This window comes from Bradyrhizobium sp. CCBAU 45384 (assembly GCF_028128665.1).
GTDB classification, from domain to species: Bacteria; Pseudomonadota; Alphaproteobacteria; order Rhizobiales; family Xanthobacteraceae; genus Bradyrhizobium; species Bradyrhizobium manausense.
The window spans coordinates 1-57,671 of sequence record NZ_LBIZ01000097.1 but is presented as its reverse complement, the minus strand read 5'-3'; the positions used below and the strand labels follow the sequence as shown (position 1 = coordinate 57,671).

General features: G+C 59.3%; 34 protein-coding genes and 12 pseudogenes. 37 read left to right on the top strand and 9 right to left on the bottom strand.

Going from position 1 to position 57,671, the window contains the following annotated elements:
- The first annotated feature begins 26 nt into the window (after positions 1-26).
- The 8 genes and pseudogenes from XH80_RS10180 to XH80_RS10145 form a co-directional block, all read left to right on the top strand.
- The gene (locus tag XH80_RS10180; RefSeq protein ID WP_271598477.1) at positions 27-1,115 is read left to right on the top strand and encodes an ABC transporter ATP-binding protein; all 1,089 of its coding nucleotides are present in this window, start codon (positions 27-29) and stop codon (positions 1,113-1,115) included.
- Positions 1,116-1,201: 86 nt separating this feature from the next.
- Complete coding sequence (locus XH80_RS10175) at positions 1,202-2,266, top strand: ABC transporter substrate-binding protein (protein ID WP_271598476.1); 1,065 nt, start codon at positions 1,202-1,204, stop codon at positions 2,264-2,266.
- A 71-nt stretch (positions 2,267-2,337) separates the two neighbouring features.
- Positions 2,338-3,588, top strand: coding sequence for an ABC transporter permease (locus XH80_RS10170; protein ID WP_271598475.1), 1,251 nt, complete (start codon positions 2,338-2,340; stop codon positions 3,586-3,588).
- Between the two features lie 5 nt (positions 3,589-3,593).
- A complete protein-coding gene (locus tag XH80_RS10165) occupies positions 3,594-4,424 on the top strand; it encodes an ABC transporter permease (protein WP_271598474.1) in 831 nt (276 codons plus the stop codon).
- Between the two features lie 632 nt (positions 4,425-5,056).
- On the top strand, positions 5,057-5,428 hold the full coding sequence (locus XH80_RS10160) for an AMP-binding protein (RefSeq protein WP_333968717.1): 372 nt from the start codon (positions 5,057-5,059) through the stop codon (positions 5,426-5,428).
- A gap of 1,173 nt (positions 5,429-6,601) precedes the next feature.
- A complete protein-coding gene (locus tag XH80_RS10155; RefSeq protein ID WP_271598472.1) occupies positions 6,602-6,835 on the top strand; it encodes an SDR family NAD(P)-dependent oxidoreductase in 234 nt (77 codons plus the stop codon).
- Positions 6,836-7,488: 653 nt separating this feature from the next.
- Positions 7,489-8,345: pseudogene (locus XH80_RS10150) on the top strand (tyrosine-type recombinase/integrase).
- A 9-nt stretch (positions 8,346-8,354) separates the two neighbouring features.
- Positions 8,355-8,549 (top strand): annotated as a pseudogene (locus XH80_RS10145) (transposase zinc-binding domain-containing protein); the annotation flags it as partial.
- An 81-nt stretch (positions 8,550-8,630) separates the two neighbouring features.
- Here the strand turns inward: XH80_RS10145 and XH80_RS10140 are convergent.
- The 3 genes and pseudogenes from XH80_RS10140 to XH80_RS10130 all read right to left on the bottom strand — a co-directional run bounded on the left by XH80_RS10140 (position 8,631) and on the right by XH80_RS10130 (position 11,592).
- Positions 8,631-9,587 carry a tyrosine-type recombinase/integrase gene (locus tag XH80_RS10140; protein ID WP_442869137.1) on the bottom strand — a complete coding sequence of 319 codons (957 nt, stop codon included), beginning with the start codon at positions 9,585-9,587 and terminating at the stop codon, positions 8,631-8,633.
- Positions 9,588-9,694: 107 nt separating this feature from the next.
- Positions 9,695-10,468 (bottom strand): annotated as a pseudogene (locus XH80_RS10135) (tyrosine-type recombinase/integrase); the annotation flags it as partial.
- A 53-nt stretch (positions 10,469-10,521) separates the two neighbouring features.
- Entirely contained in the window at positions 10,522-11,592 is a 1,071-nt protein-coding gene (locus XH80_RS10130; protein WP_271598471.1) for a tyrosine-type recombinase/integrase, read from the bottom strand.
- Between the two features lie 331 nt (positions 11,593-11,923).
- Here XH80_RS10130 and XH80_RS10125 point away from each other — a divergent pair.
- From XH80_RS10125 to XH80_RS10110, 4 pseudogenes are all read left to right on the top strand, one after another.
- A pseudogene (locus XH80_RS10125) lies at positions 11,924-12,910 on the top strand (IS91 family transposase); the annotation flags it as partial.
- Between the two features lie 412 nt (positions 12,911-13,322).
- Positions 13,323-13,788: pseudogene (locus XH80_RS10120) on the top strand (IS630 transposase-related protein); the annotation flags it as partial.
- Positions 13,789-14,307: 519 nt separating this feature from the next.
- Positions 14,308-15,541, top strand: a pseudogene (gene ltrA, locus XH80_RS10115) (group II intron reverse transcriptase/maturase).
- Between the two features lie 79 nt (positions 15,542-15,620).
- Positions 15,621-16,106 (top strand): annotated as a pseudogene (locus XH80_RS10110) (IS630 family transposase); the annotation flags it as partial.
- 536 nt (positions 16,107-16,642) lie between these two features.
- Here XH80_RS10110 and XH80_RS10105 read toward each other — a convergent pair.
- On the bottom strand, positions 16,643-17,779 hold the full coding sequence (locus XH80_RS10105) for an acyl-CoA dehydrogenase family protein (protein WP_271598470.1): 1,137 nt from the start codon (positions 17,777-17,779) through the stop codon (positions 16,643-16,645).
- A 4-nt stretch (positions 17,780-17,783) separates the two neighbouring features.
- Positions 17,784-18,965: an acyl-CoA dehydrogenase family protein gene (locus tag XH80_RS10100; RefSeq protein ID WP_271598469.1), complete on the bottom strand. Its 1,182-nt coding sequence runs from the start codon at positions 18,963-18,965 to the stop codon at positions 17,784-17,786.
- A 1,151-nt stretch (positions 18,966-20,116) separates the two neighbouring features.
- Between XH80_RS10100 and XH80_RS10095 the strand changes: the two genes are divergently transcribed.
- The 11 genes and pseudogenes from XH80_RS10095 (at position 20,117) to XH80_RS10045 (ending at position 35,176) form a co-directional block, all read left to right on the top strand.
- Positions 20,117-22,207 carry a 3-hydroxyacyl-CoA dehydrogenase NAD-binding domain-containing protein gene (locus XH80_RS10095; RefSeq protein WP_271598468.1) on the top strand — a complete coding sequence of 697 codons (2,091 nt, stop codon included), beginning with the start codon at positions 20,117-20,119 and terminating at the stop codon, positions 22,205-22,207.
- A 75-nt stretch (positions 22,208-22,282) separates the two neighbouring features.
- A pseudogene (locus tag XH80_RS10090) lies at positions 22,283-23,486 on the top strand (acetyl-CoA C-acyltransferase).
- Between the two features lie 226 nt (positions 23,487-23,712).
- Entirely contained in the window at positions 23,713-24,876 is a 1,164-nt protein-coding gene (locus tag XH80_RS10085; protein ID WP_271598466.1) for a M20 aminoacylase family protein, read from the top strand.
- 890 nt (positions 24,877-25,766) lie between these two features.
- Positions 25,767-26,858, top strand: a complete 1,092-nt coding sequence (locus XH80_RS10080) for a helix-turn-helix domain-containing protein (protein ID WP_271598465.1) — start codon at positions 25,767-25,769, stop codon at positions 26,856-26,858.
- A gap of 101 nt (positions 26,859-26,959) precedes the next feature.
- Complete coding sequence (locus XH80_RS10075; RefSeq protein ID WP_271598464.1) at positions 26,960-27,691, top strand: aspartate/glutamate racemase family protein; 732 nt, start codon at positions 26,960-26,962, stop codon at positions 27,689-27,691.
- A gap of 744 nt (positions 27,692-28,435) precedes the next feature.
- Positions 28,436-30,016 (top strand): ABC transporter substrate-binding protein, encoded by a 1,581-nt coding sequence (locus tag XH80_RS10070; protein ID WP_271598463.1) that lies wholly within the window; start codon positions 28,436-28,438, stop codon positions 30,014-30,016.
- A 38-nt stretch (positions 30,017-30,054) separates the two neighbouring features.
- On the top strand, positions 30,055-31,224 hold the full coding sequence (locus XH80_RS10065; RefSeq protein ID WP_271598462.1) for a M24 family metallopeptidase: 1,170 nt from the start codon (positions 30,055-30,057) through the stop codon (positions 31,222-31,224).
- 311 nt (positions 31,225-31,535) lie between these two features.
- The gene (locus tag XH80_RS10060; protein ID WP_271598461.1) at positions 31,536-32,495 is read left to right on the top strand and encodes a cytochrome P450; all 960 of its coding nucleotides are present in this window, start codon (positions 31,536-31,538) and stop codon (positions 32,493-32,495) included.
- Between the two features lie 9 nt (positions 32,496-32,504).
- Entirely contained in the window at positions 32,505-32,831 is a 327-nt protein-coding gene (locus XH80_RS10055) for a 2Fe-2S iron-sulfur cluster-binding protein (protein ID WP_271598460.1), read from the top strand.
- 896 nt (positions 32,832-33,727) lie between these two features.
- Positions 33,728-34,082, top strand: a pseudogene (locus XH80_RS10050) (IS3 family transposase); the annotation flags it as partial.
- A gap of 305 nt (positions 34,083-34,387) precedes the next feature.
- Positions 34,388-35,176 carry a class I SAM-dependent methyltransferase gene (locus tag XH80_RS10045; RefSeq protein WP_271598459.1) on the top strand — a complete coding sequence of 263 codons (789 nt, stop codon included), beginning with the start codon at positions 34,388-34,390 and terminating at the stop codon, positions 35,174-35,176.
- 616 nt (positions 35,177-35,792) lie between these two features.
- On the opposite strand, the gene XH80_RS43950 is transcribed toward XH80_RS10045, so the two are convergent.
- On the bottom strand, positions 35,793-36,284 hold the full coding sequence (locus tag XH80_RS43950) for a hypothetical protein (protein WP_442869136.1): 492 nt from the start codon (positions 36,282-36,284) through the stop codon (positions 35,793-35,795).
- Between the two features lie 227 nt (positions 36,285-36,511).
- Positions 36,512-37,717 (bottom strand): IS256 family transposase, encoded by a 1,206-nt coding sequence (locus XH80_RS10040; RefSeq protein ID WP_271598458.1) that lies wholly within the window; start codon positions 37,715-37,717, stop codon positions 36,512-36,514.
- An 888-nt stretch (positions 37,718-38,605) separates the two neighbouring features.
- Between XH80_RS10040 and istA the strand changes: the two genes are divergently transcribed.
- The 4 genes from istA (at position 38,606) to XH80_RS10020 (ending at position 42,427) form a co-directional block, all read left to right on the top strand.
- Complete coding sequence (istA, locus tag XH80_RS10035; protein ID WP_271598457.1) at positions 38,606-40,144, top strand: IS21 family transposase; 1,539 nt, start codon at positions 38,606-38,608, stop codon at positions 40,142-40,144.
- A gap of 13 nt (positions 40,145-40,157) precedes the next feature.
- Positions 40,158-40,901, top strand: coding sequence for an IS21-like element helper ATPase IstB (istB, locus tag XH80_RS10030; RefSeq protein WP_271598456.1), 744 nt, complete (start codon positions 40,158-40,160; stop codon positions 40,899-40,901).
- Positions 40,902-41,277: 376 nt separating this feature from the next.
- Positions 41,278-41,961, top strand: a complete 684-nt coding sequence (locus tag XH80_RS10025) for a reverse transcriptase domain-containing protein (protein WP_271598455.1) — start codon at positions 41,278-41,280, stop codon at positions 41,959-41,961.
- Entirely contained in the window at positions 41,915-42,427 is a 513-nt protein-coding gene (locus tag XH80_RS10020; protein WP_271598454.1) for a maturase, read from the top strand. The genes XH80_RS10025 and XH80_RS10020 overlap by 47 nt, the downstream gene beginning before the upstream one ends.
- A gap of 493 nt (positions 42,428-42,920) precedes the next feature.
- On the opposite strand, the pseudogene XH80_RS10015 reads toward XH80_RS10020, so the two are convergent.
- Positions 42,921-43,370: pseudogene (locus XH80_RS10015) on the bottom strand (IS630 family transposase); the annotation flags it as partial.
- 1,323 nt (positions 43,371-44,693) lie between these two features.
- Between XH80_RS10015 and XH80_RS10010 the strand changes: the two are divergent.
- The 10 genes and pseudogenes from XH80_RS10010 to tnpC form a co-directional block, all read left to right on the top strand.
- Positions 44,694-46,274, top strand: coding sequence for an ABC transporter substrate-binding protein (locus XH80_RS10010; protein WP_271598453.1), 1,581 nt, complete (start codon positions 44,694-44,696; stop codon positions 46,272-46,274).
- Positions 46,275-46,852: 578 nt separating this feature from the next.
- A pseudogene (locus tag XH80_RS10005) lies at positions 46,853-47,981 on the top strand (IS3 family transposase).
- 551 nt (positions 47,982-48,532) lie between these two features.
- A complete protein-coding gene (locus XH80_RS10000) occupies positions 48,533-49,474 on the top strand; it encodes an ABC transporter permease (RefSeq protein ID WP_271598452.1) in 942 nt (313 codons plus the stop codon).
- Positions 49,475-50,350 carry an ABC transporter permease gene (locus XH80_RS09995; RefSeq protein WP_271598451.1) on the top strand — a complete coding sequence of 292 codons (876 nt, stop codon included), beginning with the start codon at positions 49,475-49,477 and terminating at the stop codon, positions 50,348-50,350.
- On the top strand, positions 50,347-51,387 hold the full coding sequence (locus tag XH80_RS09990; protein WP_271598450.1) for an ABC transporter ATP-binding protein: 1,041 nt from the start codon (positions 50,347-50,349) through the stop codon (positions 51,385-51,387). The genes XH80_RS09995 and XH80_RS09990 overlap by 4 nt, the downstream gene beginning before the upstream one ends.
- Positions 51,384-52,415 carry an ABC transporter ATP-binding protein gene (locus tag XH80_RS09985; protein ID WP_271598449.1) on the top strand — a complete coding sequence of 344 codons (1,032 nt, stop codon included), beginning with the start codon at positions 51,384-51,386 and terminating at the stop codon, positions 52,413-52,415. Before XH80_RS09990 ends, XH80_RS09985 begins: the two co-directional genes overlap by 4 nt.
- A gap of 624 nt (positions 52,416-53,039) precedes the next feature.
- Complete coding sequence (locus tag XH80_RS09980; protein WP_271598448.1) at positions 53,040-53,339, top strand: hypothetical protein; 300 nt, start codon at positions 53,040-53,042, stop codon at positions 53,337-53,339.
- A gap of 1,197 nt (positions 53,340-54,536) precedes the next feature.
- Entirely contained in the window at positions 54,537-55,031 is a 495-nt protein-coding gene (tnpA, locus tag XH80_RS43945) for an IS66-like element accessory protein TnpA (RefSeq protein WP_442869133.1), read from the top strand.
- Entirely contained in the window at positions 54,929-55,276 is a 348-nt protein-coding gene (gene tnpB / locus XH80_RS09965; RefSeq protein WP_271598447.1) for an IS66 family insertion sequence element accessory protein TnpB, read from the top strand. The genes tnpA and tnpB overlap by 103 nt, the downstream gene beginning before the upstream one ends.
- Before the next feature lie 69 nt (positions 55,277-55,345).
- Positions 55,346-56,893 (top strand): annotated as a pseudogene (gene tnpC / locus XH80_RS09960) (IS66 family transposase); the annotation flags it as partial.
- Between the two features lie 103 nt (positions 56,894-56,996).
- Here the strand turns inward: tnpC and XH80_RS09955 are convergent.
- A partial coding sequence (locus XH80_RS09955; protein ID WP_271598445.1) for a tyrosine-type recombinase/integrase occupies positions 56,997-57,671 on the bottom strand: 675 nt, incomplete at its 5' end.

Genomic DNA, 57,671 nt, shown 5'->3' with positions numbered 1-57,671 from the left:
ACGGATGCAGGGGAGGAAAAGAGGCGATGCCAGGCTCGAGCTTTGTGGAGTTTTGTGAGGTTCAGAAGACCTATGATGGTGAAACGCTGGTCGTAAAGAATCTTAACTTGGGCATCGCCCAGGGTGAGTTTCTAACGATGCTGGGCCCATCCGGCTCCGGAAAGACGACCACGCTCATGATGCTCGCGGGCTTCGAAGCGCCCACACATGGCTCGATCCTACTAGCGGGACGCTCGATCGATAAGATGCCGCCGCACAAGCGCGACATCGGAATGGTATTTCAAAACTACGCACTGTTTCCGCATATGACCGTGGAGGAGAATCTCGCGTTCCCACTCAGGGTTCGCAAGATCGCCAAGTCCGAGACGGAGGTCAGGATAAAGCGGGTACTCGACATGGTCCGGCTCAGCGCCTACCGAGGGCGTCGGCCTGGTCAGCTTTCCGGGGGGCAGCAGCAGCGTGTCGCGCTCGCGCGCGCTCTCGTCTTCGATCCGAAACTCGTGCTGATGGACGAGCCACTCGGTGCGCTGGACAAGCAATTGCGCGAACGAATGCAGCTCGAAATCAAGCATATTCATGAAAACCTCGGTGTGACGGTGGTCTATGTCACGCATGACCAGGGCGAGGCCTTGACCATGTCCAACCGGATAGCGGTGTTCAACGACGGCGTCATTCAGCAGCTCGCCGCTCCAGCCGAACTCTACGAGCAACCGCAGAACGCTTTCGTCGCCCAGTTTATTGGCGAAAACAACCGGCTGCAGGGAAAGGTCGTGGCGATGAACGGTCTGACCTGCAACGTGGAGCTTCCCGGTGCCGGTAATGTGCAGGCGCTGGCCATCAAGGTAGCGGCAGTGGGCCGGCCGACCGTGCTGTCTTTGCGGCCGGAGCGCGTGAAGCTTAATCCGGTACCAGGCTCGCTGCCCAATGTTTTCAGCGCGAGGGTCACAGAGCTCATCTATTTGGGCGATCATGTACGTACCCGGGTTTCCGTGTGCGGTCATGATGACTTTGTAATCAAGCTGCCGAATTCGGAATCCGTAGCGCAGGTCGAGCCTGGCGCCGAGATCACCATCGGGTGGAAAACGGAGGATTGTCGGGCGCTCGACGCGCCATGACAACGACCCGTATTTTCTTGAGCAAAAAATAGGCTGCGTTCTTCGGCAACCCTGCCGCCATTTGCGCACAGAAGGGAGAATGGACGATGAGGAAGTCATTGACGATCGCGAGGGTCCTGCTCGCAACCGGTCTGCCGGTGAGTGCTTTGATCCCCTTAGAACCTGCTTTCGCAGGCGATCAGCTCACGATCACCGCTGGAGGCGGAGCCATCCAGGCTAGCCAGCGTAAGGCCCAATTTCAGCCCTTCACCAAGGCGATGGGGATAAAGATTACCGAGGACGAATACAGTTACGAAACCGACAAGATCCGCGCAATGGTCGAGACGAAAACGGTGAGCTGGGACGTCGTCGACATCAATCAGTCGGCGGCCTTAAGGCTATGCGACGCGGGTATCCTCGAAACACTTGACTGGGACAAACTGGGTCTCGACCGGATTAAGTTCTTGGGAGACAGCAAGTATGATTGCGGCGTACCGACGCACGTCTCCGCGACAATCGTCGCCTATGACAAGGACAAGTTGCCAAACGGTCCGAAGACCATCGCCGACCTCTTCGACTTGCAGAAATTCCCCGGCAAGCGCGGACTATATAAAGACCCCTACACCAATCTCGAATGGGCGCTGATTGCCGATGGCGTGGCCAAAAAGGACGTCTACAATGTTCTCAGGACGCCCGAAGGTGTCGAGCGCGCCCTCAGAAAACTCGATACGATCAAGAAGGACGTAATCTGGTGGACAACCGGGGCCCAGCCACCGCAGTTGCTGGCGGATGGCCAGGTCGTCATGACCTCGGCGTGGAACGGCCGGATCTATGATGCTGTCAAAAACTCCGCCAAGCATTTCGACATTATGTGGGATGCTCAAATCGCGACCTTCAATCTGTGGTCGATTCCGAAGGGCGCTCCCCACCGGGACGAGGCTTATAAGTTTATTGGTTTTGCCGCTTCGGCTCAGTCGCAAGCCGAGCTGACGCACTATATCGCTTACGGAACCGGCAATACCGAGGCGACGAAGCTAATCGATCCGGCGATCCTGTCCGACCTGCCGACTGCACCGGAGCATGTTGCCCAGGCCACCGATTTTGACGTCGTCTTTTGGATTGAGAAGGGCGACCAACTGCGCCAGCGCTTCACCGCTTGGCTTGCCAAATAATACCGAAGAAAGCAAAGAGGAGAACCTTTGTTCTCCCCTTAAACTCGACGGACGAACCGAGAGAGAGGTCGATGGCGACGATGGCCGTCCAAATAGCTGGCAGCCTCGACGGCGTGCCGCTTCGGATCAAGCTGCAGCGGATCGAGCGCGCGCGCAAGCTGAGGGCTTTCGCCCTTGTCCTGCCTCTGTTGCTGTTCATCCTGATCGGTTTTGTTTTGCCGATCGCCCGTATGATGTTCAACGCAGTCCACGACGATGGGCTGCTAGTGCTAATGCCGCGAACCATGGCGGCGCTGAATGGTTGGGGCGGAAAGGACCTGCCCAACGAGGCAGTTTATGCTGCTCTCGCTGGAGATCTCAAGCAGGCCTGGGCGCAGAAGACCGCTGGCGCTATTGGCAAGCGGATGAACTATGAACTGCCCGGCACCCTCAGCGAGGTGACATCGAGCGCTCGGAAAGCGAGTACGCTTACCGCTGGCCCCTACAAGGCAGCGCTGATCGACATCAATCCGGTTTGGGGGAGCCACGAGGTGTGGACCCTGCTGAAGCGCGGGACATCGGCCTATACGACCTTTTACCTGCTTCGCGCTGTCGATTACCAGTACGGCCCCAACGGTCAGATTGTCGCTTCACCGCCGGAGAGCGCAATCTTCCGTGATGTTTTCTTGCGCACGCTCGGCATTAGCGTCGGCGTTACGGTCGCGACTCTACTGCTCGGCTTCCCACTAGCCTATCTTTTGGCGACATTGCCACGTAAGTCCAGCAATCTACTGATGATCATGGTGGTGCTGCCGTTTTGGACGTCGTTATTGGTACGCACCACCGCTTGGGTCGTGCTCCTGCAGCAACACGGTGTGGTCAACGACACTTTGATGGCGCTGCATGTTTTATCGCAGCCAGCAGAACTAATTTTTAACAGGGTCGGGACGATCGTGGCCATGACCCATATCCAGTTGCCGCTCACCCTCTTGCCGATCTACAGCGTCATGAAGACGATCTCACCGAGTTTCGTCCGCGCAGCTCGCTCGCTCGGCGCCGGTCCTTTCTACGCCTTCTGGAAAGTATATTTCCCGCTCACCCTTCCAGGAGTCGCCGCTGGCTGCCTGCTCACATTCATTTTGTGCCTGGGCTACTACATAACCCCGGCACTGGTCGGCGGGCCGGCTGATCAAATGGTTAGCTCTTTCGTCGCCTATTATACGAGCGAGGAACTCAACTGGGGCATGGCCTCGGCGCTCGGCGTCATCCTGCTTACCGCGACCCTGCTGCTGTACTACGTCTTCAACAAGCTGGTCGGCGTTGAGCGGATAAAGATGGGGTGAGAACGATGGCTGCTTCGGTCTATGCTTCTCCGATCGAGAAGGGCTGGTACTATCTCCACAGGCTGCTGTGTGGGGCGGTGCTGCTATATCTTATCGCACCGATCCTCGTGATCATTCCGCTATCCTTCAACTCCGTGCCCTTCTTCACCTTTCCTATGCCAGGCCTGTCGCTGCGATGGTATGAGGAGTTCTTCTTGACTGAGCGGTGGCAGGGCGCGCTTCACAACTCGATCTTCGTCGCTGTTTCCGTTACGCTCCTATCGACCGTTCTCGGCACGCTAGCCGCGCTTGGGCTCAGCCGCCCGAACTTCCCATGGCGAACGCCGGTGATGAGCGTGCTGATCTCGCCGATCATCGTTCCGGTCGTGATCACGGGCGTCGGCGTCTATTTCTTCTATGCCGATCTGGGGTTACTTAACACCTATGCCGCGTTGATCTTGGCGCACACTACGCTGGCTACGCCCTTCGTCGTCATCACCATCAGCGCGACGCTGATGGGCTTTGACCACTCGCTGACTCGTGCGGCCGCCGGACTCGGTGCGCCGCCAATTACGGTCTTCTTCAAGATCACCTTGCCCCTCATACTTCCGGGAGTGATCACTGGCGCGCTCTTCGCTTTCGGTACCTCCTTCGATGAAGTCGTAGTCGCGCTTTTCGTCTCGAGCGCTGAGCAGCGTACCTTGCCGAGGGTCATGTTTTCGGGGATCCGCGAGTCGATCAGTCCAACCATCACAGCGGCCGCCACAGCTCTTATCCTTTTCTCCCTCACTATGCTGACCACGATCGAATTGCTGCGGCGTCGCTCTGAGCGGCTACGGGGTATACGCAACACATGAACGGTTTCCGTCGGATATTTCAGGCCGCTTAGAATCAAGGCGACGTTTGTTCGTGGAATGACGGAAGAGATGATCTCCTCGGGCGAAAAGTTGTTCCGGCCGCGCCCAGCCGACACCAAGTGCGCCCGCAGTTAATTGCGGCGATCTCACCCTTGCGCTGGGTCAGCTCAAGGCACTGGGCGTCAAGCCCGGCGATCTCGTTACGATTGGCCTCCCAATGGTGTCGACTTCATCGAGGCATGCTGGAGCATTTGGAAGCTCGGTGCGAAACCCAAACAGTATCCTACCGACTCCCGACAGTTGAGCTGCAAGCCGTCATTGATCTCGCCGATCCGACGATCTGGTCGCCTTGCCTGGTATGGAGTGGATAGGCGGCGTTACCGGCGAGGACTTGATCGCATTATCGGGCGACGATCAGCCGTTGGAGGCGCGCTTGGCTCCGGTTTTGGTAGCTCCGACGTCGGGCGGCTCGACGAGCCTGCCCAAATTGATTCTCTCAGGTTTGCCCGACCTCGCCCAGATTTCTGGCGTTTCGGGCAAGGTGCGACGGCTCTGATTCTTGCACCGCTCTATCACAGCGGGCCTTTCAGGGCCGCGCTGGAAGGATAGTCTACAATGCCCATCTGGTGCTGATGCTACGCTTCGATGCCGAGGGCGTACTGGTCGAAATCGAGCGACACAGGGCTACCTGGATCTATTTGGTTCCGACCATGATGAGCCGGATCTGGCGACTGCCACATCGCGTTCGAGCTCGCTACGATGTCTCCTCGCTGAACACGCTTTGGCACTTGGCTGCACCATGTCCGCCTTGGCTCAAGGAGGCCTTCATTGATTGGCTCGGACCAGAGGTGATCATGGAGCTCGATGCCGGCAGCGAGGGCCAAGCCATGACCATCATAATCGGAAGCGAGTGGCTCGATCGCCGCGGCTCGGTCAGACGCGTAAGCCTGGGTGAGATGAAAGCCGCCAACGCCGACGGAACGTGCTGGCGGCTGGCGAGATAGGCGAGATCTACATACTTCACCTCGAGGCCTCGCCGGGACCTATTCTTACCGCGGCGCCGCGGCCCGCAGTCTACCCAGCGGGTGGGAGAGTCTCGGGGATATCGGATATTTTGATGCTGACGGTTATCTCTACCTTGTTGACCGTCGCACCGACATGATCCCGGTCGGGGGGCAAACGTGTATCTGACCGAAATCGAGGGGCGATCGAGGAGCACCCACTCACATTATCCCGCGCCGTGGTCGGCTTGTCTCTCGAATCTGGGCTCCTCCATTCACGCCATCATCCAAGCTCGCCCGGCACTGACCGCCGTGGCGCTGCTTGCGCATCTGGCCCAGCGGCTGGTCGCCCACAAGCGACCACGCACATCGAGTTTGTCGATGAGCCATTGCGCGATGAGGCGGGCAAGGTGTGTCGCACTCAGCAGCGTGCGGAGCGCATCGCCAGGAGAAATTTGGCCTATGGGGCGAAATACAGTCAGCGCCGGGAGAGCTAAATGAACCCAAAATGAGCATCGGGAGCAAAGCGAAAACAGCCCGTTGTGAGGCCTCTTACAGCGCTAAGACCGGATCCCCATTGCGGCGTCACTGATGTGCTCGAGAATGCATCGCTGTCGACGTGGATGCGAGTACTTTCGTCGAAGGCATGTGGCATCAATGCTCGGCCGCGTCGGCGAAATACTTGGCGTGAAAGCGGCGGTTCATGGCACGCTGTCGTTCGCTGCTGAAAAGCGCCTCTTACGGGCGTAAGTATAGGGATCACCTTGCAGGCTCGGGTCGTGGCCGGCGACCCGGCTTCGAGGATGGACCAAGCCGCGCTTCGGTAGCAATACCGTGCTTACAACCCGCATATTGAGGAGGCTGGATGGAGTTGTTGGAACCGAAAGGTGGCGATTATTACCAGTGCTGGCGCCAGGTTCGGAGAGGCGTATGCAAAGCTGCTTGCGAAGAGGGGCGGTCATCGCCGCCAGCGAGCTGGCGGCGGCACCGTTGATGGTTTAGGTGCGAGTGCCGCTGCTGAAAAGACCCCGATTGACCGCATATCAAACCGGAAAGACTGAGCGCACCATGGATTACGCACTTTCCAATTTTTAGCATCGACCTGAAGGAGCAGAACGCGCTGGTCACTGGAGCGTCGGGAGGCCCTGGCGTGCGATTCGCCAAGGCGCTAGCGCGATGCGTGGCACAAGTGGTCTTGACGGCGCGGCGGCTCGATCGCCTGGGCGCGTCGCGGCGGAAATCAACAGGGCCGGTGGCAAGGCGGTGGCGCTACGACTTGACGTGACGGACGCGGATCAGCTGACCAAGGTGGTCGCAGAGGTAGAGCGGCAGCTCAGTTCGATAACGATCCTGATGAATAATGCGGGCATCCGGGACGCCCAGCACGCGGCAAAGATGTCGATGGATTGATGGATTTGATCGACCGCGTGCTGGACATGATTGTGCGAGCGCCGTACGTACTGTCATGGTCAATCTCGTCTCCTCGTCGGTCTATTCTTATGGAGGCAATGGCGCCGCTCTCTATTCGATAGCAAAGCCGCAGTGGTACGAATGACGTAGGCGCTGGCGGTCGAATGGGCAAAGTTCAACATCAATGTCAACGCAATTGCGCCGTGAGCGTTTTCGTCCGAGATGATGGATGGCATGCTGCAACGTGTGGGCGATATCACCAAGGGATTTCCGCGGCCCGGTATGGGCGATCCAGCTCAGCTTGACAGGACCTTGCTGGTCCTGGTCTCACCGTCATCTGACTTCGTGACCGGCACCTGCGTACGCGTTGACGATGTTCAAACTGGCAGGTAACGGGGCCCTGAGCCGCGTCAATCGATTTGGATGGACAGTCCAGATGCTCAAGATGATGACCTATTTCCACCCGGCGTCGCCCGCATGCGTCGCAATTCATGCGCCTTAGGTCTTCTAAAGCGGGATGGGGTTAGGTTGACTCGATTTGGGATTGAACGAAGCCGCTGGCGCGGCATGTAGGGAGTCATAGCAAGGATTGCCTCCTGTCTGAGAGGATTGCGGGTTTTCGCAGCCCAACCCTTTAGACAGGAGGTTTTCCGATGGCTGAGATCAGCCCACTTCGCCGCCGCATGATCGAGGACATGACGGTCCGCAATCTGTCACCGGCGACGCAGCAATCCTACCTCAACGCCGTAGCGAAGTTGAGCCGATATTTCGGTCGTTCTCCGGACCGCCTTGACTTGGAGGATATCCGTGCCTTCCAGGTTCATCTGGTTGCGACGGGGATGTCTTGGCCGGCGCTGAACCAGATCGTCTGCGCACTGCGGTTCTTCTACGGTGTGACGCTTGGTCATGACACCGTTCCGGAGCGCATCGCCTATGCGCGTAAACCGCGCAAACTGCCGGTGGTGCTGAGCGCCGACGAGGTCGTCCTCTGGAAGCAATCCCGAGCCTCAAGAGCCGTACCGCGTTGACCACTGTCTATGCCGCAGGCTTGCGCGTATCGGAAGTGGTTCTCTTGAAGGTTGTCGACATTGATAGCCAACGGATGTTGATCCGGGTCGAGCACGGCAAGGGCGGCAAGGACCGTTACGTTATGCTCTCGCCGCAGCTTTTGAGGATTCTGCGGACATATTGGCGGCTCACTCGGCCAAAGCGATGGCTGTTTCCCGGTCGCGACGATGAGCGTCCGCTCGTCCCGAACGTGCTGCACGCCGCCTGCCGTTCAGCCTGTGCTGCGGCCGGCTTGAGCAAGTCAGTGACAGTGCATACGCTGCGGCACACATTCGCGACCCATCTCCTGGAGAACGTGGCCGACGTACGCATCATCCAGGTGCTGCTCGGCCATGCCAGTCTGGCCAGCACGGCGCGCTATACCCAAGTCGCCACTAAGACCATCAGCAATACGCCCAGTCCGCTTGACCGGCTCCGCCTGGAGGTCGTGCCGCCCGGCTGAGCGGACCTGATGGCTCCGGTTCTGGAAGTGGCGGACATCTTCCGCCGCCACGGCGAAGCGTTTCGGCAAGCCCGTGCCGGGCATCTGGGCCGCGTCGAGCGGCGCATCATGGGTGCGATCACGGCATGCCGGACGGCTGTGCTCGGTGGCCACCTCGAGCAATGCGACGACTGTGGTGCCCCCCGCATTGCCTACAACTCCTGTCTTATGGGCAAAGCCGGTAATGGGGAGCTGGCGGCAACTTGATCGCGCTCCTGCACTAATCACCGCCAGCCCCGCTCTCCATTACGAGGTACGCCTGAGGAGTTCTATCAGCTTGTCGGTGGGCTGGAAGACGCCGCGCCGCAGGTGGGGCGGCACGATCGCCTCCATCGCATCGAGCTTCTCGGTCGGATCGCCGCGCGTGTAGACCTCGGTGGTCGTCAGCGTAGCGTGGCCCAGCCATAGCGACACCTTCCGGATGTCCCCAGTCGCTTGCAGGACGACCATCGCGCAGGTGTGCCTGAGCACATGGGGCGAGACGCGTTTCTTGGCGAGACCGGGCTGCTTGCGAGCCGCAGTCGCGGCGTGCTGCCTGAGCAGATAGGCAAAGCCCCATCGGCTCAGCGGCTCACCACGGGCATTGACGAACACCTCAGGTGTCGCGACCTGCCCACGGATGGCCAGCCAGGCACGCAGTGCAGCGGCCGCCGGCTTCCACAACGGCAGCGTCCGCTCCCGGCGTCCCTTGCCGAGCACGCGGATGCTCATCGAAGGCAGGTCGATGTCATCGACCTTGAGGCCCGTCAGCTCGGAGACACGCAGCCCTGCGCAGACGGCCACGTGCAGCATTGCGCGATCGCGGATGCCATCGCGTGTCGCCGGATCGGGAGCGTCGAGCACGGCTTGGAGCTCTTCGCGCAGAAGGTAGGGCACCAGGCGCGTGTCAGTTTTTTTGAACGGGATCGCGAGTACACGGCGGATCTGCTCGAGCGCTGCCGGCTGCCGGTACTCGAGGAAGCGGAAGAACGACTTGATCGCCGCCAGGCGAACGTTGCGCGTCACGGCCGCGTTTTTGCGCTCGTCCTCAAGATGCTCAAGGAAGGCGCTGACGAGCCCGGCATCGATCTGTTCGAGCGTCAGCGCCGATGGTTTGACCTTGAGCCGGTCGGCGGCGAACACGAACAGCAGCTGGAAGCTCGAGGCATAGGAGCCCCTCGTGTGCCGGCTGGCGCCCCGTTGGCAAGCGAGTGTGTCGCGCAGGAACGTCTCGATGAGGGGAGCGATCGGCGTCTTGCTGACCTCCCTTCGGACATGAACGCTTCGCCGGCCGTGGCGACATCGCGCAAGAGGTCGGGCGTGGCCTCGAGATACCAGTAGGTCGCGTAGATGTTGACGTGACCCATGTAGGTCGCGAGTGCCGCCATGTGCGCCCCGCAGCGGCCTCGGCCGGTAGGACTGCCTTGCAGCGCGCGCACCGCAAACGTGTGCCGCAGATCGTGCAGGCGAGGACGGTGATCCGACCTCGATCTGATGCCAGCCTTGTCGACCAGCCTATCGAAGGTCTCCTTGACGGCAATGTAGCGCAGCGGCCGACCGAGCTTGTCGATGAACATCGGATCATCGTCCGAGCCGGGCCCGCGACGTGCCAGGTATCGCTGCAAGCCGGCGGCTGCCGTGTCGTGCAGCGGCACCAGTCGCGTCTTGCGGAACTTGGTCTCGCGGATCAGCAGACCGTCGCGGGTCACGTCAGCGATCGTCAGCTTCAGGGCTTCGGAGATCCTGAGCCCGGTGGCTGAGAGCAGCGCGATCAAGGTCGCTTGCGTGTGCGGGCGCAAGCCGCGCATTGGCCGAAGCCGCAGCGCAGCTTCAACCAGCCGACTGATCTCGTCTGTCGTGTAGATGTGCGGCGTGCGACGCTTCTTGCGAGCGCCGAAGTGATTTGCCGGCGGCAGCTCGTGCCCCACGTCCTCCACCCGGACGTGGCGTACGAAGCGACAGACGGCTCTGAGCCGTGCATCGCGTTGCGCGACGGATGGTCCGAGCGCGGCCCAGTCGATCGCTGTTTTTGTCTCGACGTACGTTTGTCCGCGCTCGGCCGCGAAGGCGGCAAAGCTCTTCAGCAGGTACTCCGCGGTCGACATCGCGAAGCCCGTGGCGCGGCGGAGCGCGAGATAGGTCTCGATGGCGTCGAGCATCAGAGCGCCTCCGGCCAGGTCTGAGCAACCTGCTTCAGCAGCGCGACGTCGACCTTTGCGTAATAGGCCGTCGTGTCGATGCCGCGATGCCGAAGGACGAGTCCGATCTTGTCGAGCGGCACGCCATGGCGCAGCATCTCGGTCGCCGCGGTGTGCCGCAGAGCGTGGGCCCCTTTGACCGGCGCCACGATGTCGGCCCGCTTCATGATGCGCTTCACCACCGACGAGATGCCGTCGCCTCGTCGGAATGGCCGGCACGGCGCGATCGTGCGCAGGAACAAGAGATCGCTCCGGCGGGTAGACGGCCGGCATTCGAGGTAGGCGGCGATCGCATCCCCGACGTCTTGCGGCAGCGGCAGCCGGACCTCGTAGCGCGACTTGCCGCAGACCCGCAGCGACCCTGTTTGCCACTCGATATCGGTGAGGCGCAGTTGCGCCACGTCACCGGCCCGCAGGCCGAGGCGCACCAACAAAAGTACGATCGCACGATCACGCCGGCGCGCGCCGGCGTCGCCGTCACAGGCAGCGATCAGCCGGTAGACCTGCTCGGTCGACAGATACCGGGGCATGTCGGCAAGCTGCCAATGAGCGTAGGCCGGAACGGCGCCATCGAGACCTGCCTGACAACGGCCTGCGACTGCGAGATACCGCAGGAAAGCCCGCAGGCTCGTCGTCATCTTCTCGATCGTGCCACTCCCGCTATTGCTCGCGCGCTCCAGGACGTAGCTGCGGACATCGTTCGGCCTCCAGCCGGCCGGGTCAGATCGAAGCTCCATCATAAGGCCCGCGGCGACGTGGGCGTAGAGCCTGACGGTGGGATCGGATGCGCCGCGATGCTTGCGCAGCCACGTCTTGAAGTCGGCGACCAGCTGCGGCTCGGCGGATGCTGGCCCCACGGCCGCGGACCGGCAAACGCCGCGCTCGACGAGGTGCCGACGAAAGAGCCTGGCACCGTAGATGGTGTGGTGGTTGCGCCGGCCGCCTTTGGCGCGTGGACACCGGCAGGTGCGCAGGTGCTCGCCGAACGCGGCGAGATCAACGTCCGTTAGGCCCGCGCCTTGCTCGGCCATGACATGGCCGATGTGAGCCGCCGCTCGCAAATAGCGTACCGCTGTCTCGGGGCCATAGCCTTGCTGCTCCAGTGCCGCTGCAAACCCGTCAACGTAAGGCCCGCTCGGCCCGCTGCGCAAATGCCCCAGCATCTTCGCCGCCGAAAAGTACGTCTCCAACATGTTCGTCCCCGTATGTGGCCGGCCATCAGTGGCCGACCCGACGGGGTCGCACGGGCGACTTGTAATGGAGAGCTCGAGAGCGGCAATACACAGGAAAATACGGTGATCGCGATTGCCAGCTCCCCATTACCGGCTTTGCCCATAAGGCAGGTAATGGGCGTCGCCCATTACCTGTCGCAATCGGCATTGCCCGAAGTGCCAGGGCTCGGCGCGCGCGCAATGGCTTGCCGAGCGACAAGCCGAACTCCTTCCCGTGCCGTACTTCCACGTCGTCTTCACCTTGCCGGCGCCGGCCAGAGAGATTGCTTTCCAGAACAAGGCGGTGGTCTATGCCATTCTGTTCCGCTGCGCGGCCGAGACGCTCACCACCATCGCAGCCGACTCCAAGCATCTCGGCGCTCAGCTCGGCGTCACCGCCGTCCTCCACACCTGGGGCCAGACCCTGCAACACCATCCGCATATCCACTGCGTCGTGCCTGGTGGTGGACCTTCGCTCGACGGCACGCGCTGGGTCGCTTGCCGGCCCGGCTTCTTCTTGCTAGTGCGTGTCCTCTCCCGGCTATTCCGCCGTCTGTTTCTGCAAGAGCTCCAAGCCGCCTTCGCGGCTGGCCAGTTGGGCTTCTTTGGCGATCTCGTCCATCTTGCCGATCCCGCCGCATTCGCCGAGCGCCTCGCTCAACTTCGACGGACAGACTGGGTCGTCTATGCCAAGCCGCCATTCGGCGGGCCCGAACAGGTGCTGGCTTATCTCGGCCGCTATACGCATCGCGTCGCCATCGCCAACAGTCGGCTGATCTCGCTTGCCGACGGCAAGGTGAGCTTTGCCTGGAACGACTATCGGCAGAATCGTAAAGCCAAAGTGATGACGCTTAATGCCGATGAGTTCATTCGTCGCTTTCTCCTGCACACCCTGCCGGACGGCTTCCACCGCATCCGCCACTATGGCTTCCTCGCCAATGGCGGGCGCAACGATAAAATCGCCCTCTGCCGTCAACTCCTTGCCGTCCGCAACGCTCCGACTGATCAAGAAGCCGGCGACAATCCCCTCACCAAATGTGAGATCCCCGTCTGCCCGCATTGTGGCGGCACCATGCGACGTGTCGATGTCGTCCCGCGAGCCTGCCACAACCATCCGTTTCGTTGTGATACGTCATGACCGGCGCCTGCGCTGTCCACCCCTTTCGGGATCACCTTCGCGGTGGCAACGTCCGAAGTCGCCGTGGCCGCGCTCGTCACCGAACACCTCGCCAATCGTTCGGCCACGCATCCCAGCGCAGCAGATCGCTCGCTGGATCGCGCCCTTGGCCCGATCAATCGGGCCGCTCACATCCAATGAATGTCTCGCCGACGCGCGGCGACCACAGCCGCGCATTCCCCGCAGCAGCACCCGCGGCACTATCCCCATAGCGCCCACAACTCCGCGGCTTCGTTCAATCCGGCTTCTATGAGGTCGCACGCTACGACAGCGCGCGCGGCTTAAGTCTGCCCCGCGACCTCACAGAACCCTCAAGATTCCCAAATCAGTGTGTTTCTGATTCACCATGCTGGCTGGATGGAGGCCAGCATGGATGGGCAAGCCTTATTCTCTGGATCTTCGCAAGCGCGTCGTTGCCGCGATTAAGGGAGGGATGTCCGGCAATCAAGCGGCCAAGCAGTTTGGGGTGGCAATTAGCACCGCAATCGGCTGGATGAAGCGGGTCGAGAAGACCGGCAGCGTTGAGCCTGGCCAGATGGATGGTCACAAGCCAAAGGCGGTTTCAGGAGACCACGCAGTCTGGCTGTCGCAGCGGATCAAGGACGGCAATTTCACCATACGCGGTCTCGTTGCCGAGCTTGCCGGTCGCGGCCTGAAGGTCGACTACCACTCGGTGTGGGATTTCGTGCATGCCGAGAAGCTCAGCTTCAAAAAAAAGCGTGGCGGCTGGCGAACGCGATCGACCCGAGGTCGCGCGGCGGCGAGCCCAGTGGACAAAATATCAAGGTCGCGTCGAAGCTGAGCGGCTGGTCTTCATCGACGAGAGTGTGCTGCAGACAGCGGAAGGAGTTCAACATGAACTAAGACCGATGGTGAAGCTGCGGGAAAGATGGGGGCTGGCCCCCCGAGATCGGCTTTCAGGAGCGGATCTCAAACCAGTCCGAGCTGCTGCGGTAAAGAGCCGTGGTGGTGAGCGTCGGATCAAAAGTTCGGATTAAACCGAGCAGGTGAGTGTCCGAAAGACGAACGAAAGTGAACCCTCCGAGGACGCGTCGTTGTGACTCCAAGCGTCGTCAAAACCAGGACCGTCTCGTCATCCTGGGACAAGTCCGCCATAACCGGGCGGGCGGCGACCGGCGTAGAGGGGGCGTGAGTTGGACACAGGCTCTCGCGCGGAACTGCAGGAACCAGGCTCTTGATGCCAAGGGAGAAGCGCAAGCGGCGACAACCGTGAGGCGAGGGTACCGATGCAAGAGACTGGGGCGGACCGATCCGTAGGAGCGTTGACGGCCCTGTAATGGGGTCGGAGCAAAGGGATCGGGTCAGGTCGTCGTACTCTAGAACCAACTGGAAACAGGATGACTTCGAACGGTGCGACAAACAAGCCGTTCTCGATAGAGAAGCGGCGAGTGTACGAAGCGTACAAGGCGGTCAAATCCAATCGTGGTGCGGCCGGGGTGGACGGACAGACCTTGGAGATGTTCGAGACAGATCTTGCAGGGAATCTCTACAAGATCTGGAATCGCATGTCGTCAGGGACCTACTTTCCACCTCCGGTGCGCGCCGTCTCCATTCCAAAGAAGACGGGCGGCGAAAGGATTTTAGGTGTGCCCACTATCGGCAATCGGATCGCGCAGATGGTTGTCAAACAGATGATTGAGCCGGAACTGGAATCCATCTTCCTGCAGGACTCTTACGGATACAGGCCAGGAATATCGGCTCTGGACGCCGTGGGCGTCACGCGTCTGGAGTTCGACATCAAAGGGCTGTTTGACAATCTTCCGCATGATCTTCTGCTGAAGGCGGTCCGGAAACACGTGCAATGCAGATGGGCGCTGTTCTACATCGAAAGGTGGCTGGACGGCGTCAATTGAAAAGGACGGGAAGCTTGTTGAGCGGAGCCGCGGAACCCCGCAAGGGGGCGTGATCAGCCCAATACTGGCCAACCTGTTCCTGCATTATACGTTCGATCTCTGGATGGCGCCGACACATCCCGACCTCCCTTTGTGTCGATATGCTGACGACGGACTGGTGCACTGCCGGACGGAGCGAGAAGCAGAGGCCATTAGGGCGGAGCTTCAAGCGAGGTTGGAGGTGTGCGGACTTCAGATGCACTCGACAAAGACGCAGATCGTCTATTGCAAGGACAACAGGCGTCGGCGAACGTATCCGAGGGTCAAGTTTGACTTTCTCGGATATCAGTTCAGGCCACGGCAGGTGGCAACGTCACAGCGGAAGGAATTCTTTTGTGGATACACCCCGGCGGTCAGTGCGACAGCTTTGAAGGCCATGCGAGCAACGATCCGAAGCTTGCACATTCCCCGGCAAACGCCGGGGACGCTGGCTGAGATTGCCCAACAGATCAATCCGCTCCTCCGGGGGTGGATAGGTTATTACGGTCGGTTCAGCCGTTCAGCGCTGTTCTCTCTGGTCGACTATGTCAATCAGAAGCTGAAGGCGTGGATCATGCGAAAGTACAAGCGCTTCCGGCTCCACAAAACCGGTGCTTCGCTGTTCTTGCGAAAGCTGGCTCGGGACAATGCGGAGCTGTTCGTACACTGGCAGTTGTTCGGAACGACCACGTTCACCTGACGGGAGCGGTGTGAACCGAGAGGCTCACGCACCGTTCTGCGAGAGGCCGGGGGTGAAAATCCCCCGGCCTACTCACCCCTGGAGCAGGACCGATATGGCGCCCTTGCGTGGATGGGCGCCGCGCGGGCACAGATTTCCTGCCAAGGTTCCCCACGGCCGCTGGAAGACCATGACCTTCCTGGCGGCCCTGCGCCATGACCGGATCGATGCGCCATGGTTCATCGAGGGGCCAATCGACGGCGTGAGCTTTCGCACCTATGTCGAAAAGGTTCTTCTGCCCGTCCTTCGACCCGGCGATATCGTCGTGTTGGATAACCTCGGCAGCCACAGGAGCAAAGCAGTTCGCCAGCTCATCCGTTCGGTCGGCGCCAAACTCTTCTTCCTGCCAAAATACTCGCCCGACCTGAACCCGATCGAACAGGTCTTTGCCAAGCTCAAACACCTGCTCCGCAAAGCCGCCGCGCGAACTTTCGACGCGGTCTGCGCCGCAATCGGCCACGCACTCAATGCCTTCACCACCGAGGAGTGCGCCAACTACCTCAAAAACTCAGGCTATCGGACCTAATGCCATCACGCTTTAGGGCATAAGCGAGTCTTCAGGAGACCTTGGTTAGCCTACAACCTAGCGAGTGACCGCAATGTCGCTGGTTGCGATCTCACCGGAAGACGGTTTCGCGAGAGCTTATTTCGCCAAGAAGCCTTTCCTTGCAGATGTCCGGGGTGGCCGCCGGATCTTCCTCTTCGACTGCGTTGACGGAGGTGCGGCTTCAATAAAAAAAAGACAAACAGCCGCCTGTTGGGCGACAGCTCCCGCATTAGTTGAGCCGTCGAGCGCCCGACAGGTTTGGCCTGCAAAATTTCAACGGCAATTAACTTCTTGCTCCGACAGATTGCAATCGAGAGGCTCGGCGCATTGCGCCTCCTAAAATCTATCGGAGTCTTGCCAGTTGTCGGCGCCGGGACGCCTGCTGGCCTTTCAAAACCTTGAGCCAACGCCGATCCGATTTTAACACCAGTCTGGTCGTCCCAGTACATGCGCCCGCGTTTCTGAGGTCGGACGCATGACTCTGGACAAAATCGTTGAAGCGCAAGTTCGGTTCTTTAGTAACCCGCAAACTGCGCTAAGCGGTTGGCGTGATAATCTGCGTCGCCGAACAACTCGGCGAGCACCCGCTGTCGCTTCATGTACAGACCGATATCGTACTCGTCGGTCATGCCGATGCCACCGTGCATCTGAACGCCTTCCTGAACAGCAAGCGCGCTAGCTAGACCTGTGGTTGCTTTAGCCACCATCACAGCTTGCTCGGCGCGATCTTCGTCACCGTCTAGCAGCTGCTGGGCTTTAAGCACGGCCGCTCGCGCGACTTCCATCTCGGCGTAGAGGTGGGCGGCGCGGTGTTGCAGCGCCTGAAACGAACCAATCACACACCCAAACTGCATCCTCTGTTTGAGGTAGTCGATGGTCATGTCTAAAGCGCGGGAGCCCAAACCCACCATTTCAGCAGCGGTCCCGGCGCGCAAGGCGCTAAGCACTTTCATTAGGCCGCTAAAGCCGTCGTCCACTTCGCCGATAGCTGCGTCCGCGGAGACCTGCACGCCATCGAACGTCAGACGTGCGGCTAGGCTCGCATCGATGAGCCGCTCAGCCTGCGCTGTGAGATTCGTTGCGTCGCTTTCGACGAGGAAAAGTGTGACGCCAAGCTGCTCGTCGTCGGCGCCGGCGGTCCGGGCCGCCACGATCAAGAAGTCGGCCACGTGGCCGTACGTCACAAAACGCTTTTCTCCGACCAGTCGGAAACTGCTGCCAACGCGCTCGGCTTTCAACCCGATCCGTTCAGGCCGATGACGGGCCGACTCGTCGAGAGCCAGCGTGCCGACCGCGTCGCCGGCGCAGATTTGAGGCAGCCAAGCTTGTCGCTGATCTGATGAGCCGCCCTTCAGCGCTGTGACCGCTCCGACCGCCGTCAAGAGGAACGGCGACGGAGTTAGGTTGCGGCCGATCTCCTCCAGCACGATGCCAGCCTCGACATGCCCGAGCCCAGAGCCGCCATCGGACTCATCGAGCAGAATGCCATTCAGGCCCAGCTCGGCAAAGCGCTTCCAGAGGTCTGGCGAAAAGCCACTCTTGTCATCGGCATCCCGCAACGCGCGCATATGGCCGACCGGCGCTTGTTCCGCAAGGAACGAACGAACGGTATCGGCAAGTATGGTTTGATCTTCGGTGTGAAGGAGAGGCACGAGGTTAAGCTCCGGGTAGCTGGAGAATGCGCTTAGCGATGATGTTGAGCTGTATCTCGGACGTGCCACCCTCAATGGAGTTGGCTTTTGTGCGCAGCCAGGCACGGGCGTCAGCGCCCTGCTGTGAGCGCTCGCTATCCCATTCCAGTGTATCCGACCCGCCGGAAGCCATGATCAACTCATAGCGTTGCTTGTTCAACTCGGTCCCGAAGTACTTGATCATTGAGGCCTGCGCGGGATGGCCGCGTCCGTGCTTTAGCTCGTCGGCAAATCGCTCAGAGGCCGCTTTAAACGCCTCGGCACGGATTTCGAATAGCGCTATGCGGCTCCTGAGTATCGGATCGTCCAATCGCCCGTCAGCTTCGGTTCCGAGCGTCAGTTTGGCCCTCTCGCCGAGTGACAGCCGGGGACCCTCTAAGCCAGCCCCGGAAATGTTTTCCCGCTCGTGACTCAGCAAGTATTTGGCGACCTCCCAGCCTTTGTTGAGTTCGCCGACCAAGTTCGTTTTAGGCACCTTTACGTTATCGAAAAAGGTCTCGCAGAAGGGCGAGTACCCCGAAATCAGCTTGATCGGCTTGACCGAGACTCCAGCTGTCTCCAAATCGAACAGAAGGAACGAGATGCCGTTGTGCTTGCTTGAGCTATCGGTCCGCACAAGGCAGAAGATCCAATCGGACTTGTGGGCGTTGCTTGTCCAAATCTTCTGACCGTTTACAAGGAAGTAGTCTCCCTTGTCCTCCGCTCGGGTCGCTAGCGATGCGAGGTCGGAGCCGGCGCCGGGCTCGGAATAACCCTGACACCAGTGGATTTCTCCGCGCGCCATCTTCGGCAGGTGCTGCGACTTCTGTTCCGCCGTGCCGTATCTCAGCAACGTTGGCCCGAGCGTTTCATGGCCAAAAGTATCCAATGGAGCGCGGCAGCCGAGGCGACCCATCTCCTCGCGGAGGATCTTCGTCTCCTCGTGCGAAAGAGCTGCGCCTCCGTATTCTCTCGGCCAGTTTGGGACAGTCCAGCCCTTCTCGACCATCCGGTCCAACCAGACTTTTTGCGCGGCGCTTTTGAAAACTGCGCGACGGCCGCCCAAAACAATATCGTCTGCGGAGCGAACAGGCTCGCGCATTTCCGCAGGGCAGTTGGCTGCGAGCCATGCACACACCTCTTGCCGGAAAGAATCAAGATCGTTCACCGACTGCACCTCATCTGTTAATTCCTTGCCCCGCCACCTTGCGAAATATTTCGTGCATCATCCGTCCACAGCAAGTCGTTGGCTCTGACCATTGCTTATCGTCGGAAAGGGCCGGCATAACCCTTTACTTCTGCGTCTCCAATAATGAGCTGCTAGAGCCGTCCGTCGCTCCGCTACTGCTCCGTGGCACCGCTGAAGTTAGTAAGCTTCCTCCGAGCCAAGCAGTTTCGTCCGGCATCAAACATTGCAAAGCCACTTTGCGCTTTCAGGCACTGATTGCGGGATTCACGGACCGCACGACGCCGACGACGCGCGAACTTAGAGCATTTATGACGGCAAATTCCGTCAAGAGGCGGCGATTCGCGCGGTTTTTCTTCGAAACCCGCGGCGATGGCGCTCCTTTAGTTCAAACTGTCGATTGCAGTCTCCACGGCAATGAGTCGACTTGTTTGCGACTCTCTGCTTTTGATCTTGTAAAATGGACGGCGACCCAGCGCACGCGCGCGAGCTGCCGTCCGGAGCTCGACTAAGTACTAGGAGGAGGTCTCCGCGAATCGACGATACCCTCTCTAGGATCCCGCGCACTAACAGGGAAAGAGACCAAGCGTGTTTTCTGCCGTCTCCGCATCCATTCCGACAAGCGCCACTATTTATTTGCTGCACTCATCCTCGCCGGTGAAGTCCAGTTTGCCGGCGAACAGTGGTAAGGGCGAGCGCCCGCCCTCGATGCCCAAAAACGACCGAAGCATCTGTCACCGTTCTCGTTCAAGAGGGAATAAGGCCTCCCACACCGCAACCGATTCTATATTCGTGTGACTTCCTATCCAGTCATCATATTTGATTTTGAGCCCTAAGAGTAAATCATCGCGAGTGAGCCGGTTTTAGCTTCGGCACTTGCGGCACAATAGCTACGCAGGCCAGCCGAATTTCTCCACCCAAGGAGGGAAATCCGCGGAATTCATGCGGTGGCCTTCGCTATGCTGCTGGCGTCTCATTGGGAAGATCAGCCAAATATCGTCCGATGGTGCAACTCATCCGCTCGAATGAGCTTCGTGGTTATCGCGCTCAGGAGCTCCGAATATCGATCCTGGGCTTGCGAATTGACGCCTCGGACTGAAGAAGAAAGGGAGCAAGGCTCAAGATGGTGCAGCATGGATAAAGTTGTTCAACTCGAAATTCACGATACGATTGCCGTCATCACGATTAACAGCCCTCCCGTGAATGCGCTCTCCGCGGATGTGCGAAACGGACTGTTCGAGAGTTTTCAGCGTGTTCTCGTGTCCGACGCTCAGGCTGTGGTGCTGATTTGTGAAGGTCGGACCTTTATTGCTGGAGCCGACATCACCGAGTTCGGTGGTCATATTAAGGGGGCGGGCCTATCTCAAGTCCAAGAGGCGATGGAGAATTCGTCCAAGCCGGTGATTGCCGCAATCCACGGCACCGCGTTGGGTGGCGGGCTCGAGCTCGCGCTGTGCGCTCACTATCGTGTGGCGATGCGCTCGGCCAAGATCGGGCTGCCGGAAGTGGCGTTGGGCCTCATTCCCGGCGCGGGAGGCACGCAGAGACTGCCGCGTATCGTGGGTGTCGAGAAGGCGCTGGAGATGGTGACGTCCGGCCGTCATGTGCCCGCACAGGAGGCACTGGCTATGGGGTTGGTCGACGAACTCGTGGAGGAGGGAAAATTGAAGGAAGGCGCTATTGCCTTCGCGTGCAAGGTGGTTGCCGAAGGCAAGCCGCTGGTGAAGATTCGTCAGAACAATGCCAAGCTGGAAGCGGCCAAAAGACATCCCGAGATCTTTGATAATTTCCGAAAGACCAACGCACGGAAATTTCGAGGGTTGCTGGCTCCCGAATACAACATCCGCGGCATTGAAGCCGCTGTGAGTTCAGCCTCATTTGAGGGCGGTCTGCGATTCGAGCAGCAACTTTTCACGGAGCTGGAGCGCGGTCCTCAGTCGGCGGCTCAGCGCTACCACTTCTTCGCCGAGCGTCGGGCACGAAAGATACCCGACGTGCCGGACGGTACGCCGACACGGCCGATCAATAAGGTCGGCATCCTGGGCGCGGGCACCATGGGCGGCGGTATCGCCATGAATTTCGCCAACGTCGGCATTCCCGTGACGATCGTCGAGATCAAGAAAGAGGCGCTCGACCGAGGCTTCGGCGTGATCAGGTCGAACTACGAGCGGACGGCCGCGCGTGGTGGTTTGACGCCCGAGCAGGTGAATCAGCGGATGGGTCTGCTGATCGGCTCGCTTGACATGAAAGACTTCGCCAATTGCGACCTGATCATCGAGGCAGTGTTCGAGCGCATGGACATCAAAAAGCAGGTCTTCGCCAGATTGGACAGTACCTGTAAGCCCGGAGCGATTCTGGCTACGAATACGTCGGAGTTGAACATCGACGAGATCGCTGCGGTGACTAAGCGGCCCGAAGACGTGATCGGGCTGCACTTCTTTTCGCCGGCCAACGTGATGAAGCTGCTGGAGGTCATTCGCGGCGAGAAAACCGCTAAGGACGTTATAGCGACCTCGATGAAATCGGCCAGGACGATTGGCAAGGTCGCTGTGCTGGCTCGCGTGTGCTATGGCTTCATTGGCAACCGCATGCTGGCGCAACGCGAGCGCGAGGCGAAGAAATTGGTTCTGGAGGGGGCGAGTCCCTGGGACGTGGATCAAGTCCTGTACGACTTCGGCTTTCCCATGGGCCCCTTCCGCATGGCCGATCTGGCGGGATTAGACCTCGGGTGGGTGAGCGAGGAATCGACAAGCTCCACCTTGCGTGAGGTATTTTGCGAGATGGGCCGCTTTGGGCAGAAGACTGGCGCCGGTTACTACGATTACGACGAAAACCGTAACGCCAAACCCTCGCTGATCACCGAAAAGATCATAAGCGAGTTCATGGCTAAATCTGGCATGAGTCCGCGCAAGATCTCTGATGGGGATGTCCTTGAGCGTTGCATTTATTCGATGATCAATGAAGGGGCGAAAATCCTTGAGGAAGGTAAGGCGCTTCGGGCTTCCGATATCGATGTCGTTTGGGTCAATGGCTACGGCTGGCCAGTTTACCGCGGTGGACCAATGTACTACGCCGACCAGATCGGCCTGGATAGAGTTCTCGCACGAATGAGGGAATTTCAGCTCTCCCTGGGCGATGAATTCAAGCCGGCGCACCTGCTGGAGAAGCTGGTTGCCGAAGACAAGACGTTTGCCAACTTCGATCAATTCCAAAAAACGTTCTAGCTTGCATAATCTGGATCCGGTTCATCTCGGCAGGGCCCGGGTGAGCGGATTCAACCGAAAGGACTTTTCCTACTCATGCGTGAAGCCGTCATCGTCGCCGCAAAGCGGACCCCCATCGGCAAAGCCTACCGCGGCGCTTTCAACAACACCTACGGGGCAACTCTAGCAGCAGAATCAATTCGCGCAGTGGTAACGCAGGCTGGCATCGATCCCGGCGAAATCGATGACGTTGTAATGGGCGCAGCGATGCAGGAAGGCACGACCGGCTATAACGTCGCTGGCCAGGCCGCGTTGCGTGCTGGTCTGCCGGACGCCGTCTCGGGCATGACCGTTGACCGGCAATGTAGCTCGGGGCTTATGGCCGTTGCCACGGCTGCCAAGTACATCGTAAACGATGGCGCCTCGATCGCCGTCGGCGCCGGCGTAGAGTCGATCAGCTTAGTGCAAAACGATAAGTCGAACCGCTTCATGGCGCTTGACCCTTGGCTCGAACAACGTGTGCCTGAACTCTGGACCTCGATGATCGAAACCGCCGAACTCGTGGCCGAGCGCTATGGCGTCAGCCGTGAGGCGCAGGACGAGTACGCCTTGCATTCACAGCAACGCACTGCCCAGGCCCAGGCAGGAGACCGCTTCGCACACGAGATCGTCCCGGTTACCACCGTCATGAAAGTGGTCGACAAGGAAACCGGTAAGACCTCGGAAAAGAAGATCACAATCTACGCCGATGACGCCAATCGTCCCCAGACTACACTGGAAGACCTCAAGAAGCTTAAGCCCGTTTTCAAGGGTGGTCGGTATCTGAAGGAGGGCAAATTTATTACCGCTGGCAACTCAAGTCAGCTCTCTGACGGCTCAGCTGCGATCCTGATGGTCGAGCGTAAGCAAGCCGAGAAGCGCGGCCTGACGGCGCTGGGTGCCTACCGAGGTATGGCAGTAGCGGGCTGTAGTCCTGAGGAGATGGGCATTGGTCCGATCTTTGCGATCGCGAAACTCTTGAATCGTAACGGCCTTAAGGTCGAAGACATCGATATCTGGGAGCTCAACGAGGCTTTCGCGTCCCAGGTGCTCTACTGCCGGGACAAGCTGGGTATTCCGAACGACAAGCTTAATGTCTCGGGTGGTTCAATCGCCATCGGCCATCCGTACGGCATGACGGGTGCGCGATGCGTTGCGCACGCCTTGTATGAAGGGAAAGCGCCGCGGCGCGAAGTATGCTGTGGTGACGATGTGCGTCGGCGGCGGCATGGGCGCTGCCGCTCTCTTTGAGATCTTTTGAGGTTGAGATCTTTTGGGGCTCCGACAAGATCCGAGAGACCGCAGGCGAAGAAAGCTGGATGTTTGCACGTTGTGATGCAGTCTTCTCATACTTCAGCCGATGTCTGCTCATAACAAACAGTGGCCGCGCATAATATCTGAGGCATGATGAAGACGAGATCGATTGCTAGAGCCCTAATCATGAAAAGTTCTTTGGCAATAGGTCATCATAAATTGGGGTACTGCTGATGGTTACCGTAGAGGCTCTCAAGGATATAAAGGCGGAGGCAACCGAGTGGCGCCGATATCTCCATGAAAATCCAGAACTCGATTATCGGCTACAAAACACTGCGAGGTTTGTGGTCGAAAAGCTGGAGTCCTTTGGGATCAGCCACATTGAAGCAGGAATAGCCGAGACCGGCATCGTCGCGATTATCAAGGGCGGGGGCGGAGATGGGCCGACGATCGGTCTGCGAGCGGATATGGATGCCTTACCGATTGTCGAGACGTCAAATAAACCGTGGGCCTCGAAAATACCTGGTTGCATGCACGCGTGCGGACATGACGGTCATACGGCAATGTTGCTGGGTGCCGCAAAGTACTTGGCGGCCACACGCAACTTTAAGGGCTCCGTTGCTTTGATCTTCCAGCCTGCGGAAGAGCATGGGCGGGGCGGTCGCCAAATGGTCCAGGAAGGGATCATGGACCGTTTTGGCATCTCTCGGGTGTTTGGCATGCACAACGGCCCCGGCATGGAGGTTGGTACGTTCGCCATTTGTAATGGCGCGATTATGGGTTCGCAGGACAATTTCGATATCGTTGTGAAGGGTAAGGGAGGGCACGCGGCCTCACCACATAAGAACATCGATCCCATTGTAATCGCGGCGCAGATTATCGTTGGCCTGCAAACGTTGGTTTCACGCGGCACGGATCCGACCAAGTCGCTCGTGATCTCTGTTACCAAACTGGCTGCCGGTCAGAACTACAGCATCATCCCAGAAAACGTTGAGATTGGCGGTACCGTCAGGACTCTGCTGCCTGAGCTACGAAATTTCGCGGAACAGCAGATTTTGGCATCTGCGCAAGGCATCGCCCGGGCGTTCGGCGCACAAGTCGAAGTCGAATATCACAGACACATCCCAGTCACCATCAATCAGGTGGAGGAGACCAACATGGCGATCAGAGCGGCGAGCAAGCTCGTGGGATCCGCTTCAGTGGACGAGAGGGTCGGGGGGGTAATGGGGGCGGAGGACTTCGCCTTTATGGCTGAGGCGCGGCCGGGAGCATACATGTTCCTTGGTAATGGACCAACCCCTGCCTGTCACAATCCGGCATATGACTTCAATGATGAAGCGCTATCCTATGGCATAGGCTATTGGGTTAACCTGGTTGAGAACGGGCTGTCTGCATGAGTTCGCAAAGCTAGAGCTGGGATGAAACTTGCTTAAACGCCGCTTCCCCGATCGAAACTCATTTTGTGATACTAGTCGCATCACTCGCAGCAGGTGCTCCAGAGAGCCCGCTCTTAGATCGCCGGTTCAGTTGATCATTTGTGGTTGCGAATAAAGGCGTCCCGAAAACACCTTCAGGTCGAACATCAATTTTCAGCATCCACTAGTCCTGGATTTCTAATGTCGATTTGAAAATGCCTAGAGGGCCGCCTGATCTGCCATCAAAGATGGCCGCGCAGAGCCGAGGAACTGGGAGGCACGGTTTCCATTTCGACGATCCGCTATTGGGAGACAAAGGCTCTGGCCAAGCCAAGCCAAAGGCGGCCTCGACAGCTTCGTTCGTCGGGCCTTATTGCCGACCGTCTTGACCCAGTCGAAAGCCTCATGGTTGCCCTTGCGTTTCGCAGCCCGCGTCATCGTGGCATGCACGGTCGCTCTCTCCCCGACGACACATTTCTGTCGCTTGCGTTCACCCTCGGGATCCGACTTCAATCAGCAACCTTCGAGAGGTCCCCACCGCCTGCGGACGCAGAAAATCTCCTCTACCGCTCAAAGAACGACTTTTTCATGCGTCTAAGAAGCAAAATGCGTAAATTCATGACCGGCGTATATCGTATATATACAGAAGCTTGGGGATGCTCGCTCCTCAGGGAATTTTCGGATGAATCCTGATGCAAGGCTGTCGAGCGGCGTGGATCAACCCACATAAAATGTTCTCCTCTCGGCCAGCGCTATGCTCGCTGGGGCGCGCAACCGGCCTCTGCTGGTCGCGCGACTTCGACTTCCGCGTGCGTTGCAAGAAATAGCCGCCGCCCCGTTTCACGCAGTGCGCCAACTTAGGAACTCAAGCGATGGCGGCGCGGGCGAATTCGCAGGTTCATGGAAGCAGCGGATCGATCTTACCCGCGAATGCATATCCTCCTCCTGATGGCGGTCATAAAGACGAGGACCCCGAATTGTTATATTCCGCGACGCTTAAACGGCTCGAATGCCAATTACCTAAATCAGAAATGGGGGCAGATGCGAGCGGGATTCGCGACGTCGAGTTGATGAGCGGCGCCGACGGGCTGTTATTGCGATTGCGTTCAAGTCACACTGAAGATGGAGTCCCCCTGTTGGAAGAGAGACGAGTCGGCCCGAGAAACCTATTCCGCGATGGGGAGGCCGGAATTTGTAGACTCATTTTCATCTTTCATCTCGCAGGGAAACGCGAGATTGAGCTCGGTCATTCGGAGTGGCACGAGCTGAACCAGCCAACCTTCGCAGTATATTATCAACCGGAAGACGCCATCCCAAATCAGAGAATACGAACCCGTGACAAGACGCAAAGCGCGATCTTTGTCGACCTCTGGACAAGCCGCCCGTCGCGCGCGCTTTGTGAGGCTCTTCGGCGTCTGGCGAATTGCCCCCCGCGGCAGTCTGGAGCCAAGTGGGTTGAGCAGCCTCTGAACTCGGCCATGGAGCAGGCCGCATACCAAATGCTCAGCCCAGCCATCCATAAACGTTGGCGTCGCGAATTTCTAACGCTCAAGGCGGTCGAATTGCTCTACCTCGGCCTTGACGCGATGCTTCCGAGTGTCGAAGGGCCTGAATTGATGGACGAAGCACTCCCAGCCAAGATTCTTCGCGCCCGGAGTATGCTCGACAATACTCTGCAGAGCCCGCCCTCGCCGTCCGATCTCGCCCGGCTGGTCGGTCTTCCCACCACTACGTTTTCAGCTGCTTTTCGCGATCTGACGGGCATGGCTGTCCCTCAATATCTCAACCGCCGACGGATACATAAGGCGCGCATGCTAATTGAGAATACAACCATGCCGCTAAAGCAGATAGCGTTCGAAACCGGCTACAATCATTCATCGAATCTTTGTCTCGCGCTTAAGCGCCGATTTGGCAAAACAGCACGCGAGATGCGCATGCGACACTCCGGTCGTTTGTGCGTTTAGAAGAGGCTTGTCTCGGGAGACGGGGCGCTGCTTAAGCAGCTCTCGCCACCTTCTTACCGGAGGCGCAAACATTTCAGTCAATCTTCTCCGAGGTAGATAACGTGAAAAAAATCGGTATGATCGGCGGTCTAAGCTGGGTATCGACTGCCGAGTACTACAAGCGTATCAACGAGATAACTCGGTCAAAGGCAGGAGGCGTAACATCGGCCCGGATTGTGCTGGAGAGCGTAAATCGACAAGAGTACGTCACCGCAGTTATCGACCGCAACGATGAAGTTGCGGCTTGCAGGCAGATTGCGCAGTCCGCCAGCATGCTTCAAGCGGCCGGAGCCGACTTCATTATTATTGCCTGCAATGACGTCCACAGGTTTGTCCCTGTGATCCAGCCGATGATCAACATACCTTTCCTACATATTGCGCAGGTAACCGCCGAAGCTGTCAAAGCGAGGGGCTTGAAGCGCGTGGCTATTTTAGGTGTTCGAAAGACGATGGAATGCGATTTTTATCCGAAAATCTTCGCTCAGAATGGATTGGACGCCATCATTCCCAGCGAGCCCCAAAGAAAAATTATTCACGATAGCATCTACGAGGAGCTCGTACACAATCGCTTTCTCGATGCTACGCGTGAAAGATATCAGTCTATTATCGCGGACTTAGCAGCAAGAGGCGCAGATAGCGTTGCGCTCGCTTGTACGGAGATTCCCTTGCTTTTAAGCCAGGAGCAATCCCCATTGCCTGCGTTCTCTACGACTGAATTGCATTGCCAGTCAGCAGTGGCGCATGCGCTCGCGGGTCAATCCTTCTCCGCCAGTGTCAACGAGAGCCGTCAATAGCAGACGTGCAGGTCCCGGACCATTGATATCAGGGGGCACCTATAGCCCCACTATCCTCTCGGTAGGACCCCTGAACCATCTGGTTCAGTCAGCTTGGTGCCCATTTTGAAATTTTCGATTACACCGCAATGGTTTGGAGGAAGTGCGTCCACGAGACGGCAAACTCGGAGCTTGATCGAACTATACGCGGGCTCGTTGAGGCCTTGCTGGACGCCTGTAGGTCAAATCCTACTGAGTGGGGGACTTTTTGCGGGCCGAGAAGCCAAGCTTCAAACTATGCGTGCTGGCTACGATCGGGAGGTCGAGCGACGGCGAGGGCAGTGGGTAAACTATGAGACCGCGGTCCCAATCTCAACGGACTCCCGACCCCATTCGCATTTCTGCATCGACCGTTGCCCATTGTGCTTTCTGCGCAGGTTTACTGTTCGCAGGGCGCACAAAAAGCAGTTTTTGATCTCGGCGCCTAAGCTACTTTTTGAAAGTCAAGATGGCGACGTTGCGCTATCCGAGTCGCTAGCCGCATTGGCTGAGCGTAAGGAGATAAAATTGAAACGCCAACACGGATCCACCAAGCGCTCGATCAGGTGCCGAGTACCCGGGGCTGTGCCAGCATGAAGCCGCCCCCGCGCTCCACAAGTCGCCGTGCTCGAAGGGGGCTTCGCGCCGAATCTAGTAATCCCACCCGCATTTGCATTCGCGCGTAACTTCATGATTTTTATGTCCTGAAGACGAGAGGAGACAGGCATGGGCACTTTCACACGTCGCGAAGTCTTGCAAGGGGGGCTCGCGGTTGCCGGATCGCTCGCCGCGCCCCGAATCGCGCTGGGCCAGCGGTTTGCCGGCAAGGTCATCAAGACAGCTGGAAACATCACCGTCTTTGACCCTGTTCTAAGTACGGCAAACGCGACTTGGCAGCACGCGTTCATGGTCTACGACACGCTATTCGGCGTAGACTCGCAGCAAGTGCCACGGCCGCAAATGGTTGGCAAGTACGGACAGTCCGACGACAAGTTGACATGGACGTTCGAACTGCGCGACGGACTTCGATTCCATGATGGTACCGAGGTGACAACGGCCGACGTCATTCCCTCGATCCGCCGCTGGGGTGCGCGAGCCGACTGGGGTCCGAACTTGATGGAGCAAGTGAAGGATATCTCAGCTAAGGATAGGAGAACCTTCACTATCCGGCTGAAGGAACGAGATGGCCTCGTCCTTGATGCGCTTGGCAGGTTGTGTTTCATCATGCGCAAAAAGGAGGCGGAGACCGACCCGGGCCAGAAGATTGATACAATCGTCGGCTCCGGGCCCTTCAAATTCAATGCAGGCGAGACCAAGTCGGGCTCGCAGTATGTATACGACAGGAATCCCAACTACGTGCCGCGTAGCGAAGCGCCCAGCGGTTTTGCCGGTGGCAAGGTCGTCAACGTCGATCGCGTCATGTACGTCAACATTCCGGATGCGCAGACCGCCCTCGCCGCTCTGCAAGCTGGCGAGATCGATTTTTATAGTGATCCGCCGATCGACGCGCTAGATCAGCTCACCCAAAGCAAAGACCTGAAGCTCGAGGTGCTCAATTCCCCCGGGACTATCGGCTGGATCCAATTCAATTGCCTTCAGCCACCGTTTGACAACGTCAAGTGCCGACAGGCGATGTTGCACATCGTCAAGCAGATCGACTATCTCAAGGCCAGCTTCGCCCACCCCAACTACTACAAGCCCTGCGCTTCGTACTTTGGCTGTGACGTCCCGATGGAGAACGATGCCAATACCTCCTGGTTCAAGACCGCCCCCGATTATGCCCACGCAAAGCAACTCCTAAAAGAAGGCGGTTATGACGGGCGCCCGGTCGTCTTGCTGCAGTCAGTGGACTGGTACGTGACCAAGAACTCAGCGGAGATCCTCGCCCAGCAGATGCGCAGCGCTGGTATCAACGTGGAAATGGCGGCGGTCGACTGGGCCGCTTTGGAGCAGCGTCGCAATAGCAAGGGACCGCCTCATCAAGGGGGGTGGAATCTCTTTGTGACCGCAAGCTCTGCCGCGGATTACGGCAGCCCGGCTGCGAGCTATTATAAGGCTGACGGCACGTGGTATGGTTGGCCGACCAATTCTACGCATGAGGAGCTGCGTAGAAAATGGTTACAAGCCGATACCATCGAGGAGCGCAAGAGGATCGCAAGAGACCTCCAGGCGAACGCTTGGACGTTCGTGCCGCACGTCAATTTCGGGCAATGGGTTCAGCCGGTAGTGATGCGCAACAACATCCACAATGCCATGCCGGGCCCATTTCAATGGTTTAGGGTCTGGTGGGGCGTCGACAAAGCGTGACCTCAACTACCAGGCATCACCCAGTGGAGGAGCTATTCGTGAATACTCATCTCAACACTGAACCGTATGGACCTCCTCCGAAAGCTGTGCCTGCGGAGATCGCGGGTCGTGTCGAGCGATTGCGATCGGAGATGGAGAATGTCTCCGTCGATCTGATGGTGCTTACCTCAAAAGCGAACATTGAATATTTTTCGGGCTGGCGAAACGGTGGAGACCGCACGCGCCCCTCATTGCTGCTAATCGGACGATCAGGGGTAGGCCTCGTCGCACCTCGAATGTACGAGTCGCTTATCGGTCCCATGGAGTTCCATTGCGAGACACATTTATACAGTGGGTTTGTTGCAGAATCGACGGAAATGGCTTTAGCAGCCTCCCAATCAATCGAGGGCAAGGCAGCGAAGATCGGCTTGGACTACGGCCAGGATCACGCAGGTGCGGGGTCACTGCCTTTGGTAGAGGGACTCGCACGAAATGCCAGCGTCGTCGAAGCGGGAAACATCATCTGGAATGTCCGCGTCATCAAGAGTGCCTTCGAACTCCAATTGATACGTGCTTCACTGGACATCGCCAATCGGGCATTCGACAACGTTCTGCGATGCGCTAGGCCCGGGGTCAGCGAAATATCCTTATACCACGAACTCCAGTTCGAGCTCATCAAAAATGGCGCTGACAAGATCGAGCCGTTCCCAGTGATCTTCGGTCACAACTCTTTTGCCTATGCCCGCAAGCCCACAGAGCGGCGCCTCGAAATTGGCGATTACATCTGGACGGATTTTTATCATTCGTATGGCGGCTATGCGGCCGACCGCAATAGAATTGCTCGAGCAGGCGTACCGAGTGCCATCGAGCAGGATACCTACACAGCCGTGCGCCACGTCACCCATGAGGTCTGTCGGAGCATTAGAGCCGGCTCTACATGTGGGGACGCCTATGAGCTGTTTGCAAACCTTTGGAAGTCTGCTGGGCTCACCAAGCCGTTCGGCGCGGGTCGGATCGGCCACGGCAGCGGGCTGGACTTCACCGAGCCGCCGTCAATCGCGCCCAGCAGCACCGAGGTAATCAAGCCTGGGATGGTGCTGCACGTGGAACCGAAGCTCGAAAGCGAGCATGGAGTCTTCCAGTTCGAAGAGGTCATTTGTGTTGGCGCGGACCAGAATGAATTCCTCAGCGTTCTTTCACCGGCGGAACTTCCGATAATCGCGTCGTGAGCAATCGGCCAGTGAGAAACTCGACCTAAGCCCGTGAGGAGGATGTTTCAATGAACGATGCTACGACTTCCTTGTTTTCACCCGATTGGTCCATGCTCTCACTCGCGGAAAAGGATCCATTCCCAGTCTACGATGAATTGCGAAGCAGGGGGGATGTTGTATGGGATCCAGGCATGCGGTGCTGGCTAATCCTTAGTTACGAGCTCTGCAAGGTAATTGAGTCGGATGAAAGTTCGTATGGAGGAGGGGGAGATACAGGCTCGGCTGCACTGTCGCACGAAATCAGGGGCGGGAGAGTCTCTGTAACCCAATTGACCGGTGAAGAGCACGCGCGTTTGCGTCCGCTCTACCTTAAGGTCCTCAGCCCATCGGCGATGACGCAATACCGAACTGAGCATGTGTTGCCTATCGTCAACGATGCTATAGATCAGATTCAGGCGCGAGGGAGCGCCGAGTTGGTTTCAGAATTCGCTTTTGTGGTACCGTCCCGTGTTATGGCGTCATTGTTTGGACTCCCCTGGAGGGACGACGAACTCATCAGCACCATTGCCAAATGCCATCGGAATGTTGTGGCCTGGGCTTACGACCAGCGCAGCGAAGACAAGATCGGGCAAGGCAAGATGGCCTCTGTCGAACTTAGCAATATTTTCCGTCCACTCATCGTTAAGCGTCGCGAGACGTCTGGCGATGATCTAATAAGTCAACTCTGGACCCTTGTCCCTCAATATTGGGCTAACGTCGAAGTTGGAGACGTTCTCTCGATCGTCAGGGACATTGCAATCGCCTCAGGAGAAACGACAACGAATGCCATTGCGAATGCCATATATCTTTATCTGACGAACGCCAGCGCGCGAGAAGCTGTGAAGGGGCAGGAGGGTGCCCTCAACGCGCTTGTAGAGGAGAGCTTGCGTCTCCTCGGGTCGATCCAGTTCCGGTTTCGCACGGCGAATATCGACGTATCGCTAGCGGGGGTGAAAATAAAGAGAGGCGACAACATCTGCATGGTGCACGCGGCAGCAAATCGTGATCGAAGTCGATATTTGCACCCGCATATGGTTGACTTAGCGAGAAAGCGACCCACCGATCATCTTGCATTTAGCGTCGGGCCGCGAATGTGTCCGGGGCTGCATTTGGCAAGACTCATGATCAGGGAGTGTCTGAAGAGCCTCATTGCCCGATTGCCGGAAGTGCGTTTGGATGACAAGAGAGGGCCGCCGCGGTTTCGTGGTTTCTCTCATCGTTCTTTCGGTCCACTGCACGTGGTTTGCTAAGGACGTGACATGAGACTGACGATTGTTAACCGAAATGGTCAGAAGATTGAGCTCAAGGATGTGTCAGCATCTACATTGATGCGCGCAATTTGCGACGCCGGATTGGATCTAGCAGCTCAGTGCGGCGGTTGCGCATCGTGTGGTACTTGCCATGTGTACGTCGAGGAGGCCTCACTCAGTAAGCTCAAACCCGCAGACGAAAACGAAGATGCCATGTTGGATATCGCTCCCGAGCGGCGCCTAAACTCGCGGCTTGCCTGTCAGATCCCGCTCTCTGACGAGTTGGACAGCCTGACTGTCACGCTTGCGCCAGGCTCCGGTCTTGACGACGCGTAGCAGTCACCCTGTTTGAGGTGCCCAATCCGCTGCGCGGGAACCCTGTTCTTGGTGCAATGGAGTCCATACCTGTCGTGGATGGTCTTTATCGCTTTCACCGGGGCTCGAAGTGGCAGTCGCTACTGATCGTGGAACTCATAATTCTGAGGCCCAGAAGCCCCGCTCATTCGGTCAATCAATGCGACAGCGACAAGGCCTGAACTGCATCTAGCTACAACGCTGGCCAGATCGTCGGCATCCCGGCGACCAAGAGTAGGGCTGGCACTTGCGCATAACCGAGTGCGTCTATCCCCATGCAGTCAAACGCGATCTCGTGCAGTACGTGATAGCGCTTAACGGATCGGGCGGGATCAACGTGATGCGTCAGAGCCTTGAGCACCTATCAATTCGGCTGGAGCGAAACATAATCATCGGTTCGGTTGTTGGAAGAGGGCCACCATCACGGTTGACCAAAGAGGCGCGAAGGCGTCGAGATGAGCGCTCGAGTCTGCGGAATTCCTCGCTTTGCAGGCACTTCGTTGTTAAGTGCGCTTGCACAGTCCATCGTATTGATGGGCTAGCTGCTTGCTCCGCCAGTAAGTGAAGGGAGGCTTGATGGGCCCGACGAATTCGTGCGCACCAACTCGGGAGTGATCCGCGCGGACACGAGGTGAACAATATGATAGAGCCTCTCTTCTACTATTGCTTGAACCTCTGCTTGGCACTTTGCGCAAGGCTGACGCCTCAATGATCGTCCTGGTCACGCTTTTCGCGCGGTGGGGCATTATAGCAGGTGTCCTAATCCATATTCCAATCAATTGCCATACATAGCAGGAAGCGTCTGCCAAGCCGTCAAGGGACTGCTCAGCGAAGACATCGCTGCGTATCGGAACAGCGTCAACGGCGGACTTAGGGCGGTGTTGCCGGGTTCGTTTCAGCAATTGTCGAGACATTCCTTTTTCGAGCGGTGGCGGTTAGGCTACTGCCGGCTATTCGTCATACTTCGACAGATGGGCGAGAGCCCTAAGGGATCAATCGGACCTCCCGGCTTTGTCGTGAAGGAAGGGCTCACCATCCGCAAGCGGCGGGCTTGCCGCAAAGCTGTGGGACCCGTGCCTCGGTCTTGACCGAGGCGAGGCCAAACTGGTCGCTGGACTTCGTCCACGACTAGTTCGCCACCGGCCCGCGCTTCCCCATCAAAATCGTCGACAGGGCACTAAGGAAAGCCTGGGCACCATTCTAGAGACGTCGATCTCAGGACGGCGCGTCGCCTGCGGCGGCGAGGCCGAGGTGCCCTACGAGCTCTGTGTAGGTCGCAGCGAAACCGCAATGGCGCTCTTGTGCGCCGCGTTCTTCGGTTTGTCCCTAGCGCATCGGGTATCGGGTGATGCACTACATGCCAGCCACGAAGGCCACTTGGGCGGCCTATCAGAGGCGGTAGGTTACAATGTCATCCCATTCTGATGGTATCGTCGTCGGATTTGGCCTCGAAAAGGCTTCTATCCAACGAAAACCCTGGGAGGGAGGCTTAAAAAGATGCTTGCCTGCCACTTCCGGCATCAACGCGAGGGCAAAGTATGACTACGACCACTACGGCCGCGCCGCGCTATGGCGACTTCAGCAACATGGCCAAGCACTATCACAAGTTGGCACCGAGTTACGCCATGTCAGTCCTGCGCTGCTTGAAATCGCATGTCTGTGATGGCCAAGAGAGTTTTTGTGTTGCAGACGTCGGTGCTGGCACGGGCACGCTCGCTCTTCAGCTGTCCGACCTAGGTTTCACTGGCTACGCGGTCGAGCCCAATGACGCAATGCGTGAACAAGGACAAAGCTGGCTTCGCGCTGAGCATGGATTTCGCTGGCTCGCCGGCAGTGCCGAAATGACGTTGCTAACGGACGCAAGCGTCGATTGGATCTGCATGGGGACAGCCTTCCATTGCGTCGATCCCCAACGGACGCTTTCTGAATTTGACCGCGTGCTTCGACCGGGTGGATTTTTCACGGCTATCTGGAACCTCTGCGACGATAATCTTCGTCACAGCATTGAAGAACGCATTGAAGAGATCGAGCCTGGCCTCGAACGTGCCTACAGATGCGCCTTGCGTGTGATGGACAATGTTGAAGGCATTCTCCTTAAGTCAGGCCAGTTTGGCGATTGTCTTCAGATCGAATCCACGATTTTCGAACAGCAAACACGCGGTCAGACGATGGAGGGGTGGAACTGCAATCATGACATCGTCAGCCAAGTCAGTCCAGCTCGCTGGCAAGAGATTCTTGCCGTAATCGAAGACATGCTTCCTTCCGAATCCTTCACGAGGCGATTCCGCACCAGATCCTGGACCGTGAGAAAACTCTCGAGGAACTGAATGTCTTAGGAAGATCTAAATCGGATTAATCGTAATGCCACATATGGATGGTCTCGCGACACTAGAATGGTCATTACGGGAATCGATGCTGGAAGGATGCTTCTCCATCATCAGCCAAGAGATCAGCATTGCTTCCTCATGGTCAGGATCGGCGAGCAGGATGACGTCGACCCTATCTTATCGCTACAGCGAGCGGTCCAGCCTCTCTGACTTTTGCCGGTCGCCGTCCGATCTGATCATCCCACACTGATGACCGCTCGGTCGTCCGACCGGCCAGCGACGCGGCCAACTGTCCGCGCTGCCGTTCAGGAGCGCTTTAGCCCTCCAAGCCGGCTTCTAAACAGTCCTTTACATCGAACCCTATATTTCTCGCCCTGGCAGGCACTGTGTCACTGTGTCTCGTGGTCACTGAAACGATGGTGAGTAGCTCGGGTGCTAGGGTCCTGAACCGGAAGTTCGACATGATTGAGCCATGACGAACTGGTCGGGGTCAGGTGCACATGCCAACGTGGGCCGTTTGGCCAGCCATTTCCGTATCAGCGGGGTCTGTGCGTGGCATAGTTATCCATGACGAGATGCACGTCGAGCTCGCGCGGCATGGCGGCCTCGATCTCGTCTAGGAACTTGCGCAACTCGGCGGCGCGGGTAGCGTCCGTAGCACTTTCCGATGACCCTCCGGTCGCAATGTCGAGGGCTTCGAACAGCGATTTGGTGCCGTGCCTCTTGTAGTCATGGCTCCTTCGGCCGGCTGGCCGGGACGCATCGGCAGCATCGGCTGACTCCAGTCCAGCGCCTGGATTTGCGATTTCTCGTCCAAGACAGAACGATGGCGTGCTCGGGTTGCGAGACGTAAAGGCCGACGTCGTCGCGCACCTTGGTCACAAATTCGGATTTGTCGAGAGCTTGGACGCGTCCAGTCGGCGCGGCTGCAGCCCGAAGGCCCGCCAGATGCGTTGCACCGTCGCGACAGGCCGCTGGCCTTCGCCATGCCGCGAGAACTCCAGTGGGTACCGTTCTCGGGGCAGCTTTCTAGCGTCCGCACGACCACGGCTTCGATTGAGGCATCGCCAATGGTACGCGGCGCCCCGGAACGCGGCTCGTCGTGCATCCCGGCCACGCGCTGCTCCACAGAGCGCCGCCGCCATGTGCCTACTGTCGCCGCTCCAGGCCTGGCTTGTCCGCCACTTCCTTGTTTTGACCGCCGTCCGCGCAGGTCAGTACGATCCGGGCTCTCAGAGCCAGCGCCTGCGCCGTCTTCGGGCGCATCGGATCGTGTCCCATTGCGTGGTGTAGCAGGCGGCGGGTCACCGCGTTCACCGGCCAGGGCCGGGCAGGTCAGCTGGCAATAGCCGGAAGGCTGACGGTGGGATCATCGCTCAAGGGCGCGATGGTTTCCAGCGTCATGTAGCGGGCACGCTGGACGGCCCATTCATCGTTCTGTTCGAGCAGGATCGCGCCGATGAGGCGGACGATGGCGTCTTCGTTGGGGAAGATGCCGATGACCTCGGTGCGCCGCTTGATCTCACCATTGAGGCGTTCGATCGGATTGGTCGAGTGTAGCTTGGTCCGGTGCTGCGGCGGGAACGTCATGTAGGCGAGCACGTCGGTCTCGGCCTCGTCGAGGAAGCCGGCAAGCTTTGGCAGCTTGGGACGAAGCTGGTCGGCGACCTTGCGCCACTGTGTCTTTGCGGCCTCGGCATCCTCTTGGGCAAAGGCGGTGGCGATGAAGGCGGAGACGACGCGCCGTCCGCTCTTGCCGGCATGTGCCAGCGCGTTGCGCATGAAGTGGACGCGGCAGCGCTGCCAGGAGGCATTGAGCACCTTGGCTACGGTGGCCTTGATGCCCTCATGGGCGTCGGAGACGACCAGCTTGACGCCACGCAGGCCGCGGCGGGCGAGTTTGCGAAGGAACGCGGTCCAGAACGTCTCGGCCTCGGATGGGCCGATGTCCATGCCGAGAACCTCGCGCCGACCGTCGCTGTTGACGCCGACCGCGACGATCACCGCGACAGAGACGATGCGGCCGTTCTGACGCACCTTCACATACGTGGCGTCGATCCACAGATATGGCCAGTCGCCCTCGATCGGCCGGGCGAGAAAGGCCTTCACCTTCTCGTCGATCTCTCCGCACAGCCGGCTCACCTGGCTCTTGGAGATGCCGCTCATTCCCATCGCCTGGACGAGATCGTCCACCGAACGGGTCGAGACGCCCTGCACATAGGCTTCCTGCACCACGGCGGTCAGAGCCTTCTCGGCCATGCGGCGCGGCTCCAGAAAGCCCGGAAAGTAGGAGCCCTTGCGCAGCTTGGGGATGCGCAACTCGACCGCCCCGGCGCGGGTCTCCCAGATCCGGTCGCGGTCGCGGTAGCCGTTGCGCTGGGCCAGACGTTCGGGGTTCTTCTCGCCGTAGGCGGCCCCGGTCTGGCCTTCGACTTCCAGCTCCATCAGCCGCTGGGCTGCAAAGCCGATCATCTCACGCAACAGATCGGCATCAGGGGTCTTCTCCACGAGCGTGCGCAGGTTCATCATGTCGTCGGTCATCGGTGGTTCCTCGGTTGCGTTGGCGTGTCGCAACCCGATCCTACCGGAGAACTGCCGGTGACCACCGCAAAGCCGCCCGCCCGCTACGGCGCTATTTGAGGGCGCGCGTCCGGGCGGCTTTGCTCTACCGAACTACACCACTACTGGGGAGTACGTCATGCCAAGCTGGTGATTGCTTGTGGGTGCAAGTCCCATCCGGCCAAAGCTGTAGCAAGCAGGCCGGGACCGAGTCTTGCGGGCGTCGCGGCAACGCGGGGTCCGAAGTGTAGACAGGAGCCATGCGGGGTGCGGGAATGAGCCTCGAAAGGTGGATGTTCGCGGAGGCCGAGTGTGTTCCCTAAGCACGAAGGCAGCATGAGCATCGTCGATATGCAAGACGATGTCGCTCCGTCGGGGTCGATGGCCGCATCACGCATGGAAGGTAAACATCGGAACATGAGAGGCCCGACCGGGTCCGCTGGATTGGTCTCCAGCGGGGGACAGCGGCAAGGCACTGCCGGAGCCGCTGACCGAGCTGAGGTCGGGAGTCGGACTGGTTCATAGTACCTGTGAAATCGTCGAAGGTAACGAGACGCATGGAGGGAAGGGACCAGCCCGAGGGGAGCCTGCGCGAGGAGGCCAGGGTCCGGACGCAGAGCCGGATTGCCTTGCTGCCAAACCTCGAGCGGGTGAACGCGGCGGCCAAGCAGGCTGTGCGTGTTCCAGCCGATCGTGATCACCGATTCCAGGCCATCGTGATCACCCATTCCAGAGCATCGTGATCATCGTTTCCAGCCGATCGTGATCGCTATTTCCAGCGATCATGATCGGGGGCAACGGGGAGGCGCGCACCGCTGACAGTCTGCAACCCGGCTACCTTGGTCTTTTGCCCAACCGCAGAGGATCGAGATGCCGACAGAGAGACTGTCCATGCGCCACATTCGTGAAGTTCTACGCCTGCACTACAGCGTCGGCATGTCGCAACGCGCCGTTGCCCGCAGCCTCGGCTTGGCCCAAGGCACGGTCAGCAAGTACCTCAACCGCGCCCGCCGCGCCGGCCTGACCTGGCCGTTGCGGCCAGAGCTGGATGACGATGTCCGGCTCGAGAACCGCCTGTATCCGCCACCCTCTGATCGGCCCAGCGACGAACGTCCGCAGCCGGATTGGGCGCTCGTGCATCGCGAGCTGCGGCGCCCGAACGTCACGCTGATGCTGTTGTGGGAGGAGTATTGCGACGCAAGCTCCGACAGCTTCAGCTACTCATGGTTCTGCGAACGCTACAAGGAATGGGCCGGCCGCCTCAAGCCGACCCTGCGCCAGGTTCATGTCGCCGGCGAGAAGCTGTTCGTCGACTATTCCGGCCACACGATGGAGGTGGTTGACGGGCTCACGGGTGAGGTGCGCAGCACGCAGATCTTCGTCGCCGTGCTCGGCGCCTCGAACTACACCTACGCCGAGGCCAGCCTCAGCCAGAGCCTGCCGGACTGGATCGCCTCGCACGTTCGGGCCTTTGCCTTTTTCGGCGGCGTGGCCCGGCAGACGGTGAGCGACAATCTGAAGGCCGGTATCACCCGGGCTTGCTTCCACGAGCCGATGGTCAACCGGACCTATGCCGATCTCGCCCGCCATTACCGCACCGCCATCGTTCCAGCGCGGCCGTATCGGCCGCGCGACAAAGCCAAGGTCGAAGTCGGGGTCCAAATCGTCGGGCGATGGATTCTGGCGCGCTTGCGCAACCGCCGCTTCTTCTCGCTCGCCGCCCTCAACGAGGCGATCTACGCGCTCCTTGTCGAGTTGAACGATCGACCTCTCCGGAGCTGGGGGCGAAGTCGGCGCGAACTGTTTCAGGAGCTCGATCATCCGGCGCTCACCCCCTTGCCGGATGAACCGTACGAGTATGCCGAGTGGAAGCGCTGCCGGGTCAACCTCGATTATCACGTCGAGATCGCCAAGCATTACTACAGCGTCCCTCACAACCTCGTTCATCAGGAGGTTGAGGCCCGCATCACCCAAAAGACCGTCGAGATATTTCTCCGCGGCAAGCGGGTGGCGTCGCATCTGCGCAGCACCTTGCCACATCGCCCGACCACGATTCCCGAGCATATGCCGAGCTCACATCGCCGCTATCGCGACTGGACCCTTGAGCGCATTCGTTCGGAAGCCGCCAAGGTCGGTCCCGATGCCCAGACGCTGATCGACGTCATCCTGCGATCGCGGCCACATCCGGAACAGGGCTTCCGCTCGGCCATCGGCATTCTCGGGCTGGTCAAGCGCTATGGCCAGGAGCGCGTCGACGCCGCCTGCGCCCGTGCCCTTCTGCTCAACGCCCGTTCCTACAAATCGGTCGCCGCCATCCTCAAGAACGGCACCGACAGAACCGCTCCTCCCACCGAGGAGGCGCCCATCCTCTTCCACGCCAACATCCGTGGCCGCAGCTACTACAACTGATCAGGAGATCATCGTGCTCATTCACCCCACTGTCGATCGCTTGCGCGCCCTCGGCCTCGCCGCCATGGCCGATACCCTCGTCGAACTGCAGAACAATCCCGAGGCGGCCGAGATGCCGCACCCCGATTGGCTCGGCCTCCTCGTCGATCGCGAGGTCACCGCCCGCGACAACCGCCGCCTCATGCGGCGCTTGACCAGTGCCAAGCTCCGTCAAACTGCCGCTATCGAGAACGTCGACTATCGCACCGCCCGCGGCCTCGACCGTTCGCTCTTCCAGACCCTCGCTACCTGCCAATGGATCCGTGATGCCAACCACCTGGTCATTGTGGGACCAACCGGCACCGGCAAGTCCTGGCTTGCCTGCGCGCTCGGCAACAAAGCCTGCCGCGACGGCTTCTCCGTCCTCTACAAGCGGGCATCCCGCCTGTTCGCCGATCTCGCCCAGGCGCGTGGCGAAGGCCGTCTGGCGCGACTGATCGCCGCGCTTGAGCGTGTCAATCTCCTCATCCTCGACGACTGGGGACCTGAACCGCTCACCGCCGACCAGCGTCGCGATCTGCTGGAGATCGTCGATGACCGCTACGACAAGGGATCCTTATTGATCACAAGTCAGGTCCCCGTGTCGCAATGGCATGACGTCATTGCCGATCCCACCCTCGGCGATGCGATATTGGATCGCATCATTCACAATGCCCACCGCCTCGAGCTCAAAGGCGACAGCCTGCGCCGGCAGGCCAGCGAAAGGAAAAAGACGTGACTACCTCACGCGCGATCGTCCCGCCGGCCCACAGGCCCCTCCCGCGCGCGTCGCTCCGTCGCTCGTGGGGCACTCCGCGCCGCGCACGGGGCCCTCCCATGGACCGCCGAGACGATCTCCAAGCCAGCCCACCAGCCTTGACGAGGAGACCATTTCCAGCACACTTTAAAATCGTCAGTCGTGTTCGTCTCCACTGATCACGATCATCTGGAATCCGTGATCACCATCGCCTGGAACACCTGATCACCATCCCTGGAATGCGCAGGCTGCCCAAACCCGGTTCACGGCCCTGCTGCACCATGTCGACGAAGCCGCTCTTCTTCGGGCGTTTCGACGACAAAAGCGGCAGGCCAGCGCGGGGGTCGATGGGGTGACAGTGGCGAAGTACGAAGAGGGGCTCACGGATAACATCCGCGACCTCTGCGGACGGGTTCACACTGGTCGTTATCGGCCACAGCCGGTGCGGCGAGTCTACATCCCCAAAGCCGATGGCGGTAAGCGGCCTCTCGGTGTGCCGGCGCTAGAGGACAAGATTGTCCAAAGCGCGGTGGCCGAGGTGCTGAGCGCCGTCTACGAGGCCGACTTCCTCGGGTTCTCCTACGGCTTCCGGCCGGGGCGGAATCCTCATATGGCGCTTGATGCCCTGCATACGGCGATCATGAGTCCGCATGTGAACTGGGTGCTCGATGCCGACATACGCAGCTTCTTCGACTCGGTTGACCACGAGTGGTTGTTGCGGATGGTGGCGCACAGGATCGCCGATCCTCGCATCTTGCAGCTCATCGGGCTGTGGTTGCGGGCTGGTGTTCTTGAGAGCGGCGAGAAGCAAGAGACAGACAGGGGCACGCCGCAAGGGGCGGGCATCAGCCCGCTCCTTGCCAACATCTTCCTGCACTACATCCTCGATCTCTGGACCCAGAAATGGCGTCGTCGCCGTGCACGCGGTCGCATCGTGATCGTGCGTCGACTTCGTCATGGGCTTCGAGAGCAAGGCAGATGCACGGGAAATGCTCTTGGCCCTCAAGGCGCGGCTGGCCAGCTTCGGCCTGATGCTCCATGAGGACAAGACGCGGCTGATCGAGTTTGGCCGGTTCGCGGCCCTCTCGCGTCAGCGGCGCGGCGAGCGGCGGCCAGAGACCTTCGCCTTCCTCGGCTTCACCCACTACTGTGGGCGGACCCGGGATGGCCGGTTCATCGTGAAGCACAAGACGGAAGGGAAACGCCTGACGCGCAAGCTGACGGCGTTGCGCCAGGAGGCCTGGCGGTTCATGCACGCGCCACTGGCCACGCAGCACCAGCGGTTCGCCGCCGTGTTGCGCGGGCACTACGGCTACTATGGCAGGCCGCACAACTATCCAGCGCTCAACGGCTTCTACCGGGAAGTGCGTCGGACCTGGCTGCGCTGTCTGAGACGGCGTAGCCAGAAAAGTCGGCGCATGGCCTGGCCGGAGTTCGAGACCCTGACGGCACGCTTCCGCCTGCCTACTCCACGTATCACTCGCACTTGGGCGCAGGCGCGGATATGACGCGGGTTACCCTCGGGAAGAGCCGGGTGCGGGAAAGCCGCCCGCCCGGATCTGTGAGGGCAAAGCCGAATGGCCGAGCTACTCGACCACGACCGCGCATCGCCAGCGACTGAAGTTCGGCACGCTCATCATCGCTCAATATCAGGGGCGCAAGTCGCTGGACCGCAATCACATCCTCCGTCGCTGTTCCAGCCCCCATTTCTGGCACGGCGACGCGAATCTATTGCACAATCGACGATTGCAAACTTATGACTCGGAACACTGGCTCTAACCCCGCTCGGAATCGGAATCATCATCGTCGCAAGAGCTCAAGGACTGCTGCAGAGCCTCAACGTCTACGTCACGGTCAACCCGAACGCGACACCCGCCCGCAAGTTCGATCTCGATGGTTCCGACCCTTGCGCGCGCTGCGCAGGGCGGAAGACGTCGGTTGCGGTGCGCTGATCGAGACCGGTGCTGCCGCTGGCGTGATCTCAACCGCAACGAGCGCCTGCCATCCCCGCAAGAGCGCCATATCGGTTCTGGTCCAGGTCTCGTCGATGAAGACCAACCGCTCAGCTTCGACGCAACCTTGATACTTTGTCCACTGGGCTCGCCGCCGCACCACCTCGGCTCGATCGCGTTCGCCAGCCGCCACGCTTTATTTGCTGAGCTTCTCGGCATGAACGAAGTCCCACACCGAGTGGTAGTCGACCTTCAGGCCGCGTCCGGCAACGAGTCCTGCTCCGTCGCGACAGCCAGACCGCGTGCTCTCCCGAAACCGGCCTCGGTTTATGACCGCCCATCTGGCCTGGCTCAACGCTGCCGGTCTCCTCGACCCGCTGCACCAGCCAATGGCTGTGCTGATCGCGACCCCAAACTGCTTGGCGGCCTCATTGCGGGACATCCCGCCCTCAATGGCGGCCCCGACACTGCGGAGATCCAGAGAATAAGGCTCGCCCATCCCATGCTGACCTCCAATCCAGCCAGCATGGTGAATCAGAAATAAGCTCATTTGGGAACCCCAAACCGATTCAACCTAACCCCATCCCGCATTAGCTCTCCGATGGAGCCTTCCACGCAGATTTCCTGTCATCGAAGCCTCAAAAAGCAGTTTTTGATCAGAACGCGTCGGCTACTATAAATTGTATCGAGGGACACGTGTTATCGACGTGCTAGGCGCGGTAATTCACGAGCACGTCCACGTCGCTCTCGATTAGGATGACGTATGGGCCGACGTCAGCGGTTCAGAGCTTCTGCGTGGTCTGGGCCGGCGTTGAACTAGGTCCCTCTTGCGTATGTCATGAGGCTGTGACGATCGCCTATATCCCACACGGCGTCGAGCGAAGCTCGGCGTGGATCGGGAGTGAATCTGAACGTCAAAAGGGGGCGAATATGGCGATTAGAAAGCCGCCAATGTTACGGATCATCCAACTAGACTGCGGGCAAACGACGGAGGACTCTTCGGCGAAAATAGTGGAACGGGGTGCCGTGACGCCGTTCTGGATAATAGTCTCCCTCATTCTAGCAACTACTGCTTCAGAATGCGATTGCCCACGGCGCCACCCCCTCGGCTAACAAAGTCCCGACTCTTGAAGCCGCAAATGGAATCGTTGACGCGGCCAACCGATTAGATGGCCGGGTTCAGCTGATCATTGGAAATTGCGGCTATATGTGGGCGTCCCGAGAATATTTCTACGGAAGAACGTCGACTGCGAGCATTACTAGCGCCGTGGAGTTTGTAAGTCTCGCCCTGAAGATGACTAGCCGGTCGGTCGGTATTATCACATGGGAGGCGGCTTCGCTCATACCACTCATGCAAGACGTTCCCGGTTCGGAGAGGTTGAGCTACGTGAGTGTGAGCGACCTGCCGGAATGGACCAAATCGTGGACGTGCTGGTCGGCGTATGCGAGGCGCCAGACGGCTGGACCAGCGCATGGCAAACCACCTTGCTCATCGCCTGACAGCTGCGTTTCGTGCAGATGGCACATTCAATGACGTCGGCATTCTGGTTATCGAATTTCGTGCCAGACTTCCGTCAGACCATTCGTACTATCACGCCTCTGCCAATCCTCGACCTCATTCAATTCGCCAAAACTGTCCTCGAGTAGACTGACTGAGGCACTCCCGATACGGGCAGTATGAACGACATTCATTCCACTGCAGTCTCCGGGGGGGTCCAATGGGGGGTCTACGATCGCAAGATCGCACAAACAGAACGGCTTCTCAGCACCGACAAAGATAATTGTGGGATGACTCACACCAAGAGCATGCAAGGAGACTATGATGACGACTACCCGGCGCGAATTCGTAGTAACTGCAGCCGCCCTTGCAGCCACGGGCGGCACCGCGCCGCAAGGCGGCGGTCGCAAAATTATCAAGGCTGTTGGAGATGTCCCCGGTTACGACCCGGTCGCGAACTCCGCAGACCCCGTCCAGCAGCACGGCTCCATGATCTACGACACCCTTTTCGGCATAGACGCACAGCAGAATCCGCAGCCGCAAATGGTCGGCAAGTACGGTCTGTCGAACGACAAGCTTACCTGGACGTTTGAACTACGCGATGGGCTCAGATTCCATGATGGCACTGAAGTTACAAGCGCCGATGTCATTCCTTCAATCCGCCGATGGGCCTCCCGCGATGGCTTCGGTCAATCCATGATGAACTATGTGAAGGATATCGCGGCAAAAGACAGCAAGACTTTCACCATCCTGCTCAAGGAGCCATACGGGCTCGTCCCGTTCTCGCTTGCCAAAACGGCCGGGTTGCTCTGCTACGTGATGCGCAAGAAGGAGGCGGAGACAGACCCGAACCAAAAGATCGATACTGTCATAGGCTCCGGGCCATTCAAATTCAATCAGGGCGAGACGAAGCCCGGCACGCAGTACGTTTATGATAAGAACACCCACTACGTGCCGCGGAAGGAGCCGGCGGATGGTTTTTCCGGAGGCAAGGTTGTTAAGGTCGATCGCGTCATTTACATCAACATCCCGGATCAGCAGACCGCCTTGGCTGCCCTGCAAGCGGGCGAGATCGACTACTACGGTGATCCTCCAGCCGACACCCTGAACGAGCTTGCTCAGGACAAGAACCTAAAGCTTCAAGTAATTAATCCTCTCGGCTCAATTGGCGCCATCCGCCTCAACTGCATGCAACCGCCTTTCAATACTGAGAAGTGTCGCCAGGCGATCCTGTACATCGTCAATCAGATCGATTATCTCAAGGCCAACTTTCCTGATCCGAAGTTCTACAGGACCTGCGCATCCTATTTTGCTTGTGGCGGTCCGATGGAGAACGATGCCAATACCTCTTGGTTCAAGACTGCGCCTGACTATTCGAAGGCGAAACAGCTCTTGAAGGAAGGTGGCTACGACGGACGTCCCGTGGTGGTGCTCCAGCCGACGAATTGGTCCTTGGGAAAGAATTCTGCAGAAATCCTCGCCGCGGAGATGCGCCAGGCAGGCATCAACGTGCAGATGGAGCCGCTCGAATTCGGCGCGGTAATGACGCGCCGGGCCAGCAAGGCGCCGCCTAATGAAGGTGGCTGGAACATCTTCATCACCACCGGCAATGTTGGGCTCGTCGGCATTCCGCTTCACCTATTTCATCAAGCCAATGGCGAAAAAGCTTGGTTCGGCTGGCCGAGCGACCCGAAGCTCGAAGATCTGCGCCTAAAATGGGCGGTGGCAGATACGCTCGAAGAGCGCAAAGAGCTCGCTCGCCAAATACAGGAGGATGGCTGGAAGTACGTGCCTCATGTATGGTTTGGACAGTGGACTTCTCCGTCGCTGATGCGGGCGAACATCAAAGGAATGCTGACGCTGCCGGGAATCATCGTTCCGTGGTGGAACGTCGAAAAAACATGAAGAACGGGCTGGTGGTAACGCTCGCATTGAAACCAAAGAGGAGTTGGGGGGCGCCTTGTGGCAAATTCTACGCAATTGAGAGCGGGCGCATACGACTAGCCTCGAGTGGCCACTCTCTCCCGCGGCTCGAGACCCAGATAGAAGCGATCTTTGACGTGGATACGACGGCGAACAACTTGGCCGACCGCTGTTCTGGATGACATCAAGGGGCTGGTGATTCACTGGACACCTCCCTTGCCGAGCAGGTGCCCTAGCAAGGCAAAATGAGATGCCGACGCACATGCACGCGCAAGTCGTTCCCCAATGAGGTATGGGCCTGAAGCAGCCTGAGATCGACAACCCTAAGAGAGCGGATCCTTGTAGATCACCACAATGTATTGAGGGTCTCGGGCTAAAGGACTCTTTCTGTCATAGTGGCATGTGGGGGTTAAGTGAGCAAAGGGTCCAGAGGGCCGAGCAAGCTTTCTGCATGGAAAGGATTCCCGGTTAGTTCCCAGAATTGGTCCCGGAAATCTGCACAGGGCATTAAGTTGAGTTTCGGCCAAGCGGCACGATGAGCCTGCGAATCAGGAGCGACAATGAGCAGAGGAGCACGCCGGAACCACGCGCCGGCCTTCAAGGTCAAGGTGGCGCTTGCCGCGATCAAGGGCGATAGAACGATTGCGCAGATTGCTGAGCAGTTTGACGTCCATCCCAATCGGGTGACCTCGTGGAAGGCGCAGCTTGAGAGCTCCGTGGCTGCTGCGCTCGGTCCGGGGAGCGGCAACGCAACGTCCCATCCGCCGGTCGATGTGAAGTCGCTGCACGCTAAGATCGGCGATCGGCGAGCTGACGCTGGAGAACGATTTTTTTCGAAGGCGCGCTCACCAAGGCGGCATTCCTGAGCGCAAAGCGATGATCGACCGTGAGCATGACCTGCCGATCGAGCGGCTGGCGGAAGCTCTGAACATCAGCCGCTGCAGCGTCTACTACGTGCCGCGGCCGGCACCGGATGCCGATCTCGCGATCATGCTGCGTCTCGACCGGCTGCACCTGGAGTTTCCCTTCGCCGGTTCGCGAATGCTGCGAGGCCTGCTGGCTACCGAGGGGGCAAGATCGGCGTCGGCCTGTGAAGACGCTCATGCGGCGGATGGGGATATAGGCGCTCTACCGCCGTCCGAGCACCACCAAGCCCGAATCCGGGCACAAGATCTACCGTACCTGCTGCGCGGGATCGAGATCACACGCCCGAACCAGGTCTAGGCGATGGACATCCCCGCGTGCGGCTTCGTCTACCTGGTCGTGGTGCTCGACTGTTTCAGTCGCCGCTTCCTGTCGTGCCGGCTCTCGATCACCATGGACGCGGTGTTCTGCGTGGAGACCCCGGAGGATGCGCTGATGCGTCACGGCAAACCGGACATCTTCAGCACCGATCAAGGCAGCCAGTTCACCGGGGCGACCTTCACCGGCACGCTTGCCGAGAACGGCATCACCATGAGCATGGATGGCAAGGGCGCCCGGCGCGTCAACGTGTTCGTCGAGCGGCTATGGCGCAGCGTCAAATACGAGGAGGTCTACTTGCGGGCCTATGACAGCGCCAGCGAAGCCCGTGCACCGATCGGCCGTTATCTCGACGTCTACGACAGCCGAAGACCGCATTCGAGCCTTGACGCGATCACCCCCGATCAAGCCTACTTCAACCCGCTGCCCGCCCGCTTGGTAGCCTAACCACGGCAGAGGCTCCACTTAGCGACGCGGAAAGTCTGTTCAGACAACCGGGACCTTCTCCCTTCTGGATCACTAACAAAATATGCTCCGACATGCGCGCGCGCTGAGGTGGCTCCCAATCGGGCTTTTTGCGCAGATTTACTGTTCGTGAAGCAATAAAAACGCAGTTTTTGATCGTCGCGCCTCAGCTACCTTCCGACAGTGAGCAAGGGATATCGCGCTATCAGTTGTTAGCAGCGCAATCTCGAGCGTAAGGGGGGGGCCAACTTGAAAAGTCGCGCCGCGCCGCCGAGCACGGACTGCCCGGATTACGACGTTGAATTTGCTTCTTGTGGGTCATTGATGTCGTTATCGGGCAGGTGCGGAAAAACAGAGTGGCACGAAACGAGTCGACGTTACTCATGCCAGCTAGGTCCAAACGTGGCTGGACAGCAGTGGCTGGTGCGAACGCACGCTAATTTGCAGCTCCCATGCTCCTAGAGCTCGGGCCTTGCAGGAATTCGAGAAGCCCCGAGGTTTGACTCGCCAGCAGCTCTGACCGTAGTTCAATCATGATTAGCTACATCATTCGTCGTTTACTCTCAATGCTGCCGGTGATGGCGATCGTCGCCGTCATCGTCTTCTCGCTGCTGCACCTGGCGCCAGGAGACCCGTCGGCCATTATGGTGGGCGACAACGCGACACCGGAAGCCATCGCGCAGGTCCGCGAGAAGCTGGGTCTGGATCAAGCGCTATGGAAGCAGTTTTTTATATGGGTGTTCAGTGTCGCTCATGGCGACCTGGGGCGCTCGATTTTCTGGGACGAATCGGTCACTAGCCTAATCGCGCAGCGCGCTGAACCAACCATATCGCTAGCTATCACGACTACTATTTTTGCTGTATCGGTGGCGCTCAGCGTGGGGATTGCAGCAGCGGCTAAGGCTGGCACAGCGTTCGACCGTTTGGTGATGACTTTTGCGGTGCTTGACTTTTCTGTGCCCTTATTTGTCGTGGGTTACCTGCTTATCTTCCTGTTTGCACTTGAACTGAAGTGGTTCCCGGTACAGGGCTACGCGCCGGTGGCGGAAGGCGTGGGGCCATGGCTGCGAAGTTTAGCGCTGCCGACGATTTCACTCGGTTTACCTTATGTGGCGCTAATTGCGCGGATCACGCGCGCCACCTTGCTCGAAGTCTTGGATGAAGACTACATGCGCACTGCTCGCGCCAAAGGCGTCGCGGGCCGTGCACTGCTCTTTAAGCACGCGCTGAAGAACGCGGCGATGCCGATCGTGACGGTAATCGGTATGGGGCTAGGCTTTCTCATTGGAGGGGCAGTCATCACTGAGACCGTATTCAATCTGCCCGGCATTGGTCGTCTGGTGGTGGACGCTATCACGCGGCGTGATTACCCCATCATTCAGGGGGTCACACTGATTTTTTCGGGCGTGTACATGCTGGTAAACTTGCTTGTGGACCTTTCTTATCCTCTGTTCGATCCAAGGATTCGCTACTAAATGGCCGCCGTCTATACGGAGATCACTACCGCGTTCTCGCAAAAATCTGGCACTTTGGCGACATTCGCGCGTCGCAATCCGACCGTCATGGTGGGTGGCACTCTGCTGATGTTGGTGTCGCTAATCGCTATCTTTGCTCCCGTGCTCTCCGGCGACCCGATGTCTATCGCACCGACCGAGCGGTTGACTGCACCATCAGCCGAGCATTGGTTCGGTACTGACGCGCTCGGGCGCGACGTATATGCGCGGACGCTCTATGGAGCACGCATTTCGTTAGTTGTGGGAGTGTGTGCAACGGCATTGTCGGTCGCCGTCGGATTGACGATTGGACTCATTACGGGGTACTACCGGCGTGCCGACAGCTACATCATGCGCGTCATGGACGGGATGATGGCTATTCCCTCCATCCTCCTGGCAATTGGAATGATCGCTGTTACCCAAGGCGGCATGGCTATCGTAGTGTTGGCTATCACGGTCCCAGAAGTCCCGCGAGTGGTGAGGTTGGTTCGCTCGGTAGTGTTGTCTACGCGCGAGCTGGCGTTCGTCGAGGCGGCTGTTGTCTCGGGAAGTCACGACCTTAAGATCATCCACCGTCACATTTTGCCCAGCACGATCGCGCCGTTGATCGTGCAGGGAACCCTCATCCTCGCCTCGGCCCTCCTGGCGGAATCGTCGCTGTCGTTCCTGGGCATCGGCGTGCCGCCGGAGATACCGACTTGGGGCAATATGATATCTGCGCACCGCCTCTATCTGGTGCGAGCGCCCTGGTCTGTCTTCTTTCCTGGCGCAGTCCTTACTGTGGTGGTGCTGGCCGTCAACTTGCTGGGCGATGGTTTGCGCGATCGGCTCGATCCGCGCCTCGCGCGGCGCATATGAGCAAGACCACAATGACAAGCAATGAACCTGTCCTGCAAGTGCAGGACTTGCGAACGCACTTCTTCACGCAAGATGGCATCACGCGCGCTGTCGACGGCATCAGCTTTGAAGTGAAAGCTGGTGACACGCTGGGCATCGTAGGTGAAAGCGGCTGCGGCAAGAGCGTCACGGCACTATCCATCATGCGGCTGCTGCAGCCGAAAGTCGCACGCACCGTGGGCGGTCGCATCCGCCTCGAGGGTCGTGATATCTTGCCACTTCCGGAGTATGAGATGCGCGCCATGCGCGGCAACAGTATGGCCATGATCTTCCAGGAGCCGATGACCTCGCTTAATCCGGTGCTCACAATCGGCGACCAGATTGCCGAAGCGGTGATGATTCACCAGAAGAAATGCCGCACCGACGCCCTCGCGCATGCCGCGGAGATGTTGCGACTGGTACGGATCCCAGACGCCGAGCGACGCCTGAAGGACTACCCGCACCAGCTCTCTGGCGGCATGCGTCAGCGCGCGATGATCGCCATGGCGCTTTCCTGCAATCCAAAGCTACTCATTGCCGATGAGCCGACCACGGCGCTAGATGTCACCATTCAGGCGCAGATCCTACGCCTCATCCTAGAAATGAAGGAACGCTTTGGCGCTGCGGTTATTCTGATCACACACGATTTAGGGGTGGTCGCCGAAACCTGCCAGCGTGTAATTGTGATGTACGCTGGTCGCAAGGTTGAGGAGGCCGAAGTGACGGAACTCTTTGAGCGGCCGCTGCATCCGTACACGCGCGGGCTGATTGCCTCAATGCCCAGACGGCTCGCAAACGTCGCGCGAGCGCGGCGGCTCACCGAAATTCCGGGGATCGTACCGACGCTCAGCCAACCCATCCAGGGCTGCGCCTTCGCACCGCGCTGCGCTTTGGCCACGGCGCGCTGCCGCGCCGAAGCGCCGCCTTTCGAGCTACAGCAGGAAGCGCATTCGGTAGCGTGCTGGGAAGCCGGCGTCGCCGAGCAAGTGAAGCAAGCTCAAGCGGAGGCGGCTCCATGAACATCCCCGTCCTGGAGGTCACCAATCTGCAGAAACACTACGCCGTGTACCGTGGATTGCTGCGCCGAGAAGTTGCTCGGGTGAAGGCTGTCGATGGCATAAGCTTCTGCGTCGCTCGGGGCGAGACGCTGTGCGTGGTTGGCGAAAGCGGCTGCGGCAAGTCCACAGTGGGCAAGCTCATCCTACGCCTGACGCCGCCCACGGCCGGCTCCATTCGTTTGAACGGCTTGGACGTGACGAGTCTCCCCGAAGACGAGCTCCGCCCGCACAGACAGCGCGTGCAGATGGTCTTCCAGGATCCGTACGCGTCTCTCAATCCGAAGCTCAGGGCCGGCAAGATTGTGGGCGAACCGATCGAAAACTTCCAGGGTATCGCCGCCGAAGAGCGCGAAGCACGCGTCACGGCCATACTGCGCAAGGTGGGCCTGCGCGCTGACGCGATGAAGCGCTTTCCGTTCGAGTTCTCTGGGGGACAGCGCCAGAGGCTGGCGATCGCGCGCGCACTTGCGGTCAACCCGAAGCTCATCGTCGCTGACGAACCCGTCTCTGCGCTCGATGTGTCGGTGCAGGCGCAGGTTCTCAATCTACTCATGGACCTCCAGGAAGAGCTGAATGTGGCGTATCTTTTCATCAGCCACGACTTAGGCGTGGTGGAACACATCGGACACCGCATCGCGGTGATGTACCTTGGGCGCATCGTGGAGATCGCGCCGAAGGAGCCGGTATTTGAGGAGCCGCTGCATCCGTACACGCAAGCGTTGATGAACGCTGCGCCGGTTGCGAACCCACGTCAGAAGCGCGAGCGACTGCTAATCGAAGGCGATGTACCCAGTCCGATGAATCCGCCTTCGGGTTGTCACTTCCACACGCGATGTCCGTTCGCCAGCCCGCGTTGTCGCAGCGAAGAGCCGAAGCTGCGCGAGGTTGTGCCCGGCCACTTCGTAGCTTGCCATCTGCGCGAGGATGGCTACCGGGGTGCCTTGCCGCGCTCCTCCCTCTCGTCGAACCGTAATCCCAAGGAGTCCTGATATGCTTGTGCCGGCCGCCTCGCAGCAGACAAGAGGCGCCGCCCAAACAGGGGCTGGAACATGTACGTCACGACGAGCAATACCGGATCCCGATAGCTTCGTAGCCACACAAACTGGAATTGGCAGTCACAACCGCCAGCTTTGCTGCACTTGGCAGTATGCGGAGTATCGTCGGAGCGAACAACAGACTGGACAACGCCACACGGACACTTACAGTCGCAGCGACAGCCTCCTGATGTCGAAAGAAGAACCTACAGTCTGACGAAATCGCCACAGCGGCTCGGTCAACTGAGCGTCGAACAGCTGCTATGAAAGCGGCATCAAGTGATGGGTCACCGGGCATCACTCTCTTAGCCCAAGCTCCTTCGACTGCTTGCATGACAATGGGACGGCCATAGATTGCAGGATCCTCCATGGAGCCTGAGCCGAGAGTGGGCCCCTTGGAGGCTTTCCGTTACGAGGATGAGTATCCCGAGGGCCCCGTGGAGTTGAGTCTCAAAACTCGTTGAGTGTCAATCCTTGGATCTTGTTCTGGATTAAAGCGGGAGGGAGCGCCAACAACAGCGCATGAAGGCTGATGTTCTGTAGCAATCACCATTTCAGTTTACAGAGAGATCCGCTCCCTTGCTGGACGAAAGCACCGGTGTGCTATTGCCATTTCTCGCAGCAAATGGTGAGAAGGGCTTCTTTGGGTGGCCATCTGATGCAAAGCACGAGCAGTCGCGCGCGAAGTGGCTGCAGACCGAGTCGCTGGAAGAGCGTAAGGAGCTTGCACGTGAGATACAGCAGAATATTTGGGAATTCGTTCCGATGGTTCAGTTTGGAATTTCGACTCAGCCGGCGTTGATGCGCGCGAACCTAACAGGAATGCTAGCCACACCGTATTTTTGGTGGAGCGTCTCCTGGAACGCTGACAAGACGTAAACGCTGGTTCCGTTCTTGGTCTGAGATGCGGCGTTACGATGACGTTTGCTCTACGGTGTTGCATTTAGAGCTGCATCTCATGATCGATGAAATCAGCCGGGCAATTTAGTGATTCCTCGAACCAAAGAAGCACCAGCCCAACGGCCGGCGCGATCGCCAGACGGCGCGCTTCCCTGCGGACCGCGACGCCGGGCTCGTAGCACCTGTCGGACCGCTGGCTCCCTGCGTCACTAATCTGGCGAAGCTCCCTCAATCTGATTGAGGCTCACGCGGCGCGTCGCCAGAAATGTTCCTCATGCTGAGTTGTTGCTTCACGTAAATTGCTCCCCAATGGCAAGAGAGCGCAGGAGCAACGATGAGGCGATTGAGTATGGCGGTGCGCAAGGAATTGAGTCTGTTTTGGCGCTACGCCACAGGGTGAACGAGCCGCGTCGAAAAGAGCGGCATTCTCGACGAGTTCGTCACGATTACTCCCCTGCATCGGAAGCACGCTTGCGGCTGCTGCGCTGCGACCCTGAGGGCCAGACAGGACGGTGGTCCGCCGAATGCTCGGCTAGCGTCGATTCGAGGGGCTAGAAGCGGCCGCTTTGCTGGCTCAGCTTTACCGTTCGGCTCGATCGTTCGTGAACGCTTTCCAGCCATCGTTCAATTGATACGAAAGGAACGCGACGTAGCGCGTGTCCACAAACGTACAGCGTCCCCAACGGGGATCCAACATCAGAGGCTAGTTGCCGACAGTTCTTGGTCGTGCTTGCGAGACGCGTGTAAAGATGGAGCGGAACCCCCGACCGACATGCCAATTGAGAAGCCGAAGCGAGAGCGGCGAGACCTGATCCGTGTGGTAAAGGCTAGGCCGCAGCTGCGCGAATTCTTCGATGCCGCCGCGTCGGACCAAGCAGCGAACTCCTGTCTAAGTTTCAGGCGGAAATCCCGAGGTCTACTGGCGCAAAGTACTTCGAACTCTTCATCTTGGTCTCAAATTGTGGCGCGGCGAGGAACCAGCGCAGTGGTGTGTGGCTCCAGGTGAAAACGCGGCGCAGAGCGACGTGATCGTCAAGTCATCGGACGCCGCTGCTGACGGTGTGAAGTAGACCGATGATCGATCGTTCTGTATCCCTCCGGCGGCGACCGCCTTGCATAGTTTGAGAGGTGGCCTGAGGATTTGACCTTAAGTCTAGCTTTAAGGTCACGTGGCGAATGCAGGTCAATGTGTTGGGCGCCGAGCGTCGGCGGCGATGGAGTTACGACGAGAAAGTCCGCCTCGTCGAGGAGACCTTGCAGGCCGGCGAGACGGTCTGCGGCGTCGCGCGCCGGCATGGGGTGGCTCATAGCTTGCTGTTCACCTGGCGTCGACAAGCGCGCCAGGGCCGCCTGGGCGGTGATGCGGTGCCAGCTCTGGTTCCTGTCGAGATCACACCTGCGCCGGCACCGGCATCGATCAGCACATCGCCATTAGCGACTTCGCCTCCTGCGCAACGCGCAAGGGCCGGAATCATCGAGATCGAGCTTAGCGGCGGCTGTCGTGTTCGCGTTGACCGCGACGTCGACGGTGAGGCGCTGCAGCGGGTTCTTGAGCTCCTGCGGCGGCGATGGTCCCGATCCCGAGCGGCGTCAGGGTCTGGATCGCCACCGGCCACACCGACATGCGCCGCGGAATGCAAAGCCTGGCGCTTGCGGTCCAGGAGAGCTTGAAGCGCGATCCTCATGCTGGCGATCTCTACATCTTCCGGGGTCGCCGCGGCGATTTGGTCAAGATCCTCTGGCATGACGGGCTTGGCATGTCGCTCTACGCCAAGCGCCTGGATCGCGGCAAGTTCATCTGGCCGTCGGCGTCCGACGGCGCGGTATCAATCTCGGCGGCGCAGATGGCCTACATGCTGGAAGGGATCGACTGGCGGAATCCGCAATTGAGCTGGCGGCCGCAAAGCGCAGGCTAAGCGCAGAATCTGTAGCTTCTTGCATTTTGGGGAGTCCCATCGCGTTCAATCTGTGATTCACTGCGTCTCATGGATGCCGACCGCGACGCTGCTCCGGATGACGTTGCCGCCCTGAAGAAGGCGCTGGCAGTCGAGCGCGCGAAGGGTCTGAAGATCGCGGCTGAACTCGCGGTCGCTCGCGCGAAAGCGTCAGAAGATGAGGCGCTGATTGCCCAGCAGAAGCTGCAGATCGCCAAGCTGAAGCATCAGATCTACGGCCAACGGTCAGAGCGTTCGGCGCGGCTGATCGAGCAGTTGGCATTGGCACTCGAAGAGCTGGAAGCCGACGCCACCGAGGACGAGTTGGTGGCGGAACGGGCCGTGGCCAAGACGACGACGGTGCAGGGATTTACCCGCAAGCGCGCCGAGCGCCAGACCTTCCCCGAGCACCTTCCCCGGGAGCGGGTGGTGATTGATCCGCCGGCAGCTTGTGAATGCTGCGGCAGCAATCGCCTGCGCAAGCTCGGCGAGGACGTGACGCGGACGCTGGAAGTGGCGCCGCGCCAGTGGAAGGTGATCGAGACGGTCCGGGAGAAGTTCTCCTGTCGCGACTGCGAGAAGATCAGCCAGGCGCCGGCACCGTTCCATGCCGTCCCCCGGGGATGGGCTGGCCCGAGCCTTCTGGCCATGATCATGTTCGAGAAGTTCGGTCAGCATCAGCCATTGAACCGCCAGGCTGAGCGGTACGTGCTGGAAGGCGTGCCGATCGCCCTGTCGACCATGGCCGATGCCGTTGGTGCGGTCTGTGCCTCGCTGGATCCCCTGCTGCGCCTGCTGGAAGCCTATGTCATGCGGGCCGAGCGCCTTCATGCCGATGATACGACCGTGCCGGTGCTGGCCAAGGGCAAAACCGATACGGGACGATGCTGGATCTACGTCCGGGACGACCGGCCGTTTGGGGGCACGGATCCGCCGGCGGCGATGTTCTATTACTCACGAGACCGCAAAGGCGAGCATCCCCAAGGGCATCTGGCGGGCTATGCTGGCATCCTGCAGGCCGACGCCTATGACGGGTACAACCAGCTCTATCTGGCGGGACGCCAGCCAGGCCCAATCCGGGAGGCTGCCTGCTGGTCGCATGGACGGCGCCCGTTCTTTGCTATGGCCGACATCGAAGAGAATGCCCGGCGCAAGGCCACCGGCAAGAAGGAAATCCCGCTCTCTCCGATCGCGATCGAGGTCGTGCGGAGGATCGATGCACTGTTCGAGATCGAGCGCTCCATCAACGGCAAGAGTGCCGACGAGCGCCTTCAGGTGCGGCAGATGCTAAGCCAGCCCCTGGTCGAGGACCTCCAGGTCTATATGCGGGAGCAGCTTGCCAAGCTGTCTCGGGGGCACGACCTGGCCAAGGCGTTCAACTATATCCTGAAGCGATGGTCGAGCTTTACGCTGTTCCTTCAGGATGGCCGCGTGTGCCTCTCCAACAATGCCGCCGAACGGGGCTTGCGAGGCATCGCTCTTGGACGGAAGTCCTGGCTGTTCTGCGGCTCCGATCGCGGCGGACGGCGTGCGGCGGCCATGTACAGCCTGATCGTCACGGCCCTATGCCGAGCGCGGCATAGGCAGGTTTATGCCGCCCGCCGAACTATGCCGAACGGATTTGGTATGGCACGCCGTTGTCACACTGGCGCCGTCGATCGCGTGCAGGGCAGCCCCATTCCATTCGGCATAGTCTGGTCATTCAGAGCGTCTCGAGGAAGGCGAGTAGGCGGTCGTTCGGCTGGAAGCGGGTTCGCTTGCCGCGCTCGTACGGCTTGAGCTTCGCCAGGGCAGCTTCCTTGAGGGCGAGGTGGGCGTGCAGGTACGTCTGCGTCGTCTCGACCGATTCATGACCGAGCCACAGCGCGATCACGGAGCAGTCGACGCCGGCTTGCAGCAGTTCCATCGCAGCGCTGTGCCTCAGCACGTGCGGCGACACGCTCTTGGCCTTCAAAGACGGGCAACTTTTGTGAGCGACACGAACATGCTTTCCCAGCAGGGACTGGACGCTGTCGGCACTGAGCCGACCCCCGTGCACGTTCGGGAACAACGCTGTTGCTCCTTTCCGCAACGGTTCCTTGAGCCATGCCTGGAGCGCACACCGAGCGAGTGTGGTCAGCGGAGTGGTCCGCTCCTTCCGCCCTTTGCCGACGCATCGTACGTGTGCACCAGACCCGAGGTGGACGGCATCCCGGTCAAGGCCAGTCAGCTCTGAGAGGCGCAAGCCCGTCTGGGCCGCGACCAGCAGCAAGGTGTGATCGCGGCGACCAAGCCACGTCGTTCGATCGGGCGCGGCGAGAACGGCCTCGATCTCAGGGCGCGTCAGGAAGTGCACCTGTCGCTTGTCATGGCGCTTGCTCGGTATGGCAAGCACGCG

What these genes read in the sequence shown, in the direction of transcription:
- XH80_RS10045 (WP_271598459.1), top strand. Translation starts at nt 34,388, where the DNA reads ATGACTACGACCACTACGGCCGCGCCGCGCTATGGCGACTTCAGCAAC.
- XH80_RS09985 (WP_271598449.1), top strand. Translation starts at nt 51,384, where the DNA reads ATGAACATCCCCGTCCTGGAGGTCACCAATCTGCAGAAACACTACGCC.
- XH80_RS10165 (WP_271598474.1), top strand. Translation starts at nt 3,594, where the DNA reads ATGGCTGCTTCGGTCTATGCTTCTCCGATCGAGAAGGGCTGGTACTAT.
- XH80_RS10175 (WP_271598476.1), top strand. Translation starts at nt 1,202, where the DNA reads ATGAGGAAGTCATTGACGATCGCGAGGGTCCTGCTCGCAACCGGTCTG.
- tnpB (WP_271598447.1), top strand. Translation starts at nt 54,929, where the DNA reads ATGGTCCCGATCCCGAGCGGCGTCAGGGTCTGGATCGCCACCGGCCAC.
- XH80_RS09995 (WP_271598451.1), top strand. Translation starts at nt 49,475, where the DNA reads ATGGCCGCCGTCTATACGGAGATCACTACCGCGTTCTCGCAAAAATCT.
- XH80_RS10180 (WP_271598477.1), top strand. Translation starts at nt 27, where the DNA reads ATGCCAGGCTCGAGCTTTGTGGAGTTTTGTGAGGTTCAGAAGACCTAT.
- XH80_RS10155 (WP_271598472.1), top strand. Translation starts at nt 6,602, where the DNA reads ATGCGTGGCACAAGTGGTCTTGACGGCGCGGCGGCTCGATCGCCTGGG.
- istA (WP_271598457.1), top strand. Translation starts at nt 38,606, where the DNA reads ATGCCGACAGAGAGACTGTCCATGCGCCACATTCGTGAAGTTCTACGC.
- XH80_RS10070 (WP_271598463.1), top strand. Translation starts at nt 28,436, where the DNA reads ATGGGCACTTTCACACGTCGCGAAGTCTTGCAAGGGGGGCTCGCGGTT.
- XH80_RS10085 (WP_271598466.1), top strand. Translation starts at nt 23,713, where the DNA reads ATGGTTACCGTAGAGGCTCTCAAGGATATAAAGGCGGAGGCAACCGAG.
- XH80_RS10010 (WP_271598453.1), top strand. Translation starts at nt 44,694, where the DNA reads ATGACGACTACCCGGCGCGAATTCGTAGTAACTGCAGCCGCCCTTGCA.
- tnpA (WP_442869133.1), top strand. Translation starts at nt 54,537, where the DNA reads ATGCAGGTCAATGTGTTGGGCGCCGAGCGTCGGCGGCGATGGAGTTAC.
- XH80_RS43950 (WP_442869136.1), bottom strand. Translation starts at nt 36,284, where the DNA reads ATGCACGACGAGCCGCGTTCCGGGGCGCCGCGTACCATTGGCGATGCC.
- XH80_RS10000 (WP_271598452.1), top strand. Translation starts at nt 48,533, where the DNA reads ATGATTAGCTACATCATTCGTCGTTTACTCTCAATGCTGCCGGTGATG.
- XH80_RS10040 (WP_271598458.1), bottom strand. Translation starts at nt 37,717, where the DNA reads ATGACCGACGACATGATGAACCTGCGCACGCTCGTGGAGAAGACCCCT.
- XH80_RS10130 (WP_271598471.1), bottom strand. Translation starts at nt 11,592, where the DNA reads ATGGCCGAGCAAGGCGCGGGCCTAACGGACGTTGATCTCGCCGCGTTC.
- XH80_RS10160 (WP_333968717.1), top strand. Translation starts at nt 5,057, where the DNA reads ATGCTACGCTTCGATGCCGAGGGCGTACTGGTCGAAATCGAGCGACAC.
- XH80_RS10095 (WP_271598468.1), top strand. Translation starts at nt 20,117, where the DNA reads ATGGATAAAGTTGTTCAACTCGAAATTCACGATACGATTGCCGTCATC.
- XH80_RS10055 (WP_271598460.1), top strand. Translation starts at nt 32,505, where the DNA reads ATGAGACTGACGATTGTTAACCGAAATGGTCAGAAGATTGAGCTCAAG.
- XH80_RS10170 (WP_271598475.1), top strand. Translation starts at nt 2,338, where the DNA reads ATGGCGACGATGGCCGTCCAAATAGCTGGCAGCCTCGACGGCGTGCCG.
- XH80_RS10080 (WP_271598465.1), top strand. Translation starts at nt 25,767, where the DNA reads ATGGCGGCGCGGGCGAATTCGCAGGTTCATGGAAGCAGCGGATCGATC.
- XH80_RS09990 (WP_271598450.1), top strand. Translation starts at nt 50,347, where the DNA reads ATGAGCAAGACCACAATGACAAGCAATGAACCTGTCCTGCAAGTGCAG.